Raw genomic sequence first — 54,597 nt, forward strand, 5'->3', positions numbered from 1 at the left:
GTGGAAGACGATCCCGTCACCCGCACGGTCATCGCGGGCTACTTCACCGACCAGGGCTTCCAGGTCGAGGAAACCGAGACCGTCGTGCAGGCGCGGCAAGCGGTCCGGCGCGTCCGGCCGGACCTGATCTTCATCGATGTCGTCCTGCCCGACGGCGACGGCTTCGAACTCGCCCGCGAGCTCCAGTCGGTCTCCGACGCCGGCATCATCTTCGTGACGCAGCGCGACGCCGACGTCGACCGCATCGTCGGCCTCGAGCTCGCTGGCGATCACTATGTCAGCAAGCCCGTCGATCTGCGCGACCTGCTGGCCCGAGCCCGTTCGCTGCTGCGCCGGCGCCGGATCGAGCGCGACATGGCGCGCCGCAACACCGTCGCCACCTTCGGGCCGTTCACCGTCGATCTGCTGCGCCGCGAGCTCGCGACGATCAATGGCGATCCCATTCGCCTGACGCGAGGCGAGTTCGACCTGCTCGCCGCCCTCGTCGAGAGTGCCGGCCATCCGCTCAGCCGCGACTATCTGATCGAGGTCGTCAGCAACCGCTTCACCGATGTCGATGCGCGCAGCGTCGATGCGTTGGTCGCGCGTCTGCGCAGGAAGCTCGGGGACACCGGCAAATCGGGCGTCATCGCGACCGTCAGCGGCATGGGTTACAAGATCGGCGTGCCTGTGGAACGCGACGTCTGAGAGCTTGGTGGCGCGGCAGGCGCTTCACCTGCCAGCTCGGTCACGGCGTCTAGCGCCTCGTCTCTCGCCTGTCCGAGCATTTCGACCGCGGCAGCGAGCGCTTCGCGACCAGTATCCCGCGCATCGCGTTCCAGCGCGCTGGCGAGAGCAAAGAGCCGTCCGAGCCCGACCGCCCCGGCCGAGCTCGCCAACTGGTGCGCCAGCCGTCTGAGCTCGGCTCGGTCGGCGGCCCGCGAAGCAGCTTGCATTCCCGTCAGGATCGTCTCCGACACGCTCGCGAACAGCGTTACGAGCTGGCGCGTGCGCGCCTCCCCGATCAGGCTGCGCTGGGCCCGAAAGAAACCCGCATCGACCGGCCCGTCGCCAGAGAGGGCGACGTTCGGACTCCGGCCGCCATGGCGCTCGCCATGGCCGATCACCTGCAACAGGGCGACGGAGGTGATCGGCTTCGACAGGATCGTGGTCAGCCCCACCGCGCGCATGCGCCGCATCGTCTGCGGCGAAACGTCCGCCGTGAGGGCAACGATCCGGGGCTGAGCGATGCCCGGCAGCCCGCGGATCGCCCGCGCGGTCTCGACTCCGTCGATTCCGCCCATGTGCATGTCGAGCAGCACGAGATCGAAGCTGCGCTTGCCGAGTGTCTTCAGAGCCGCTTCGCCGGAAGCTGCGGCCTGCACCTTGTGGCCGGCCTTGCCGACCATCAAACGCGCGACCTCGCGCGTCACCGGATCGTCGTCGACCACGAGGACACGCTGCAGCTGTCCGGCCGTGACTTCGCCCGGCCGGGCCGCGGCTCTGGCCGCCGCTATCGGCAGCTTGACCAGGAAGGTGCTGCCCTCCCCTTTCTGGCTGATCACGGAGATGGAACCGCCCATCAACTCCGCCAGCTTGGCGCAAATCGCCAGGCCAAGGCCGACGCCGCCGTTGCGCCGCCCCGTCTCCGGATCGACCTGCACGAAATCCTGGAATATCCGCGGCTGCATCGCCGGATCGATGCCGATGCCGGTATCGCGCACCTCCAATGTCAGCTCGAGCCCCTCGGGCGAGAAGACGCGCTGCAATTCAGACCCGAGCACGATCTCGCCCTGTTCGGTGAAGCTGATCGCATTGCGCAGCAGGTTGATCAGGATCCGGTGGATCTTGCCGGCATCGCCGTGGAGGCGCAGCACGGCCGGCGGCGGACGGAGCGTGAGGGCGAGCCCCTTCTGCTCCGCCTGCGGCCGCATCAGCGCCACCGCCGCGTTCAGGAGAGCGCCGAGATCGAAATCGCGCCGGTCGATACCCTCGATTCCGGCCTCGAGACGCGACAGGTCGAGGGTCGCATTGGCGAGATCGACCAGGGCTTCCCCGGAAGTCGCAGCCATGGCGATCAGACGGCGGTCGCGCTGGCTCAAGCGCCGGCGGTCGATCAGTTCGAGGACGCCGAGCACGCCGGACAGCGGCGTGCGGATGTCGTGTCCGACCACAGCCAGAAACCGGGATTTCGCCCGCGTCGCCTCTTCCGCCTTTTTTTGCCCGGCGGAGGCGAGCTGCAAGGCCTTCGCCAGGTCCGCAGTCCGCTCGGCAACCTTGTCTTCCAGGGCGGCACGGCTTTCTGCCAGGCGCGCGGCCATCACGTTGAACTGCTCGCCCAACTGCTGCAGCTCGTCGCCCGTGCGGATGTCGATCCGCGCGTCCAGCTCGCCCCGGCCGATCCGTGCGGCACCTTCGCCGAGAGTCTTGATCGGTGCGACGAGCTTCCGGCTCAGGGCGATGCCGGCCAGCACCGCGACGAGCAAAGCCAGCGCCAGCAGCACGAGCGAGCGCAGGATCGACGCATGGATCGGCGCGAACGCCTCGCTCTCCGGCAGGTCGATCACCACGTTCCAGTCGAGGTCGGGCACTGCGGCCATGACGGACAGGACCCGCCGCCCCTCGATATCGACCACCGAAAGCCCCGCTCCGGGCGCGCCGGCGGCCTCATGCGCGCCGACGAGCCCGGCGAGATTGGTGTTCCGGAGCACGAAGCGCAGATCAGGATGAGCAATCAACCGTCCCGAGCGCGTCACGATATAGGCGCGCCCCGCCTCCCCCACCTTGAGCCGCGAGACCAGTTCCCGGATGAAGACGAGATTGACGGTCGCACGCGCAACCCACTGCGGCGGCGACGCAGCTCGCCGCAGCAGCACCATATGCGGTTCTGAGCCGCGCCGGAAATCGACCTCGCCGTAATGACTGCCCCGGACAAGTGCGGCCCGGAAGCCCGGGTCGGTCGACCAATCGGTGCCGCTGCCCACGCGATCCCGCGCTGAGCGCGAGAGTGAGAGCTGCTCGCGCCCGGCCTGATCGATCTGGCGCAGTTCGAGCACGGCCGGCGCCTGCCGCATCAGCCGCAGACCGTCGAGTCGGCGCTCCTCGGGCGAGTTGGCGCTGGCGCCGCTTTGCGAGGACCAGTCGAGATGCTCCATGATGCCGGCGACGAACGCGCCGATCCTCTGGGCGGCCGCTCGCGCCTGCTCCTGCTGCACCCGGACCAGCAGCGCTCGTTGATCCGAGAACGCGAAGAATGTCGCGATCGCGGTATTGAGGCCGAGCGCGAGGCAGATCGCCACCCCGACGAAGATCGCGTATTTGCGGACGAGCTCGCTGCGCCGGCGGGGCGGCCCGCTATCCGCTGCCGTATCCGGCGCCGTCACGACAGAATCCGTTGCGCGCGGATCCGCAACGAAGCCGGCAGAGTCAAGCCTAGGGCTTCCGCAGCCTTTTCATTGATGACAAGCTCGAAGCTGCGCGAGAACTGCACCGGCAACTCGGCGACATTGGCGCCGCGCAGGATAAGATCGATATAGGAGGCGATCAGCTCGCCGGTCTCCTCCCGCGCGCCGGCATAGGACATCAAGCCGCCCTGTAGTGTGAAGGTGTCGAAAGGATAGACAGCGGGTAGAGCCAGCCGCGCTGCGGCAGCGGTGCAGAGTGCCGCGTTGCGGAAGGTGAAGCTGTCTGGAAGGAAGATCAGGCCCCCGCCGGCTCCTTTTTCGGCGAAACCGGTGATCACGCCGTCGATGGTGGAAGGCTCGGTGACGTGGAGAATCGCCAAGGTCGCCGCGCCCGCGGGCATGGCCGCTTGCAGGCGCGCAAGATAGGTCTCGCCGGCGGCAGGTGTCGTGCGCGGGTTGAAGACCACGCCGATGCGCCGCGTCCCGGGGGCGATCTCGGTCAGCAGCTCGACCCATTTCTCCGACATCACGGGATCGTTGTTGCTGAAGCCCGTCGCATTCCCGTCGGGACGTTCGAGCGAGCGCACGAAGCCACTCCCCACCGGATCGGATGCCGTTCCGAACAGGACAGGAATCTGGCGGGTTTCGGCCAGCACGGCCGCCGTTTCGGCGCTGGAGCCGACGACGATGATGTCGGGCCTGCCGCGGACGATCTCAGCTGCGGCGCGAGCCAGCTCAGCCGCGTTCGTTCCCCAGAATCGCGCGCTCAAACGCAGGTTCCGCCCATCGACCCAGCCCCGCTCGGCCAGCAACTGATGCAGTTCGGCCAGCCGCGTGCGCGCGATGGGATGGTCGAGCGGCAGCCCGACGATGATCGAAACCCGCTTCGCAGGCTCAGCCGATCCGGCCGTGCGCATCGTTGTCGCAAAACCGCATGTTGCCAGGGCAGCCAGGAGGGAGCGGCGATGCATGTCGCGAACCGAATGAAGCGGGAGGCCGGCTGCCCCTGGCGGACAGCTTGGCATGGCGCCCCGGGGCGCGTCGAGGGCGGCGATGTGCGGTAGGGCGGCCGGCCTCCCGCCTTCCTCAGAATCTGAGTTCGACTTTTCCTTTGAGGGCGCGGTCTCTTGCGCGTTCGGCGATCGCTGCGGAGTAGGTGAGCCGAGCGCGCCTATATCGGTGATCACAGCCCCCCAGCCGCCAGCACCGCCGCCACCACCCACGCCCGCGCCGCTGCCGCCATTGCCGCCGGCGCCGCCATTAGCCATGGCGACGCCAGTTGCGCCAAGCAGCCTAATGCCGAGGGTCAGGAGCGTCAGGCCGGAAGGCGCCCTCGAGGCCCCGAGCGCGCCGCGGCGCGGGAACGGAGAGCCGGCCGCAGCTCCGACGCTGAGGGCTCGACGCGACGTCAGTCTCGTGAATGAGGCCGCTGGAGCGCTTCTTGTTCCTGTGACGGCTCGACACCGGGCAATTCAAAAGGGTTAATCAATTACAAATTGAGCGATCGAACTTTCCGCAACGGAAAGCGCTTCGGAGACAATTTAGGGTTCAGCGATTTTCCGGCCATTTGGCGTGCCTGCTACATTTCGGGGCAGCGCATCGTGCCGCTCGCGCGACAGCGCCCGCCGCTCCAGCCATGACTCACGATGAGAACCGCGGCGAAATGGCCAGCAAAGTCAAAGACGTATCCGGACATCTCGCCCCTTGTCCCGCAGCGAAGACGCCAAATTGTCGCGTGGGCGACGCAATGAAAAGCCGTTCACATTCAAAAATGGCCATGCGCTGTTGCCGATCCGCTGCAGGAGCCGACAGCGTCGCGCCGGCGCGAAGCGACGATCGCCATCTCACCGTGCACGGCCACAATCGGCCAGAGCGCTATGACGATCAAAGCGGCATGGCGATGCGCTCGAATTCCCTGCCGCCACGATCAAGGGCTCAGCGGACCGCAGCGGCTCAGATCAAAAATCTAAGCCCGCCCCAGATGCCCGGAGCGCGACTGCCCGACCAGCTGGAAGGCGGCCCCAACGGGACTGGGAGCGAAGCGAACTGGCGCGAGATAAAAGAAGTGGCGGACAGGGAGGGATTTGAACCCCCGATACCCTTGCGGGTATGCCGCATTTCGAGTGCGGTGCATTCAACCACTCTGCCACCTGTCCGCGGTCGCTCTGGTCGAAGCGGGCTGGTTACTACACATTGCGTCCGCCCGGCACAAGCCTTTCCGACACGATGCGTCCACAACTCCGTCATCGCCCTGAAATCCTTCGCCGCCATGCTGCTTTTCCTTGACGGCTCGCCCCTGCGCGACTAGGAAGCGGCGTCCGGCGTGGGGAAACCCGCGCCTGATCTCTTTTGGCTGCCGCCGACCGTGCCGCTTCGATGCGGCGGATGCAGCGGCACGTGAAGAGCAAACCCGACCACGCAACCGACTGCCAAAAAGCCGTCCCGCGTGCGCCCTTTCAGGGCACATGACAGGGCGGGGCTCAACATGGAGAACACTAAGATGTTCGCAGTCATCAAGACCGGCGGCAAGCAGTTCCGCGTCGCCGCCAACGACCGCATCACCGTCGCCAAGATCGAGGGCAACCCGGGCGACACCGTCGCTTTCGGCTCCGTCCTGATGCTGACCGATGGCGAGAAGTCGACGATCGGCGCTCCCTTCCTCGGTGACATCACCGTCGCCGGCGAGATCGTCGAGCAGGCCCGCGGCGAGAAGGTCATCGCCTTCAAGAAGCGCCGCCGCCAGAATTCCAAGCGCAAGCGCGGCTTCCGCGCCGAGCTGACCGTGGTGCGCATCACCGACATCCTCACCGGCGGCAAGAAGCCGGAGATGAAGAAGGGCGAAGCCGCCCCCGTCGCGCTCAAGGCCGGCAGCGAAGCCGTCAAGGGCAAGGCTGCGCCGAAGAGCGCCAAAGCCGAAGCGAAGGCCGAGGGCCTCGACGCGTCGAACCTCTCGCTGATCTCGGGCGTCGGCCCGACCATCGAGAAGAAGTTGCGCGCCGCCGGCATCACCTCGTGGAACGACATCGCCGCCTGGACCGAGGCCGATGTCGCCAAGTGGGACGAGGAGCTCAAGCTGCGTGGCCGCGCCACCCGCGAGGAGTGGGTCGAGCAGGCCAAGGAGCTGCTCGCCGGCAAGCCGCCGCGGGCCAAGGCCGACCAGGCCGAGCTCGCTTCCGGCGAGGACTACTGACCGGCGCTGACAGGCACCGCGCAGCTTCACGCCCGGTCGGGGTGGCTTTCGCCGCCGATTCGGGTTACACGGACTGAAGAGTTTTTGAGGTAGGGCGTTATGGCTCACAAAAAGGCAGGCGGCTCGTCCCGCAACGGTCGCGACTCCGAAAGCAAGCGTCTCGGCGTGAAGCGCTTCGGCGACCAGGCGGTCGTGGCCGGCAACATCATCATTCGTCAACGCGGCACCAAATGGCACGCCGGCGTGAACGTCGGCATGGGCAAAGACCATACGCTCTTTGCCACGTCGAACGGTCGCGTCCGATTCACGACGAAGCTCGGCCGAGCTTTCGTGAACGTAGTCCCGGCCCAAGAGGCCGCAGAATAAACGGCGGATAGGGAATGTTCTCGATCCGCCGGTTCCATCGAACCGGACGGATCAAGGGAATAAGAGCCCCAAGCGGGTTTCCCGAAGGTCAAGCGAGGGGGAGATGGGACCAATGCCCAGCTCCCCCTTTCGTTTGCGCCGACGGAGAGACCAGATGTTCCCCGAATTGACGAGAGACGACGTCTTCCGGCTCGAGACCCGGCGGCTGTGGCTGCGTTGGCCGCGGATCGCCGATGCCACCGCCATCCTACGCCTCGCCGGCGAGAAGGCTGTGGCCGAGATGACCGCCTCGATTCCGCATCCCTATCCGACCCAGGCAGTCGATCCCTTCGTCTTCGCGACGCGCAAGGGCAATGCGCTCGGCGAGCACCTGGTGCTGGCGATCACCCCGCGTGAGAAGCCGAACGACCTGATCGGCATGATCGGCGCGCACAAGCAGGCGACCGGACGGCCGTTCATCGGCTACTGGCTCGGCACGCCGCACTGGAACAAGGGCTATGCCACCGAGGCGGTGCAGGCGCTGATCGACACGATGTTCTCGCTGGTCGAGATCGATGCGGTCGAGGCCGACACCCGTGTCATCAACCCGGCCTCGCGCCGGGTGCTGGAGAAGAGCGGCTTCCGGCAGGAGGGTTCCTTCCTGAAGTCGCTGCCGGCGCGTGGCGGCCTGTTCCCCTGCGAGCAGTTCCGGCTCGACCGCTCGACCTGGGCGGCGCTGAAGAGCTGGAGCGCCTCCGGCTGGGCGCCGCTGCCGGCGGCCGAGCAGCAGCAGCAGTCGGAGCGCTTCAGCGACGAGCCCTGCATGGCTTGAAGCGTCCGGTCCCGCCCTCGGGCGGGACCGGCAATTTGGTCACCGCATCAGGCCGGCTGAGCGCAGCGCATCCTCGATGATCTTGCGCACACCGGCGGCTGCAGGTGGCGCAGCCCACTTGTTGGTCTGGCGCGGCCGTTCAGGCTCCTGCCACGCCGGACCGGCAGCCATGGCCGGCGCTTGCGCCGGAGGGGAAGCGACCGTCACCCCTATATTCGCCCTGCCCTTCTCGACCTCGCCGGCAAGCAGCCCCCAAAACCCGGCGATCCGCTGTGTCGAGGAAATGCCGGCGGCCAGCATATACGGCCCCGGTCGGCCGATACCGTCGCCGGCGATCGGCGTGCCATGGCCCATTCCGGCGATGCTGTACTCCTCGACCAGATCGCGGCCGTCGGCGTCCCGCCAGACCCGGCGCCGCTGGCCGTCCACCACTTCGCTTGCCGATGGCTCGGAGCGCAAGCCGTGAACGCCGCGCCATTGCGTGATCAATGCTGCGGCATTGGCGGGACTGACGGTGCGGTCGGCGCTGCCCTGCCAGATCGAGATCGTCGGCCAAGCGCCTTCATGCCGGGAGGCGGAGCGCACCAGATCCTGCAGCCTTTTCTCCCCAGGCAGCCCATGGGCCCGCATGCGATCGAAGGCTTCGGGAATGGTACCCGCGACGCCATAGGGCAGACCTGCAATGATCGCACCACCGGCGAAGTGCTCGGGATAGGTCGCCAGCATGACGGCGGCCATGGCCCCGCCCGCCGACAGGCCGGTGATGAAGACGCGGCGCCGGTCGAGGCCGTGGCGCGTGATCATCGTTTCGATCATCTGGCTGATCGACAGCGCCTCGCCCTTGCCGCGCTGCGTGTCGCCGGGCTCGAACCAGTTGAAGCAGAGATTGGCGTTGTTGGCGCGCTGCTGCTCGGGAAACAGCAGCCCAAAGCCGTCGCGATCGGCCAGCGTCGACCAGCCGGCGCCGAGGTCGTAGCCAGAAGCGGTCTGGGTGCAGCCATGCAGCACCACGACGAGCGGCGCGCCGGGGGGAAGCTCGGGCGGAAGATGGGTTCGGGCAAGCAGCGCGCCGGGATTGCTGCCGAACTCCGGCAAGGTGCCGAGGCGGCCGGACATATCGGGGCCCGCCCCGGTCCCAAGCTGCGTACGGTAGGCCGAGAGTCGGGCGATCGTGTCGGAGAGCTTTCGCATCGTCATGGCCCTTGCTTCGTCAGCCGCGGAGTGGGGCTGGCGGATGACAACCCCCGAGATGGGCATTCGTTGCTGCACTGCAACATAATTCTGCATGAACTGCGATTCGGGGCGCCCGGAGAGGCGGGCGACGCATTGCTCTCGCGCGCTCATGCGACTACCTACTCCCTCATGAAATTCCTCGACCAAGCCAAGATCTACGTGAAGGCCGGCGACGGCGGCGCCGGGTGCGTCTCGTTCCGGCGCGAGAAGTTCATCGAGTTCGGCGGACCCAATGGCGGCGATGGCGGGCGCGGCGGCGACGTCGTGGTCGAATGCGTGCAGGGCCTGAACACGCTGATCGACTTCCGCTTCCAGCAGCACTTCAAGGCCCGGATCGGCGAGCACGGCATGGGCAAGGACCGGCACGGCGCCAATGGCCCGCCGATCGTGCTCAAGGTGCCGCCGGGCACCGAGATCCTCGACGAGGACGGCGAGACGCTGATCGCCGACCTGACCGAGCCCGGCCAGCGCTTCGTGCTGTGCAAGGGCGGCAATGGCGGCTTCGGCAACGCCTATTTCAAGACCTCGACCAACCAGGCGCCGCGCCACGCCAACCCCGGCCTGCCGGGCGAGGAGCGCTGGGTCTGGCTGCGGCTCAAGCTGATCGCCGATGCCGGCCTGGTCGGTCTGCCCAATGCCGGCAAGTCGACCTTCCTCGCCACGGTGACGGCGGCCAAACCCAAGATCGCCGACTATCCCTTCACCACGCTGCATCCCGGCCTCGGCGTGGTCCGCGTCGACGCGCGCGAGATGGTGCTCGCCGACATTCCCGGCCTGATCGAAGGGGCGCATGAGGGCCACGGCCTCGGCGACCGCTTCCTTGGCCATATCGAGCGCTGCCGCGTGCTGCTGCATCTGGTCGAGGGCACCAGCGAGCATGCCGGCAAGGCCTACAAGACCGTGCGCAAGGAACTCGCCGCCTATGGCGCCGATCTCGACGAGAAGCCGGAGATCGTCGCGCTCTCCAAGGTCGACGCGCTGACGCCCGAGGTCCGCAAGGAACAGCTCGCCCGGCTGAAGCGCGCCTGTGGCCGCACGCCGATCGCTCTGTCGGCCGCATCGGGCGAAGGCGTCGAGGCGGCACTGCGCGCCGTCTTCGCCGTGGTCGAGGAAGCGCGTGCCCAGGAGGCCAAGGACGAGACCCCGGCAGAGGACACCGGCTGGCATCCTTGACGCCACTGGCAAGCGCGAGCAGCGACACGCTCGGGCTCGCCCCGAACATGTCGCACTTCAGTGCGCGCCCGAGGGCCTTGCGTCGCGCAAGGTCGTCAACGCCACCGCGAGGCAGAAGACCATGCCGGCGATCGCGATCAGCGCGACGGCGTGGAAGCCGGTCATGAAGGCCTCGCGCGCCGCCTGCAACAGATGCGCCGACTGGTCCGGCGCCAGCCGCTCGGCCGTCGCCAGCGCTCCGCCGAGCGTCGAACGTGCCGGCGCCAGCACCGCGCCGTCCACGCCCGCGACCGACAGATCCGACATGCCCCGGCGATAGAGCGCCGTCCCGAGGCTGCCGAAAACGGCGATGCCGAGCGCGCCGCCGAGCTCGATGCTGGTCTCGGACATGGCCGAGGCTGCACCGGCCCGCTCCTGCGGCGCCGAACCGACCACGATCCCGGTCGTCAGCGCGACCACCGGCGTGAAGCCGATCGAGAACACGATCGAGGAGGCGACGATCTGGACGAGATTCGGCGCGAAGGCGAGCCAGGCGAAGCCGAGGCCCGAGAGCACCATGCCTCCGGCCATCAGCGTCGCCGGCTTGAAGCGCAGGGTCAGCGGCGTCACCGCGAACGAAGCGAGCGTGAAGGCGATTGCCGAGGGCAGTGACCAGAGGCCCGCCTCAAGCGGCGTCAGCCCGGCGACGAGCTGGAGGTACTGCGCCATGAAGATGAAGCTGCCGAACATCACCATGATACCGGCGAGGTTGATCGCCAGCGCGGCCCGGAACGCCGGAATCCCGAACAGCGTCAAATCGACCATCGGATCGGCGAGTTGCTTCTGCCGGCGGGCGAAGACGACGCCGAGCACGAGGCCGGCGACGATGAAGCCGAGCACATAGGCCGAAAGCCCGAACTCGGCCCAGTGCTTCACCCCGTAGATCACCGGCAGGATCGTCGCCAACGAGAGCAATGCGCTGACGAGGTCGAGCTTGCCGGCCTGCGGCGCCTTGTACTCCGGCAGCAGGATCGGGCCGATCACCAGCAGGATCAGCATCGGCGGCACCGCGATCAGGAAGACCGAACCCCACCAGAAATACTCGATCAGCGCGCCGCCGATCAGCGGCCCGATCACGGCGCCGGCCGAAAAGCTGGCGATCCACATCGAGATCGCGAAAGTGCGCTCGGTCTCGTCCTCGAACATCACCGCGATCAGCGAGAGCGTCGAGGGCGCCAGCGTCGCGCCGGCGATGCCGAGCAGCGCCCGCATCACGATCAGCATTTCGGTGCTGGTCGAGAAGGCGGCGACCGCCGAGGCCAGCCCGAAGGCCGCCGCTCCGATCAGCAGGAGCTTGCGCCGGCCGATGCGGTCGCCGAGCGTGCCCATGGTCATCAGGAAGCCGGCGACCATGAAGCCGTAGATGTCGATGATCCAGAGCAGCTCGCCTGCGGAAGGCTTGAGCTCACGCGTCAGCGTCGGAACCGCCAGGTTCAGCACCGTCAGGTCCATGGAATAGATCATGCAGGGGAAGGCGATCGCGATCAGGCCTAGCCATTCGCGGCGTGTGGCCTTGCGCGCCGGCACGGCGACAGTCGTCGAGGTCGTCACGGAACAATCTCTTTCAAATATTCACGTCAGCACACTGGCAGCGAACTATGGCAAGTCCTGTCAGCAGTTGCCCGCGCGCGCCGCATGCCCGCCATGCTTGCATCAGAGCCTGCTCACGATCCTCATTGCTAGACCGATCGCGGCCGCCGCAGCAGCAATGTGTCATGCCCTAGGAAGCTCACGGTTCGCTCGTTGAGGAATCCAAAGCGGAGGGCAAGACGAAGCGACGGTTCATTCTCCGGCGCGATCAGGCAAACCGAGCTGTCGTGGCCCCCCTCCCCATCGAGCCAGGCGAGTGCCGCGGCGAGCGCCTCGCTCGCAAACCCCTGACCGTGCGCCCAGCTCGCGAGTACCCAGCCCGCCTCCGGAACGCCGCGGATCGACGGCTCGATCGCCCGGTGGAAATCGGCGAAGCCAAGATCGCCAACGAAGCGCCCGCTGGCCTTCTCGGTCAGCGCCCAATAGCCGTAGCCCAGCAGCGGCCAGAGCCCGCGATAGCGCAAGAGGCGCATCCAGGCCTCCTGCGCGCTCGAGGGCTGGCCGATATGATGCACCACCGTCGCATCGGCCCACATCTCGCGCAGAGGCTCGAAATGCTCAAGGCCGTGCAGGTCGAGAATGAGGCGTTCGGTCTCCAGGCGAATCGCTCTAGCCCTCCGCGAACTGCAGCCGGTAGAGCCGCGCATAGGCGCCGTCGCGGGCGACCAATCCGTCATGGTCGCCGGTCTCGATCACCCTGCCCTCGTCGAGCACGACGATCTGGTCGGCCTCGCGCACGGTCGAGAGCCGGTGGGCGATGACGAGCGTGGTCCGCCCCTTCATCAGTTCCGCCAGCGCCTGCTGTACCAGCCGCTCGGACTGGGTGTCGAGAGCCGAGGTCGCCTCGTCGAGCAGAAGGATCGGCGCATCCTTGAGGACAGCGCGGGCTATGGCGAGGCGCTGGCGCTCGCCGCCGGAAAGCCGCGAGCCGCGCTCGCCGACCCTGGTGTCATAGCCGTCCGGCATCGCCATGATGAAGTCGTGCGCCGCCGCCGCCCTGGCCGCCGCGACGATGTCGTTCTCGCTCGCGCCGGGGCGGCCGAAGCCGATATTGGCGCGCACCGTGTCGTCGAACAGCACCACATCCTGGCTGACTACGCCGATCTGGCCGCGCAGGCTGCGCAAGGTCACGTCGCGGATATCCTGTCCATCGATCTCGACCTTGCCTTCGGTGGGATCGTAGAGCCGCGGCACCAGCGCCAGCATCGTCGATTTGCCCGAGCCGGAGCGACCGACCAGGGCCGTGGTCTTGCCGGCCTCGGCAACGAGATCGATGCCTTCGAGGCCGCGCTGGTCGTCACGATAGCGGAAGCGCAGGGCGCGAAAGGCGACCTCGCCGCCCTTCACCGCCAGCGGCCTGGCATCTGGGCGTTCGATGATGAGCGGCTTCTCGTCGATCAGCGCATAATAGCGCTTCAGCGAGGCGCCGGCCTCCTGGACGATGGCATTGAGGTTGCCGAGCGAGCGCATCGGCTGCGCCGCCAGCAGCAGCGCCGAGACATAGCCGGTGAAGTCGCCGACCGTGGAGCTGCCCGAGGTGATACGCACGCCGATCGCGGCGAGCACGCCGGCGACCGCGATACCGCCGGCGACCTCGAGCAGCGGATCGAGCCGGCCGCGAGCATTGGCCGCCTTCATCTTCAGGGATCGAATCGTCTCGAAGGCGGCGCGGGCACGGCCCTTCAGATAGGGCTCGAGCGAATCGGTCTTGGCGACGCGCGCGCCCTGCAGGCTCTCGGTGACCAGGCCCGCCATGATGCCGGTCTGCTCTTGCTGCGACGTCGCCATCCGCCGCAGCTTCTTGCCGATCCGGCCGATCGGCCGGGCGACGACCGGCGCGATCAGCAGCACGACGGCCGTCATCTTCCAGTCGATCCAGAGCATGGCGCCGACCAGCGCGATCGTCGTCATCACGTCGCGGACCGCGATGTTGACCAGCCGCGTCAGCGCCTCCTTGACGAAGGTGAAGTCGGTGGTGAAGCGCTGGGTGAGCGAGGCGGGATTTTCCCGTTGGAGCTGCGCGAGATCGGCGTCGATCAGATGATCGTAGAGCGCGCACTGCATGTCGGCCTCGATCCGGCTGACGACGCTGTTGGTCATTACCGTCTGCGACAGCAGCGAGAAACCCTTGATCGCGGTCACGATCACCACGACCACGGCGACGGCGTTGACGACGCCGATCTCGATGCCGAGTGATTTCGACACCAGGCGCTCGGCGCGGCGCACGAAGCCGGTGGCCTCGGCCGTCAGCGGATCGGCGAAGGCGTCGAACGCCGCCTTGATCAGAAGCGGATAGAAGCTCGTCGTGGCCGCGATGACCACGACGAGGGCAAGGATACCGATGAGCTGCGGCAGGTATTGCCGCCCACGCTCGCGCCAGATTCTGACGAAGAGCGCAAAGGTATCGTCGGTGACGTGGCCGATCTTCATGGGGCGCGGCCTAACATGGCCGCCATGCGAGCGCCACTGCCGGTCTTGCTCCGGACACGAAGCTGACGTCCGATAGCCTCGGAATGATTCATCAGATTCGAGAGCTCATGCCCCTTTCTCCGCCGGCCCGGCCCGGACAGTCCTTCGCCGAGATCGACACTCCCGCTCTGATCATCGATCTCGACGCCTTCGAGCGGAATCTCGTCACCATGGCGGCCTTCGCCGAGGCGAGCGGCATGCGCCTGCGTCCGCATGCCAAGACGCATAAGAGCCCGGAGATCGCGCTGCGCCAGATCGCCCATGGCGCGGTCGGGCAATGCTGCCAGAAGGTCGGCGAGGCGGAGGTTCTGGTCGCCGGCGGCGTCACCGACGTGCTCGTCACCAACGAGATCGCCGGCGCCAACAAGCTCGATCGGCTGGCGAAGCTCGCCCGCGACGCCAGGATCGGGCTGTGCGTCGACCATATCGACGGCGTACGCGAGGCGGCCGAGGCGGCAGCGCGCAACGACGTCGTCCTCGACGTTCTGGTCGAGCTCGACATCGGCGGACGGCGCTGCGGCGTCGCGCCCGGCGAAGCGGCGGTCAGGCTCGCCGAGGCGGTCGCGCGCAGCAACACCCTGCGTTTCCGTGGCGTGCAAGCCTATCACGGCTCGGCCCAGCACATGCGCTCCATCGACGAGCGCAGCGAGGCGATCGAGCGCGCCGGCCTGCTCGCCCGCAACGCGATCGAGCGCCTCGCCCAGGCTGGGCTCGCCTGCGAGACCGTCGGGGGCGCCGGCACCGGGGCCTTCGAGCTGGAGAGCCGGTCCGGCATCTGGAACGAGCTGCAATGCGGTTCCTACATCTTCATGGACGCCGACTATGCCAGGAACCGCACGGCCGACGGCTCGCCCTTCCACACCTTTCAGCACGCGCTGTTCGTGCTCGCCGGGGTGATGAGCAAGCCGGTGCCGGACCGCGCCGTTGTCGATGCCGGCCACAAGGCGGCCGCGGTCGATTCCGGCATGCCGGTGCCATGGCGGCGCGACGGCGTGATCTACACGAAGCCATCGGACGAGCACGGCATCCTCACCGGCGATCCCGTTGCCGTACCGCATCGCGGCGACCGTGTGCTGCTCGTGCCCGGCCATTGCGACCCGACCGTCAACCTGCACGACTGGTATGTCTGCGTCCGCGGCCTCAATGGTCCCGACGCCCATGTCGAGGCGGTCTGGCCGGTCGGCGCGCGCGGCGCGCTCAGCTAGCCGTGCTCGCCGAACTGGCGTTGCGGGCCCTGACGCCGGCCACGCCGTTGGCGCGCCGGTTCGGCCTGCTGCGGGAAGGGATCGCGCTCTGGTCGCGCGGGCTTCGCCAGCGCAAGTCCTGGGAGCCGCACCAGGCCCGCTGCCGCGCCATCATCGCCGACGTCGCCGCCACTCTGCCGCGGCGGCGCAAGGCGGTGGTGCTCGGCTCCGGCCCCGCCCGCGACATTCCGCTGGACCTTCTCTGCGAGAGTTTCGACGAGGTCTTGCTCGTCGACATCGTCCATCTGCCGCTGCTGCGCCTTAAGCTCTGGCGGCGACCGAAGGTCATCCTCGTCAGCCGCGATCTCACCGGCGCGATGGCCTGGCTGGCCGGCGAGGCGGAAAGCCGGCAGGACCCGCTCGCCGACCTCGCCAACGACGGCAGCGTCGATCTTGTGATCTCCGCCAACCTGCTTTCGCAGCTCGCTTGGCCGGTGGCCGAATGGCTGGAGGACAACCCAGCCCGAGCCGCCGCTTTGCCCGACGATCTCCCGGGCCGCTGCATCGCCTGGCATCTTGACGACCTCGCCCGCTTCGAGGGCCATGTCTGCCTGATCAGCGATGTCGAGATGGTTGAGCGCGACCGCGGCGGAGCGATCCATGACCGGCTCGACCTGATGTACGGGGTCGCCCTGCCGAAGGAGGATGAAAGCTGGCTCTGGCCCGTCGCGCCCTTCGGCGAGGCGCAGCGCAACCGGGAATATGTGCACAAGGTCTGCGTCTGGCGACGATATGAGGGCCGCTCGTCAGCCCTCTGACACCGTGTAGACCTTGTGGACCACACCATTCTCGATTCGGTGGGTCCGAAAGCCTCGCGCCTCGTAATAGGCAAGGCCCAGAGGATTGTCGTCGCGGATCGCGGCGTCGATCCGGCCGATGCCCGCTTCCGAAGCAGCCTGCCGCGTGACCGCGAACAGCGCCGTGCCGACGCCCTTCCGGCCAGCGCGCGGCGAGACATGCGTTCCGATGTTCCCCCAGCCATCCGGCGTCCCATAGGGATCGCCAGGCCGCGCCCGGCGCAGGGACTGGAAACCGACGACCGTTCCGGCCTCGTCGAGCGCGACCGTGCAGGCGACGCGATCGGGATGGGCGATATAGGTCGAAAGAACGAAATCGGGATCGCTGGGGCGCTCTCGCCCATATGCGGCGATGATGGCGCGCAGCACCGCGCTCATCGCTTCCGCGTCGCTGGGGACCGCAGGTCGTGTGCGCATTTTGCCAAGCTCTTCTCCAGCAGGGTTGGTCATCACGCGACAGCCAGCCGGCGCCTGACGATCTCGGCGTGAAAACGCGCGCCGTGGATCAACCCTGCGTCGTCGAAATCATAGCGCGGGTTGTGCAGTGGTGCGCTGTCACCATTGCCGACGAAGGAGAAGCAGCCCGGGACATGATCGAGGAAGCGGGCAAAATCCTCCGAGCCGGTGAAGGGCTCCGACACCACCACGACATTCTCCGCGCCGAGCACCGCCCGCGCCGCCTCCAGCGCCGCTTCGGTCTGGGCCGGCTGGTTGAGCAGCGGCACGAATTCCCGCGTATAGCTCACCGACTGCTCGACATTGTAGGCGCGGGCGATGCCTTCGCTGATGACGCGCATCTGCGCCTCGATATCGGCGCTGACCTCCGGGCGGAAGCTGCGGGCGTCGCCGAGAATGCGCGCCTGGCCCGGCAAGGCGTTGCGGGTGCCGTCGGTGATCAGCTCGGTCACAGAGACCACGGCGATCTCAGCCGGGCTAAGGCGCCGCGAGACGGTGGTCCGCAGGCTGGTGACCAAGGCGCAGGCAGCGACCAGCGTCTCGTTGCCGGCATGCGGGCGGGCGGCGTGACCGCCGACGCCGGTCAGGACGATCTCAAAATTGTCCTCCGCCGACATGATCGGCCCGCAACGCGTCTGGAACATGCCGACCGGCAGCCCCGGCGCATTGTGCAGCCCGTAGATCTCCTCGAACGGGAAGCGCTCCATCAGCCCGTCGGCGAGCATGGCGAGCGCGCCACGCCCCCATTCCTCGGCCGGCTGGAACACGAAGCGCACCGTGCCGTCGAAACCGCCCTCCTCCGTCAGCAGCTTGGCCGCGCCGAGCAGCATGGCGGTGTGCCCGTCATGGCCGCAGGCATGCATCACGCCGGGATTGCCCGAACGGTATGGCAGCTCGCTTTGCTCGGAGATGCGCAGCGCGTCCATGTCGGCCCGCAATGCGATCGCCCGGTTGCCGCTGCCGCGCGTCAGCGTGCCGACGACGCCGGTGCCCCCGATGCCCTCGGCGACATCGTCCAGCCCGAATTCGCGCAGCTTGCCAGCGACGAAGGCGCTGGTGCGCCTCTCTTCGAAGCCGAATTCCGGATGGGTATGCAGGTCGCGCCGCCAGCCCGTCATCTGTTGCGCGAGCTTGTCGAGATCGATCGTCACGGGAGGGTCCTTGCCTGCTCAGCCGCCTTGGCAGCCGGTCGAAAGGATAAACCTCCACCAGCGCAAGAGGCGCTGCAATCGACGGCCCAATTTGCAAGCTTGTTTCGTGGGAATGAATGACGCCGTCCGGCATGTCCTGTCGGAGGGCGACAAGCGCCGGTTCAACCGGTACGGTCCAGTCCGAGCAACGTTGCCGGATGCCGCATGCGGCGCCCTGGCGACGAGATCGACCGCCCGCAGGCCGTCTTCGCTGATGCCGGGCAAACCGGGGCATGACATGATCCGCAGGCTCGCTCTTGTCATCCTGGTCAGCCTGTGGCCTGCATTCACAGCCGCACAGCAGGTCCAGAAACCGGTCCTGCTCCATGCCGCCGGCAGCTTCCAGGACGCCCTGACCGAAGTCGCGCAAGCTTTCGAGACCTCGGCCGGCATCCCGGTCAAGACCAGCTTCCGCCCCTCCGGCCTGCTTCGCGAGGCTCTCGCCAGGGGCGAGCCGGCAGAGGTCTTCGCATCGGCGAACATGGAGTACCCGCTCATGCTGGCGAAGGACGGCAAGGCCGGTCCGGTCGCGCTCTTCGTCCGCAACGAGACTTGCGCCTTCGCGCGTCCGGGGCTGAACGTAACCAGCAACACGCTGCTCGCCCACATGCTCGATTCCAAGGTCAAGCTCGGCACCTCGACGCCGCGTGCCGATCCTTCCGGCGACTATGCCTGGCACATCTTCGCCAAGGCCGAGGTGCTCAAAGCCGGAGCAAAAGCGGCGCTGGAAGCCAAGGCGCTGCAGCTCGTCGGCGGCCCGAACAGCGCCCCGACCCCGCCCGGCCGCAACGCCGCCGGCCACCTGCTGGCGACCGGCGCCGCCGACCTGTTCCTCGGCTATTGCACCAATGCCGATCCGATCGCCCGCGAGCAGCCTGGCATCCGCATGGTCCGATTGCCGGCGAACCTGCTGGTCGGCGCCGATTACGGGCTGACGGTGCTGAACGGTGCCTCGCCGAACGCCTATCGGCTCGCCATGTTCATCCTCTCGCCCGACGGGCAGCGCATCCTGGCGAGGCACGGCTTCGTCGCCCCAGGCCTGCCGCGCGAGTGATGGCAGGACGGATCGAATGATGGATTGGCAAGCGACCCGGCCAGGCGAGACCGAAGCGCCTTTGCCCGACCGGGCCGACGCCCGCCTCGTCTTCATCGGCCGCATCCGCACGCCCTTCGCGACGCGTGACGATTGTCCGCGCCAGGGCCGGCAGGACGGGCCCCTCTGCCGTGTCGAGATCGACGCGTATTGGCATGCCGCGCTCAAGGGCATCGAAGACTTCGCCGAGCTCGATCTGCTCTATTGGATGCATGAGGCCAGGCGTGACCTGCTGACGCAGACGCCGCGTGGCGGCGGCACGCTCGGGACTTTCGCGCTGCGCTCTCCGGTGCGGCCGAACCCGATCGCGCTGTCCTGGGTGAAGCTGGAGAGCGTCCAGGGGGCGACCTTGCTCGTGCGCGGGCTCGATTGTCTCGACGGCACGCCGCTGCTCGACATCAAGCCGCATCGCTGCAGCCAGTCGCAGGTTCCCTCCTCTCCCTCTTGCGGGGAAGGATCGGGGATTGGTGGGCGAACAATCGGGTGAGCGATCGCCGAGCGGAACCCCTTCCGCTCAGAGGGCGGCGGCAAGCTCGCCTTACTGCCCGGCAAAACGATCTCTCGGAACCGGCGCCGATCCCGCCACAATCTCCTGATCCCGTTTACCTAAGGTCAGAACATGGCATATCATCTTTACGCCGCTGGCGGGCCCGCTTGCGGCAGCATGATCGGCCGGCCTCTGCGATGCCTAGGGGGTAGTGGATGAAGCGCATCATCAGAGCAGCGCTCCTGGTCGGCCTCGCCGCCATCTCCGGCATCTCGGACACAAGCGCCCAGCAACCCAGCCAGGCTTCGATTGAAGCGCTGCTGCCGGACTTCGAGAAACAGGTCGCCGAGGGCATGAAGGCCTTTTCGGTGCCGGGTGTCGCCGTCGGCATCGTCCATGACGACAAGCTGATCTACGCCAAGGGCTTCGGCGTCCGCGAGCTTGGCAAGCCGGACCAGGTGACGCCGGAGACGATCTTCCAGATCGGTTCGGCCACCAAGGCCTTTTTCACCACCACGCTGGCGCAGGCGGTCGATGCCGGCCGGCTCGGCTGGAATGACCCGGTCATCGACCATGTCCCGGAATTCCAGCTCGCCGATCCCTGGGTCACCCGCGACTTCCGCGTGCTCGACATCGCCGCCCAGCGCTCGGGCCTGACGCCTTACGTCAACGACGCGCTCACCATGCTGGGCTACGACAGACAGACGCTGATCCGTTCGCTGCGTATCGCGCCGCAGCTCGGGCTGTTCCGCTCCGATTTCCGCTATCTCAACATCCCGCATGTCGCCGGCGGCGAGATCGTCGCCAAGGTCAACGGTATCCCATCCTGGTTCGACTCGCTGAAGACCAGCCTGCTGACCCCGCTCGGCATGGGCGCGACGACCGCCACGGCCGAGGCGATCACTGCGGTGCCCAACCATGCGCAGGGCCATCGCTTCGCCGAGCCGCCCGTCGCCGTGCCCTTCCATCCCTCCTTCCCCTATGCGCTCGGGCCGGCCGGAGCGCTCAACTCGAACATCCCCGACATGGCGAGATGGCTACGCCTGCAACTCGGCCGCGGCCATTTCGAGGGCAAGGTCCTGGTCTGCGAGGACAATCTCGACGTCACCTGGACGCCGCGCGTCGCCATGAACGAGCGTACCAGCTACGCCATCGGCTGGGTGGTGAGCATGACGCCGCGCGGCCGGATCATCTGGCACAATGGCGGCACCGCCGGCTTCGGCGCCCATGCCGGCTTCCTGCCCGACGGCAAGACCGGCATCGTCATCCTGACCAATCTCGAGAATACCGGCATGCCGGACGCGCTGGCGATGTGGTTCTACGATCGGGTCCTCGGCAACCCCGCCGTCGACAACATCGCGCTCACGGCCGCTGCCGCGAAGAAGCGCCGGGAGGCGGCACAGGCCGAGGCAGCCGGTTTCGTACCCGGCGCGCTGTCGCCGCTCGCCGCCGGGTTTGCTGGCAGCTACGCCTCACCGGTCCTGGGCGACGCCACCGTGGCGCTCGCTGGCGGCAAGCTCGGCCTGACGCTGGAGAAGACCGAGGCGCAGCTCCTGCTGGAGCCGAACAGGGACGATCCCTACCTGTTCCAGGCGCGCCTCGCGCCGGTCGGCGCCTTCGTCGCACCGGCCGAGATGTCCGGCGGCGAGCCTTTCGTCCGTTTGCGCTTCGAGACCGACGCCGCCGGCAAGATCAGCCAGATGCGCTGGCTCAGCCCCGAGCTGCCGCATAGCTTCGCGCGCTCGGCCCAGTGACGAGGGAGAGAATCACCATGACGATCCGTATCGCCCTTCTCTCGTTCGCCGCCGCTCTTGCCATCAACTCCAGCGCCTCGGCCGCACCGGCCTTCGCGCCTTTTTCCGGGGTCGCCGCCGCGCTGCCAGTCGAGCCCGCCCGCTCGGCCCTGCGCAAATTCTTCAACACGCTCGGCGACGACGACGTCCATGACGATCACTACGACTGGAACGACTATCGCGACGCGACCTCGCGCAAGGACCGCATCCGCGACTGGCAGCGCATGCAGCTCGACGCGCAGAAGGACTATTGGCGCCAGCAGAAGGACATGCAGAAGCAGGCGATCAAGGCCCAGCGCGGCTGGTAGAGCGCCGGCGCGGCAGCCGCGTCAGGCTTTGGCAGGAAACTGCCGGAGCCCCCTTACCTTTCCCCATCGCGCTGTTGCATAGTCGCCCGGACGTGGCGTCATGACGCCGCAGGATGGGGAACGGACATGAAGACGATCACTTTCGCCGCGGCGCTCCTCGCCGCCGGCACCCTCGCCGCTTCCGCGCAGCAGCTCGCGCCCAGCCCGACGCTCGACGCCATCAAGGCGCGCGGCCATCTCGAATGCGGCGTGCATCTCGGCCTGCCCGGCTTCTCCTTCGCCAACGACAAGGGCGAATGGACCGGGCTCGATGTCGACTACTGCAAGGCGCTGGCCGCGGCCGTGCTCGGCGACGCCACCAAGGTCAAGTTCACGCCGACCTCGGTGCAGCAGCGCTGGCCGATCCTGCAATCGGGCCAGGTCGACCTGCTCTCGCGCAATTCCACCATCACCTTCTCGCGCAACGCCACGCTCGGCCTCAACTTCCAGGGCATCAACTTCTACGAGGGCCAGACCTTCATCGTCCGCAAGAAGGCCAATGTGAAATCGGCCGAGGAGCTCGACGGCGCCTCGATCTGCGTCGCCGCCGGCTCGACCGAGGAGAAGAACGCCGCCGACTGGTTCCGCGAGCGCAACCTCAAGGTCACCATCACAAACTTCCAGAAGAACGACGACGCCATCACCGCCTATGACAGCGGCCGCTGCGACGCCTACACCGCCGGCGTCGGCGCCCTCGCCGGCCAGCGCGTCAAGCTCAAGGTCCCGGACGACCACGTCATCCTGACCAAGCCGATCTCGAACGATCCGCAGGGTCCTGTGACCCGCTGGGGCGACGAGCGCTGGCAATTGATCGTGCGCTGGGTGCTGAACGGCACCATCGCCGCCGAGATGCTCGGCGTCACCTCCAAGAATGTCGACGAGATGAAGGCGAACTCGAAGAACACCGAGGTCCGCCGCCTGCTCGGCGCCGAGGGCGGCTTCGGCGCGATGATGGGCCTGCCCGACGACTGGATGTACAAGGCGATCAAGCAGGTCGGCAACTATGGCGAGAGCTATGAGCGCACCGTCGGCATGGGCTCGCCGCTGAAGCTCGAGCGCGGCCAGAACCAGCTCTGGACCAAGGGCGGCCTGCTCTTCACCCCGCCGTTCCAGTGAGACGCTCCCGTCATGGTCGGGCTTGACCCGACCATCTCGGAAACCAGCCTTCGTGTCACGAGATTCTCGGGTCGCAGCCTGGCTGGGCCCGAGAATGACGCCCCAAGCCGGACGGCCGCCCCTTGAGCAAAGCCCTCGCCTTCATCAACGACAAACGTGTCCGCGACGTATTCTACCAGGGCGCGCTGCTGATCGGGCTCGTGGCGCTGCTGGTCTATTTCATCCGCAACGCCTCGCAGAACATGGTCCAGGCCGGCATCGCCTCGGGCTTCGACTTCCTCTGGCGCACCTCGGGCATCGAGGTGCCCTTCGTCCTGACCAACTACACCCAGTCCGACAACATCCTGGCGCTGTTCTGGGCCGGCGTCGCGAACACGCTTCTGGTCACCGCGATTGCGCTGGTGCTGTCGACGCTGCTCGGCTTCCTGATCGGCATCGCCCGGCTCTCCTCGATCTGGCTGGTGCAGGCGATCGCCGGCGCCTATGTCGAGTTCGTCCGCAACATCCCGCTGCTCTTCTTCGTGCTGTTCTGGTATTTCGGCGTCATCGCCGCTTTGCCGGCGCCACGCGAGAGCCTCTCGGTCTTCGGCGTCGCCTTTCTCAATAATCGCGGCCTGACCATTCCGCTGCCCGATGCCGGCGCGAACTTCAAATACGCCTTCATCGCGATCGCGATCTCCTGCCTGCTGCACTGGCTCTTCCTGCGTTGGGCGAGGCGGCGCAAGGAGCAGACCGGGCAGGACGCGCCGATCCTGCGCGTCGGTCTCGTCCTGCTGCTGCTTGTTCCCGCCCTCGCGCTGGCCTGGGCGACGCTGGCGACGCGCTGGGACATTCCCGTCCTGCGCGGCTTCAACTATCGCGGCGGTTTCGTCGTCATCCCCGAATTCGTCGCGCTGCTCGCGGCGCTGGTCACCTACACCGCTGGCTTCATCGCCGAGATCGTGCGCGGCGGCATCCAGTCGGTGCCGCATGGCCAGATCGAGGCGTCGAGCGCGCTGGGCCTGCGCCCCGGCCCGACGCTGCGGCTCGTCACCATCCCGCAGGCGCTGCGGGTGATGACGCCGCCGATGACCAACCAATACCTCAACGTTCTCAAGAACTCGTCCTTCGGCGCCGCCATCGCCTATCCCGACGTGGTCAGCCTGTTCATGGGCTCGGCGCTCAACAACACCGGCCAGGCGATCGAGATCATCGCCATGACGCTCGCGGTCTATCTCGTCATCGGCCTCGCCGTCTCCGCCTTCATGAACTGGTACAATGCCCGCATCGCGCTGGTAACCCGATGAGCGCCGCCGCCTCCCTACCAACCAGCTGGCGAGAGCGCCTGTTCGGCTCGCCGACCATCACCGTGGTGACGCTGCTGCTCGCCGCGTTGATCGCCTGGATCGCCGTGCCGATCATCCGCTGGGCCCTGGTCGACGCGACCTGGAGCGGCCAGACCCGCGCCGACTGCGCCGGCACCGGCGCCTGCTGGGTCTTCATCAAGGCCCGCTTCGGCCAGTTCATGTACGGCTTCTATCCCATCGAGGAGCGCTGGCGGCCGAACCTTGCCGGCATCCTCTTCGCCCTCTCCGGCGCCGCGATCGTCTTCGCGCCGAAGCGGCTGAAGCTGGGCCTCGGCCTCGCTGCGCTCGTCATCCTGCCACCGCTCGGAATCTGGCTGCTCGCCGGCGGCTTCGGCCTCAGGCCGATCGAGACGCGCGAATGGGGCGGGCTGATGCTGACCGTCTTCATCTCGATCTATGCCAGCCTGATCGCGATCCCGCTCGGCATCCTGCTCGCGCTCGGCCGCCAGTCCGAGCTCAAGGTGGTCAAGCTGATCTCGGTGCTGTTCATCGAGTTCTGGCGCGGCGTTCCGATCATCGCGGTGATCTTCCTGGCCTCGCTGCTGCTGCCGCTGATCATGCCGGCCGGCATCGGCGTCGACCGGCTGGCCCGCGCCGTCATCGGCCTCGGCTTCTGCATCGCCGCCTATATGGCCGAAGCCGTGCGCGGCGGCCTGCAGGCGCTGCCGAGGGGCCAGCGCGAGGCGGCGACCGCGCTTGGCCTGTCCTACTGGAAGGCGACCTGGTTCATCATCCTGCCGCAGGCGCTGCGCATCTCGCTGCCGGCGATCACCAACGAGTTCATCGCGCTGGTCAAGAACACCACGCTGGTGCTGGTGGTCTCGATCCTCGACCTGCTCGGCATCGCCCAGGCCTCGCTCGCCGATCCCGCCTGGGTCGGCATGAACATGGAGGCCTATGTCTTCTCCGGTGGAATCTACTGGCTGATCTGCTTTGCGCTCTCGCGCTGGAGCAAGAGCCTGGAGACGAGGCGAGGGCGGTAGCATTCCGCACGCGTCATGCTCGGGCTTGACCCGAGCCTCCCAGACCGGAGTGGGCTCCGGCCAGCGCGTTCTCATCACGAGATTCTCGGGTCTGCGCTTCGCTTCGCCCGAGAATGACGGTTTCATTCCGGGGCTATGAGCCTGTACAACCCAGCCCATGCAAGAGACCGCCGGCCTCGCCCGCCTCTTCCTCCGGCTCTGGCGCCAGGCCTGGCCCGTGTTGCTGCTGCTCGCGACGCTCGGCTCGATCGCCAATGAGCTGTTGCTGCCGCTGGCAGTGAGGCTCGGCTATCTCAACAGCCTCGCGGGCTTCGCCATGCTCGCGCTGCTGGTCCTCGCCAAGCTCGTCGTCACCGTGCTGATGTTCGTCGCCCTGCGGCCCTATCTGCCGGCGGTCTCGGCCCTGCAGATCGCCGGCGCGAGCCAGCAGCCCGACACACCGCAGCCGGCCGGCGTGCGCGCCGTGATCGGCCTCGTCGCGCTCGCTCTCGTCCCCTTCTTCGCCTACTACGCCGCCTGGGGCTTTCTCGGCGACACCGTCCGCGACTATTCGGTCAGAGCGCTGTCGGAAGCCGGCTTCGGCGAGAAGGTCGATGTCCTCGCCGTGCCGCTTTCACTCTGGCTCGCGCTCGCCATCGGCCTTGCATGGCTGGTGCGCAAGCTCGCCAAGGCCGCCCAGAGCCGTCGGCCCTCGCCCTTCTGGCAGTTCCTGGTGATCGCCTGCGACGCCAACTGGATATTCGTCGGCCTTTACGCCCTGTCGCGCTGGAAGAACACTGGCTGGACTTGGCTCAAGACCGTCGCCCTACCCTATCTCCGGCTCATCCAGGACTGGACACTGTCGCTGATCGCCAAGGCCCAGGCGGCGACGCCGGAGGCGATCGACCTCGCTGCGCCGCCTTTCAGCACCAGCCTGCAGAGCCTCTTCCTCTATGCATTGCTACCGCTGGTCTGGCTGCTGATGGCCGCGACGATCTATGGCTATGACGCCAAGGACCCGTCCGCGCTCGCCCGCGACCGGCGCGCTGCCGCTGCCCTGGCGCGCTGGCAGTCGGCGCCGAAGGCCATCCGCGACTTCGCCGAGCATTTCATCGGCGGCTATCGCTCGCGATATCTGCCGGTCGTCAACAGCGTCCGTCTCGCCTTCGGCGCCAGCCTTTCGGTGCTGATCGCGCTCGTCGTCGGCTATCGCTTCATCGGCTTCGCCGCAGCCTGGCTCTGGATCGGCCTCACTCGCCTGATCGGCCCGCTCGATCTCGACAGCTGGCAGGTGATCGCCAACGCCATCGCCTTCCTGCTCGGCGGCCCCAGCGAAATCCGCGGCGGCATCCTGGTCGAGAGTCTGCGCATCTGCCTGCTGGCGGCAGTCATGGAAACCGCCGTCGCCGCGCAGAGCCGTAGCGGCGCTAGCCCGGAATCTCAAAGCGCAGATAGTGCGGCCGCCCGGCCGGCAGGCTGAGCACCGGCCTGACTTCCCGGTCCATCCCGGCCGGCAGCACGAAGCCCTCGCTGACTCTGAGCGTCGCGCCGGCGGTCGGCTTGCTCGCCAGCGCCTGCATGCAGGTCGGAATGGTCTGACCACGCCGCTCCGGCAGGCGATTGACCTCGCTCGGCGTCAGGAATTGCGGCGACCAGCGCCGTCCGTCCGGCGCTTCCAGCACCAGCCGGCAGGGCAGCACGGCGAAGGCCGCGGGATCGCGCACCACCGCTTCCATGTCGAGCAGCATGACGGCTCGGCCATCCGCTCGCTCGGCGACACGGCGCAGACCCATCAGCTTCCAGTCGGCGCCGCCAAGGCTCGCTGCGGTGCTGGCCGGGACCTCCCGCGCGAAGAGCTCTCGCGAGCGCCACCACTCCCACGCATTCTCATGGGATTGCAGGACAATGCCGAGCGCCAGCGCCATCGGCAGCGCCGAAAGACTGAGACGCCGCATCCGCGCCGCGCCCGGGGAGACGACGACCTCACTCAAAGGCGAGCTCGCTCAGGTCGATCAGCGGCGCAGGCGCGTCCAGCGTCGCGGGCAAGGCAATCTCCGCCCGCGTATCCAGCCGCGGCCAGCGCGAGGCGGCCACCAGCAGCGTCGCGCCCGCGACCGATTCGCGCGGGATCTCGAAGATGAAAAGGCCCCGCTGCGGCAGGCCGGGCTCGAGCCGGTCGGTTCCGAGCAGGCGCGGCGCGCCCTGCAAGCGCGGGCTCGCGACGAAGCGCGCGCCCTGCGCACTGCGCCAGATCGCGCTGCCGACATTGACTGAGGCGGGCTGGGCTTCGAGAGCGGCGATCACCAGCGCGAACACGCCGCCCGTATCGCGCTCGACCTCGCGGCCATAGGCCTTGAAGCGCAGTCTCTCGGCGAGCAGCACCGTGTCGGCCCGCACCGAGAAGGTCCGGCCGGTCAGCGTCTCGCCGAGACCGCCCTTGAGCGGTATCGGCCCGGTGATCTCGGCATAGCCCGGCGTATAGCGCTGCATGCCGACCAGTAGCAGCGCCGCGAGCACCAGTGCGCCGAGCTTGGCGAAAGCACCGCTCATGGCCTTATCTCGGCGCGAGCGACCGGCAGGGTCGCAGCCGCGATCGGCTTGCGGTTGAACCAGCCCGGTGCGGCGAGCAGATTGTCGCGCGGCTTGAAGGTCTCGCCATTGACGACAAGGCGCAATCGCTCCGGCGGCTTCGCGCCCGGCGCCAGCCGCCAGATCACCTGGACGCGCTCGGGCAAGCCGGGCTGCAAGGCGCTCAGCATGGCCTTGTCGCGCAACAGCCAGAAGGTCGGATTGGGCTGCAGCCCCTCGACCGGTGGATCGACGCTGAGGATGCGCGCGAAGGTATTGTCGGTTTCAGAGCTGCGATTGCCGACGTCGAGATCGAGCGCCAGGAACTGCGCGCCGTCGGGCGCAGGCGGTCCGTCCGGCCGCGACTGCGTCGTCAGCCTGGCCTCATGCAGCGCGATGCGCCAGCGGCCGGCATCGAGCGGCGCGCCGGCGGCGAGCGCCGGCAGCACCGGCGGCTCCAGCGCTTCGAGCAGGCTTTGGCCGGAGGTTATGGCGAGCGCCAGCAATCCGCCTATGCCGATGGTGAGCTTCGAGCTGACGGCCTGGCGCAAGCCCGCCAGCCAGGAGACAATCATGCGCGCACTGAAATCCTTCGCGCCCCCGGCGCGGCAAGATAGTCGGCGCAGCCGCGAGTGCAACCCGCAGTATCAGCCCTTCATGTAGTCGTGGATCTTGCGGCCAAAGGGCAGCGTCAGGTCGGCGATGAAGTGATGCGCGCCCAGCACCTTGCGCACCGGCAGATCGGCGACCGGCGCGTTGACATGCGGGATCAGGTGGAGCCGGCCCGGGCCGATCCAGGACCCCTTCACCGTGATGTCGGTGAGGTTGAGCGCGACGAGCTGGCAGATCTCCGGCTCGCCGTCGACGCCGGGAATGATCTTCAGGTTGACCTGGGTCTTGGTCAGCATCGCCGTGGTCTTCACGCCGTTGCCGGCGAGGCTTTCGTGCTTGTAGCCCATCGTGCCCATCGCGACCTGCTGGCCGGCATATTCGAGTGTGCCGGTCAGCGTGTCCTTGACCACTTCGAGCTTGGGATGGGCGTACTTCTTCGGGAAGCCCCAGATCTCGCGGCCAGCCGAGATCGGCGGCTCGATGTCGAGATACATCTGCGAGACGAAGCTGACCTCCTCGTCGCCGAAGGTGCAGGGGATGACGATGCCGGTCTCGGTATAGGTGCCGAAGCCGGAGGAATCCGGCATCTTGATCCATTCGTAATGCACGACCGGCTGCGCGATCGGCATCAGCGGCTCGGGCAGGTGGTGGCGGATCAGCTCGGGATCGGTCTCGTAGCTGATCACCATGTATTCGCGGTCGATGAAGCGGTAGGGCCCGGCCGGATAGCTCGGCCCGGCGAGCGGCATCGAGGGCAGGTCGAGGATGTCTTTGCGGTTCATGGCGATGTCCTCACTGCGCGGTCCAGCCGCCATCGACCGGCAGGATGACGCCGGTGATCGACTTTGCCGCATCGGAAGCCAGGAAGACAGCGAGCGCCGCCACCTCCTCGCTGGTGACGAACTGCTTGGTCGGCTGCGCGTGCAGCAATACGTCGTTGATGACCTGCTCCTTGGTCAGGCCCCGCGCCGCCATGGTCTCGGGGATCTGCTTCTCGACCAGTGGCGTCCAGACATAGCCCGGGCAGATCGCATTGGCGGTGACGCCGAAGGTCGCCGCTTCCAGAGCGACCGTCTTGGTCAGGCCGGCGATGCCATGCTTGGCGGCGACATAGGCCGATTTGAACGGCGAGGCGACCAGCGCATGGGCGGAAGCCGTATTGATGATCCGGCCCCATTTGCGTTGCTTCATGCCCGGCAAGGCGGCGCGAATGGCGTGGAAGGCGGCCGAGAGGTTGATCGCAATGATCGCGTCCCATTTTTCGACCGGGAAGTCCTCGACCGGTGAGACGAACTGGATGCCGGCATTGTTGACCAGGATGTCGACGCCGCCGAACTCGGCTTCGGCCTCGGCGATCATAGTAGCGATCGCGCCGCCATGGGCCATGTCGGCCGGCGAGTAGCGTGCCTGCACCCCGAAATCGGCCTCGATCCCGGCGCGCTCCTGCTCGATCGCCTCCGGCGCGCCGAAGCCGTTGATGACGATGTTGGCGCCCTCGGCCGCATAGGCGCGGGCGATGGAAAGGCCGATGCCGGAAGTCGAGCCGGTGACGACGGCGGTCTTGCCCTTGAGCATGCTCTGATCTCCCAGCCGCGAGAACGCGACGCGCTGCTTGCGTCGCAAGGTCCATGCCGCTGAGGTGGAAGAGCAAGCTGACGGTGCGATGAAGCTTGTCTGACGAGGCAATGACACCGATATCCAGAACTGCCCGCGTCACATGCCTGTCACGGCATGCCCATCAGAGATTGCCAAAATCCCGCCAGAGCGAACGGAATCCGCGCCATGAACGCCCCTTTTGCGCCGTCCTCCACCGACCGCTATCTCGGCTGGCGCCCCGAGCGCTGCGACCGCGTCGCGCTCGTGCTCCAGGGCGGCGGTGCGCTCGGCGCCTATCAGGCCGGGGTCTATCAGGCGCTGCACGAAGCCGACATCGCGCCGGACTGGGTCTCGGGCGTCTCGATCGGCGCGATCAATTCGGCGATCATCGCCGGCAATCCGCGCGAGCGCCGCATCGAACGGCTGCAGGAATTCTGGGACCGCATCACCGATCGCAAGGTCTGGTGGTTCACGCCCGAGGGTGACATCTTCCGCCAGGCCCGCAACGCGACCTCGTCCTTCCTCACCACGGTGCTCGGCCAGCCTGGCTTCTTCGAGCCGCGACGCACCAATGCCTGGCTGGCACCGGCCGGAGCCACCGACGCGACCAGCTTCTATGACACCTCACCGCTCCGCGAGACCCTGCTGGAGCTGGTCGATTTCGACCTGATCAACAGCAAGCAGACGCATTTCTCCGTCGGCGCGGTCAATGCGCTCTCCGGCAATTTCGTCTATTTCGACAACACGCTGGAAGAGATCACGCCCGAGCATGTCATGGCCTCGGGCGCGCTGCCGCCGGCCTTCCCGACCGTGCAGATCGGCACCGAGCATTATTGGGATGGTGGCATCGTCTCGAACACGCCGCTGTCGCATCTGCTCGCCCAGGACGACACGCTGAACTCGCTGATCTTCCAGGTCGACCTGTTCTCGTCGCGCGGGCCGATGCCCAGGACGATGCAGGACGTGATGGGCCGGCACAAGGACATCATGTACTCCTCGCGCACCCGCATGGTCACCGACCTGTTCCAGACCTTGCAGGGCTGGAAGAAGAAGACCCACGAGGCTCTCAGCCACATCCCCGAGGACGCCCTGAACGAAGAGGATCGCAAGCTCCGCGACGAGCTCGCCTTGATCCCCGAGCACACCATCCTGCAATTGATTTACCAGCAGAAGACCTATGAGAGCCACGCCAAGGACCACGAGTTCTCGCGCACCTCGATGACGGATCACTGGCATTCCGGCTATGAGGACACCAAGCAGACGCTGACCCGCAAGGACTGGCTGGTGATCCCGCCCGACGGCGCCGGCATCTGGACGCACGACGTCCATCGCGACTTCGAGCGGCGCTGAGCCTCAGGACGCTCGATCAACGTTCCTGCGGTGGCACGTTGCGCAGCAGTTCGGTGCGCTCGCGCCGCTGCGCCTCCGTCCATTGCGAGTGATGGCGCTTGGTCGAGGCCGGGCGGTTCGCGAGGCCGAGGCCGAGCCCGCCCCAGTCGCCGACCGGCCGGATCGGCCGCTGCACGAAGCCGCCGCCGCAGCTCGGGCAGACGTTTTCCAGCGTCTTCTCGGCGCACTCGGCGCAATAGGTGCATTCATAGCTGCAAATGCGCGCCTCCAGCGAAGCTGGCGGCAGGTCGCAGTCGCAGAGTTCGCAGTTCGGCCGCAGCTCCAGCATGGCGTCTTTCTCTCGTGACGAGGACTGGATGCCATGAGGGGGCGATGTCATAAATGACAAGATGACCTCGTTTCCTGCCATCCCTGTCACAAAGCCGATCCGCGTCGTCATCGTGTTGTTCCCGCGCACCAAGCTGCTCGACGTCACCGGACCGCTTCAGGTCTTCAATGACGCCAAGCACCCGGATGGCAGTGCGGCTTATGAGATAACCCTCGCCTCAGAGCATGGCGGCCTGGTCGTGACCGATGCCGGCGTCCCCTTGCCGAGCATCACTCTGAGCGAAGCTACATCCCAACCGATCGATACCCTGCTGGTCTCGGGTGGCCGCTCGGCGCTGGAGGCGGCCGGCTCCGCCATGTTGCTCGACTTCCTGCGCGATCAGAGCGGCAAGGTCCGCCGGCTCGGCTCGATCTGTCTCGGCGCCTTCATCCTCGCCGCCGCCGGCCTGCTCGACGGCTGCGAGGCGACGACACATTGGGAATACACCGAGCGCCTCAGCACGGCCCATCCGGCGACGACGGTCAGGCCGGACGCGATCTTCGTCAGCAATGGCCGGATCTGGACCTCGGCCGGCGTCTCCACCGGCATCGACATGGCGCTCGCCATGGTCGAGGAGGACCTGGGACGCAAGACCGCGCTCGACCTGGCCCGCGACCTCGTGCTCTACCTCAAGCGTCCCGGCGGCCAGTCGCAGTTCAGCGGCGAACTGCAGCGCCAGTCGCGCGATGCCGCCGGCCGTTTCGAGCGCTTGCACGCCCATATGCGCGAGCACGCCGCCAGCGACCTCTCAGTGCCCGAACTCGCCCGCATCATGGCGATGAGCCCGCGCCATTTCGCCCGGGTCTATGCGCAGCAGACCGGTATCAGCCCGGCCAAGGCGGTCGAGGCGGTCCGGCTCGACCTCGCACGCGACCTGCTTGAGGAAACGAATATCGGCGTCCAGCAGGTCGCGGTCCGCGCCGGCTTCCGCGACGACGAGCGCCTGCGCCGCGCCTTCCTGCGCCGCTACGGCGTCGCGCCGGGCGAATACCGGACACGGTTCGGGAAATGACCAATCCGTCATTCCGGGGCGCCGCGCAGCGGCGAGCCCGGAATCCAGAGTCGATGAGGGTCATCGACAGGACACCCCGGTCCACCTATCGCCAAACGGTATCGCTTCTGGATTCCGGGCTCAGGCCGTCGGCCTGCCCCGGAAAGACGGACGCGCTACCCCCGCCCCAATTCCACCGGCACCGAATAGGAGCGCTTCACCCGCCCGAGCGCGAAGCTCGATTCGATCGAGGCGACATTGTCGAGCCGCGTCAGCTTGTCCTTGAGAAAGCGCTCATAGGCGGCGAGGTCGCTGACGATGATGCGCAGCAGATAATCGCGCTGCCCGGTCATCAGGTAGCAGTCGGCAACTTCAGGCCAGCGCGACACCGCAGCCGCGAAACGGTCGAGCTCCTCCTCGCGCTGGCGCTCCAGCTTGATCGAGGCGAAGACCGAGACGGGCAGCCCGAGCTTCTCCTGGTTCACGATGGCGACATAGCCCTCGATGATCCCGGCCTCCTCCAGCAGGCGCACCCGCCGCGCGCAGGGGCTCGGCGAGAGCCCGACCTTGCCGGCGAGTTCCTGCACGCTGATGCGCCCGTCGGACTGCAGGGCCTGGACGATGCGGCGGTCGATCTCGTCGAGCTTGAACTCTGGCATTTTCCCTCGCCTCGCCATGACAGCTTAGCGGAAACCGCCAATTCCGTCAGCCGGCGAGGCGGTCTTTAGCTGCCTTCCCCAAGGCAATTGTGCATGATGTCCCGGCCCAAGGAGCACCGCGATGTCCGATCCCCGTCTGCCCATCCTCGCCGAGCTGGAGAAGAAGATCCTCTGGCTAGCTTCGTGGACGATCCACAACGCCAACCACATCCGCCCCAACGAGGACGGGATGAAGGTCGGCGGACACCAGGCGTCCTCGGCCTCGCTGGCGACGATCATGACGGCGCTCTACATGGCCGCGCTGAAGCCGCAGGACCGGGTCGCGGTGAAGCCGCACGCCTCGCCGATCTTCCACGCCATCAACTATCTGATGGGCCTGCAGACGCAGGAGAAGCTGGAGAACTTCCGCGGCTACAAGGGCGCGCAGAGCTATCCCTCGCGCACCAAGGACATCGACGACGTCGATTTCTCGACCGGCTCGGTCGGCCTCGGCGTGGCGCAGACGCTCTTCTCGTCCCTGGTCCAGGACTATGTGAAGGCGCATGGCTGGGGCGAGGACATCCCCGAAGGCCGTATGGTCGCGCTGATCGGCGATGCCGAGCTCGACGAGGGCAACATCTTCGAGGCCCTGATGGAGGGCTGGAAGCATGGCGTGCGCAACACCTGGTGGGTGATCGACTATAACCGCCAGTCGCTCGACGCCGTCGTCCGCGAGGGCCTATACGACCGGATCGAGCAGATGTTCCGCGCCTTTGGCTGGGAGGTCGTCACGCTGAAATACGGCTCGCTGCAGCAGGCCGCGTTCAAGGAGAAGGGCGGCGAGCGGCTGAAGGCCTGGATCGATTCCTGCCCGAACCAGCTCTATTCGGCGCTGACCTTCCAGGGCGGCGCCGCCTGGCGCAAGCGCCTGATGGACGATCTTGGCGACCAAGGTCCGGTCACCAAGCTGATCGAGAAACGCTCCGACGCCGAGCTCTCGGCGCTGATGTGCAATCTCGGTGGCCACGACCTGCCTTCGCTGCTCGAAGCCTTCGAGGGTATCGACCACGACCGGCCGGTCTGCTTCCTCGCCTACACCGTCAAGGGCTTCGGCCTGCCGCTCGCCGGCCACAAGGACAACCATGCCGGCCTGATGACCAAGGAGCAGATGGAAGGCTTCAAGGCCGCCAACAAGGTCCGCCCCGGCCATGAATGGGACCTGTTCGAAGGGCTGACCCTGCCGGAAAAGGATATCCGCGCCTTCCTCGACAAGGTGCCGTTCTTCGCCAAGGGGCGCCGGCGCCATTCGGCCCCTGCCTTGCCGGTTCCGGCCAAGCTGGAGGCCGGCATCCAGGCGACGATGTCGACGCAGATGGGCTTCGGCAAGGTGCTCGATGAACTCGCCAAGCTCGGCGGCCCGCTCGCCGACCGCATCGTGACCACGGCGCCCGACGTCACCGTCTCGACCAATCTCGGCCCCTGGGTCAACCGGCGCGGTCTGTTCGCGCGGGCCTCGATGGCCGACACCTTCAAGGATGAGCGCATCCCCTCGATGCAGAAATGGGAATTCTCGCCCAAGGGCCAGCATATCGAGCTGGGCATCGCCGAGATGAACCTGTTCATCAACCTCTCGGCGCTCGGCCTGTCGCATTCGATCTTCGGCGAGCGGCTGATCCCGATCGGCACGCTCTACGATCCCTTCATCTCGCGCGGGCTCGATGCGCTGAACTACGCCTGCTACCAGGACGCCCGCTTCATGGTCGTGGCGACGCCGGCCGGCGTGACGCTGGCGCCCGAGGGCGGCGCGCACCAGTCGATCGCGACGCCCTTGATCGGCATGAGCCAGGACGGGCTCTGCGCCTTCGAGCCGGCCTTCGTCGACGAGCTTTCCGTGATGATGCGCTGGTCGTTCGAATACCTGCAGAAGGATGGCGAGGGCGATCCGGACGAGCGCACCTGGCTGCGCGACGAGACCGGCGGCTCGGTTTACCTCCGCCTCTCCACCCGCCAGGTCGAGCAGCCCAAGCGCGCGATGACGCCGGAGCTGGAGCGCGACATCATCGACGGCGCCTATTGGCTGCGTAAGCCCGGCCCGAACGCCTCCGTCGTCATCGCCTATACCGGCGCCGTCGCGCCCGAGGCGATCGAGGCCGTCGGCCTGCTCGCCGAGGATCGGCGCGATGTCGGCCTGCTCGCGATCACCTCGGCCGACCGGCTCAATGCCGGCTGGCAGGCGGCCGAACGGGCGCGCCAGCGCGGCAACCATGCGGCGACAAGCCATGTGGAGCGCCTGCTCGGCGATCTCCAGCGCGATTGCGGCATCGTCTCGGTGCTGGACGGCCATCCGGCGACTTTGGCCTGGCTCGGCAGCGTCCATGGCCACCGGCAGAAGGCGCTCGGCGTCGAGCATTTCGGCCAGACTGGCACGGTCGCCGACCTCTACCGCCATTTCGGCATCGACGCGAACGCGATCGTCCACGCGGCGAACGCCGCGGCGCCGGGCCGGCCGGTCAGGTATCTGAAAGCGCTGCCATAGGGCCAGGGCCGTCATGCTCGGGCTTGACCCGAGCATCTCAGGCCGGAAGAGGCTCTAGTTGGTACCCACTCGTCAGGAGATTCTCGGGTCTGCGCTTCGCTTCGCCCGAGAATGACGGTTACCCGCGCTTCACCTTCACCCCGGCAATCAGCCACGCCCCGGTCAGGAAGAAGCCGATCAGCACCGCCAGGCCTGCGCGTTGGCTCGCAAAAACGGTCGTCGCCAGCGCGACCAAAGTCGGTCCCATGAACGAGGTCACCTTCCCGGCGAGCGCGAACAGGCCGAAGAACTCGCCGATCCGGGCCGGCGGCGCGATGCGCGCGAGCAGGCTGCGCGAAGAGGCCTGCAAGGGGCCGGCGACCAAGCCGATCAGGAGACCCAGCCCGAGATAGACCTTCTCCGGCAGCGAGGCGAAGAGGCCGTCACCCGGCGTTGCCGGCACGGCCTCGATCACGAAAGCGACCTGCCCCGGCCCGAGCGAGAGGATGCCGATGCAGGCGAAGAGCAGGCAGGCGATGGCGCCGAGGATCACCGTCTTGCCGCCGATCGCATCGTCGAGCTTGCCGCCGGCCCAGGCGCCGAGCGTGCCGGTGATGGTCAGCAGAATGCCGAACACGCCGAGCTCGATCGTCTGCCAGCCGAAGACGCCGGCGCCGTAGATGCCGCCGAAGGCGAACAGCGCGACGAGCCCGTCCTGGTAGATCATGTTGGCCAGGAGGAAGCGGCCGAGTCCTGGCAGCGAGGGCAGTTCGGCGATCGTCGCCTTGAGATGCGAGAAACCGCCGGCGGCCGCCTGCTTCAGCGATATGCCGGTCCGCGGCGAATCCGGCGTCAGCAGGAACATCGGCGTGACGAAGATCACGAACCAGAGCGCGGTGAGCGGCCCGGAGAAGCGGTCGCCCTCGCGCGCTGCGGCGTCGAGCCCGAACAGCGGCGACAGGCCGGCCAGCGTCTTGCCCGTATGCGGATCGGCGGCGAGGAAGCCGAGCGTCAGCGCCAGCGAGACCAGGCCACCGAGATAGCCGACGGCCCAGCCGGTGCCGGAGAGCCGCCCGAGCCGCTCCGGCGGCACCAGCCGCGTCATCATTGCATTGTTGAAGGTCGTGGCGAACTCGGCGCCGATCGTGCCGATGACGAAGCCTGCGAGCGCGATCGGCACCGCCCAGGGCGATCCCGGCTTGGCGTACCAGAGCATCGCTGAGCCCGCGACCAGCATCGCGCCGAACACCGCGATCCACGGCTTGCGCGGCCCAGTCTGGTCGGCGATGCCGCCGAGCAATGGCGACAGCAGCGCGATGGCGAGGCCGGCGAGTCCCGTCGCATAGCCCCAGAGCGCCTGCCCCTGAGCCGGGTCGCTCGCCAGCGCCGAGGCGAAGAAGGGCGCGAAGACGAAGGTGGTGACGAGCGTGAAGAAGGGCTGCGCCGCCCAGTCGAAGAAAATCCAGGCGACGACCGAGCGTCGTGGTGGATAGGTGGCGGGCGTGCTCTCCCCACCGCCGGGCTGCGTCATCGCCGCGCTCAAAGAACTGAACCTGCATCGAGAGAAAGCTGGTCGTCCCGGACAAGCCGCGCCAGCGGCGCCGATCCGGGACCTATGCCTGAACTTCTATCGGAAAAGCTCAGGCATGGGTCCCGGGTCTCCCTCCGGTCGCCCGGGACGACAATGAGAGGGAAAGCCCGCAAATCGCTCACTGCAGCGTCGTGTCCGGATCGGAGCCGCCGCGCGCCAGCTCGATCTCGGTGATCGCGACCAGCACCTCGGCCCGGCTCTTCAGGCTGGGCGCCTCCAGCAGCGCCTGCTTCTCGCGCGGCCCGAACGGGCACATCATCGAGAGCGCATTGACCAGCGCCTCGTTCGGCGCCTCGTTGACGCCCTTCCAATCGATCTTGAGCTCGTTCGCCTTGGCGAAGCTGCGCAGCGCCTTGAGCAGTCCGGCACGGTCGACCTCGTCCTCGCCGGCACGCGCCTCGAAATCGACGACGAAGTCGCCATAGGAGACACGGCCTTGGCGATAGGGCGTGGTGACCGAGAGCTCCTCCTCCAGCCGGAAGCGCGAGACCCCGGTCAGCGTGATGATGTAGCGGTCGTCGCCGGTCTCGGCGAACTGGGTGATCCGGCCGACGCAGCCGACCTGGAGGAGCCCCGGCACCTGCGGCTGGCGCCCGTTCTCTGGCTCGGGCTGGATCATGCCGATGACGCGGTGCGTGCGCAGCGCGTCATCGATCATGGAAAGATAGCGCGGCTCGAAGATGTTTAGCGGCATCTGCCCGCGCGGCAGCAGCAGAGCGCCGGCAAGCGGAAAGAGCGGGATCACGGCCGGGCAGTCGTCCGGCCCGGAATAGACCGCGTTCATGCCCATGCGCGCCCTCCCCGGCTCACGAGAACAAGAGGCCCGACAGCTTGCGCCGCCCGGCGACGCTGTGCTCGTCCATCGGCCCCCAGGCCTCGAAGAACTGCAGTAGCTGCTTGCGGGCGCCGTCATCGTTCCATGTGCGATCGGCTTTGATGATCGCGATCAGATGGTCGACCGCCTCCTCGCGCTTGTCGCGGGCGTTAAGCGCCAATGCGAGATCGAAGCGAGCCTGGTGATCCTTGGGATTAGCCGCGAGCTTCGCCTCGAGCTCGGCCGTATCGCCGAGCGAGGCGGCCTGCTCGGCAAGCTCGACCGCGGCCCTGACCGCCGCCACCGCCGGATCCTGCGCTTTCGCCTCCGGCACCATGGCAAGGAAGCCCTTCGCGCCCTCGATGTCGCCGCCGTCGAGATGCAGGCGCGCCATGCCGGCGATCGCCGCGATGTTCTCGGGCTCGGCCGCCAGCACCTCGGCATAGAGCTCGCTCGCGCCCGCGGCGTCGCCCGCCTCCAGCGCCTGCGCCGCCGCGGCCAGCACTTCCTCGACCGGCCCCGGCCCCATCGGCCCGATCAGGCGCTCGATGAAGGCCTTCACCTGGCTCTCCGGCTGCGCGCCCATGAAGCCGTCGACCGGCTGGCCGCGCTGGAAGGCGATCACCGCCGGAATCGACTGGATGCCAAGCTGGCCTGCGATCGCCGGGTGCTCGTCGATGTTCATCTTGACCAGCTTGACCTTGCCGCCGGCCTCGTTGACCACCTTCTCGATCACCGGGGTCAATTGTTTGCACGGGCCGCACCAGGGCGCCCAGAAGTCGACCAGCACCGGCTGGTTCATCGATTCGGCGATGACGTCCTGGCGGAAGCCCTGCGTCGTCGTGTCCTTGATCAGCCCCTTGGCCGGGGCCGCATCGCCATTGACCAGCATGGCTCGTCCTTCACCTAGCAATCTGTCGGTACTGAAACCTGAAACCGGATGCCCGCCGCGGCGGGCCATCCCATAGATGGGTGGCTTCAGCCGTTCTGTCCATCGTCCGGCGGCGTCGGAAGGTCAACGATCATCGGCTCATGTCCGGTGGCGCGCAGGAAGGCGAGCATGTCGTCTTTGGAGATGCCGAGCGTCGCCGTGTTGACCAGCGGATGGAAGTTCAGGCGCTCGCCATCCATCAGGGCGGCATCGAGCACCATGGTCACGTCGCCCGCATGGTCGTTGACCACGGCGAAGGCGGTGACCGAGCCCGGCGTGACGCCGAGCTTCTCCATCAGCAGCTCGGCAGAGCCGAAGGACAGGCGCCCGCTGGCGCCGAGCCGCTCGTGCAGCCGCTTCAGGTCGATGCGCGTGCTCTCCAGCGCCGAGACCAGGAAGATCCGGCCCTTCTTGTCCTTCAGAAAGAGGTTCTTCGTGTGGTGGCCGGGTACCTTGCCGCGCAACTCCTTCGATTCGGCGACGGTGAAAACGGCAACATGGTCGATACGCTCGGTCTTGATGCCGAGATCGTCGAGCCTAGCGATGAGATCATCGGGAGAGAGCGGCGTGGGCATGGGCGGCCAGCAAGGAGAGGGGAACTGCGCGATGCCTAAGGCCGCAGGCCGGCGCAGGCAAGCGAAGCAAGACAGGCAAGCGAAACAAGATGAGAAAGAGGCGTCCCGGCCCGCCCTTGCCCGGCACAGCCTCCGCGATCATGCGTCGAACGGCTTGCGCAGGACCGCGAGTTGCCGCGCAACTGCCGATTCTCGGCCGCGGCTGACCCGGCCAGGGCGATAGTGCTGGCCGCCCCCCCGAGCTCCCCCTGAAATGACGCGGTTTTCCCGGCGGTTTTTGCGGCGCTGTCACGTGACGATCAGAAAATTGCAACAAGGCGCTTGCGCTTCTCATCCGGTTGGGCAATAAACCGGCCGCGCCGCCAACGCGGCGCGACTGTCTCGGATGCGGGTGTAGCTCAGGGGTAGAGCACAACCTTGCCAAGGTTGGGGTCGAGGGTTCGAATCCCTTCGCCCGCTCCAGACAAATTCAAGAAAATCAGTGGTTTAGCAGGCGCCCTTCGGGGCGTTTTCTGCTCGCACGACATGTCACTCGCGTCGGTATAAGCGCCACAGAGCGCAGTCCCGAATATGAAAGAGTGATTTTCCGTTCGCAGAAGTCATCTGAATTATCGGTGCTTGACGGCTACTCATAGGATGAATGCGCTGGCAGATCCTGCTTCCATTGCGGGAGCGGCGAGCCTACTGAGCGCAAAGCGAGAATCGATCGCCATCACGATCTGCCACTGAACCGGCAGGCCCGGGGGTTCGGGATCAGTCGGGGCAGCGTCCATCTACCATGCGCTTCGGCCGCCGATCTGGCCTTGATGCGCGCGATTGACACGCTGCATCTGGAATAGCCCTTCTCCGGCAGCCGCATGCTGCAAGACCTGCTGCTGGCTGAGGGGCATGTCACCGGGCGCCTGCATGTCGCCACGCTGATGAAGCGCATGGGGATCGAGGCGCTCTACCGCCGCCCGAGACCTCGAAGCCGGCGCCGGGGCACAAGATCGTCCCCTATTTGCTGCGCAAGCTGGCGGTGACTCCGCTCCATCAGGTCTGGGCGATGAATATCCCTACACCCTGATGGCGCCGGTTTCGTCTACCTCACCGCCGTCGTCGACTGGTTCAGCCGCAAGGTCTTGGCCTGGCGGCTCTCGATCACCATGGATGTCAGCTTCTGCATCGAGGCGGTCGATATCAGGCCTGTTGCACCGGCCGGAGGCCTCTCTAAAGCCCGGCACGGCAGACGCCCGATCAGGCCTACTTCGATGCGCAGCAGCCAATCCCGGTTGCGGCATAACACGGGCCGACATCCACTTAGCGACAGCCCCGAAACTATTCAGACAACCGAGCCAGCTCTATGATCTATGTTCGCCGGTCAAGCTGGATACCTGAAATGGTGCAGCACGTTCTGCCTGAGATCCTCTTCGTCCAGCGCTAGCGGTTCGAATTCGGCGACAAGGCGGGCAATCCTGGCTCGTTCCCTATCCTGCGCGGAGGCGGGAATGGTGCATCTCACCTCGCTCCAAACCGCTTCGAGCGCGGCATCGGCGCGAGCGACTTCAGCGGGATCATTCAACGATGGAGATGTCATGTCGATTCCTCGAGAATTGGCGTTCGCAGGCTGCGAGCCGGTTGGCACGAGATTGCTCGACGCTCTTGGCGACGCCCAGATTTCGCACGCGCTGAACCCGACCTCCCAACGCGTCACGGCCGGGCTCGGCGGCGCGAGCGCATGGCCAGATCCTGTCGAAGCGAAAGGTGTTGGATCATTGGTCGAAGCGGCCGATCGGGCGCCGATTTCGCAAGGAGGCCGGTCGCGACTGCCTGACAATGTCCGGACAGGTGATAGGATGGCGCCACAGCAAGCGAGTTAGACGACAGCCTTGCGTCACCGTCGCCCTTTGCCATGCGGCGGTCTGAGATCCGCCGCATGGCGCGGCTCTAGCTCGCTTTCACCGCGATCTTCTTCACCTGCGACAAAGCCTCCTGTGTTTTTGGCAGTGTCACGATCAGGACGCCGTTCTTGAATTCGGCGCTGGCCTTGTCCGTGTCGATCCCCGCTGGCAGGGGGATCGAGCGATAGAACGAGCCATAAGAGCGTTCCGATAGGTGATAGCCTCTGTTGCTCTCCTCGCGATCACTCCTCTTCTCGCCTTTGATGGTGAGGGTATTGTTGGTAAGCGAAACGTCGATCTCCTTCTGGTCGATGCCCGGAAGTTCAATCGAGATCTCCAGTGCGTTCTGCGTTTCCGCAACATCGGTTCTCGGACCGTCAGAAGCCCAGTGCCCGAACTCCGCGAACGGATGATCGAACCGTTTCCAGAAGTCATCGAAGATCCGGTTCACATCGCGCTGGAGAGAAAACACAGGGTTGTCCTCCTCCCGCTTCGCGACGTCGCTTCCCTTGTTGCTACCCCACGGGATCAGGTCTCTGATTGGCATCGTCAACCTCCTTGTGGCGCGGGCCTAAGCCGTCTTCAGCTCGATCTTGCGAGCCTTGGCGGGTGCCGCCTTCGGCAGCACCAGGCGCAGGACGCCGTCCTTCTGTGACGCCTCGATGCCCTCGCGGTCGATGTCCTCAGACAACGTAAAGACGCGCTCATAATCACCTGCGCCATATTCGGCATAGATCTGGCGATAGTTTTCGCGCAGCTGATCGGTCGCGTAGCCACGGATCGCCAAGGTTCGCTTCTCGAGCGTGATATCAACCCCATCCGAGGCGACGCCGGGCATATCGATGAGAAGAACGACTTGGTCCTGCGTCTCGTAGATGTCGGCGCGGGGCACGAAAACTTGACGCGAGCGGGTTCGTTCGCTGCCATCAAGCTTGTTCGGGACCTGCCGGTCGGTTGTCTGCAGTGCTTGAGCCATGATTGCCTCCGCTTATCCCTTGATCTGGATTTTCCTGGGCCGGTCCGACTCCGGCCGGTGCAGCTCGACTTCCAGCAGCCCGTTGGCAAAACGCGCCTCCACCTGCTCGGGATCGACGCGGAACGGCAGCTGGATCGTCCGGGAGAACTGTCCGATGGGACGCTCGCGACGATGCCAGACAGATGTCTCGTCTTGCGATTTGCGGTCGCCCTTCAAGGTCAGCGTATTCTCACGCACGGTCAGATCGACATCGTCGGGTGCGATCCCAGGCAGCTCCGCGGTCAGCGCGACGCTATTCTCGCCAAGCCAAAGATTGACTGGCGGGAACTCTTGAGCGGCGCTGGTCCGCAGGCCGCCAAGGCGCTGGTTCATTTCCTGTTGCATGCGCCGCATTTCTAGAAACGGGTCGAACCCGATGCGGCCAAAGTCCGATAACATCATGTCATCCTCCATCGCATCATGACCTGGTCTGACGCCGCGCGCGCATGCGCGCTCCGGACGCGGCATCGATCAATGGCAGGCGAGATGAAGCGATCCGGGCCAAGACCAGGCTGGTCTGTCGCACGAACTCGCACGATGCGAGTAGGAGGGGTTCGAACAAACACCGGACCACATCCTCCTTACGAAGCGACATGAGCCGAACCCGGTCCACTATGCAGTCGGACCGTCGTTCCCGCGCCAGGATCCGAAAGCGGCATCCGGCGAAAACGAGTTAGGGTGGGGAAAATTGCGTTTCAAGGGGGGAACGATCGCGCGAAGGCGGCCGCGTAACCGTCACGCGCTTGCAGCCACGGGCTGGCAACCTCACATCGCTCGCCGTCGCGAATGCGGAGCCGAAAATGCAATTCTCAGCACTGGATCCGGTTGATCTTGCTCGGGCGGAGGCCGCATTGGAGACCGCGTGGCGCGCCGTCAAGCCAAGCATTCCAGACGCTTCCGTCCATGCGGAGAGAGAACGGTTGGCGCAGGTAGTGGCCGACTTGGCAGCCATCGCCGAAGATGAAGACGACTTGGCGCTCCGCGCCCTCCGTCGGTATCGGCATCCTTCATACGGGCGCGCTGAAGGGCCGGCACGAATGAGAGGTGGCTGACCCATGATCGGCATTCAAATCGGCTCCACGGGCCTCTTGAACCAGGCCGGCATATTCCCAAGTTTTCCAGCGCGAAGCTCTTCGCGCTGAAAGGAGTAATTTGGGAGAGCCTGCGATGCCTAAACCGAGTGTTCCAGTTCCGTTCGCGGCAACCGCTAGCGACGACGCGGCGATCGATCGGCTGCTGCGGCCGAGCTGCTTCTATCGCAGCCCGCGCAATGTCCTCGAGGATCGATCATTAACCCCGGGAGAGAAGCGGGCTATCCTGTCCTCCTGGGCCTCCGATGCCTGCGCGGTCACCTCATGCCCGCAGCTGAGGCATCCTGATTTCGCAGCAGACCCGGTCTCATTCGACGAGGTCATGGACGCGCTTATCGCACTCGATCGTAGTGACAGCCCAGACTGTGACGTCGTGAGCCTGTCGCGGGGCTCCGAGGCTCTGCTGGCCTGATCGGGAGGAATGGCGATGAGACCTTACTGCTGGGCCAGGAGCATCACGGATGAAGCTCGATGAGTTCAGGCGGCCGATCATCGTGCTGACCGCCTTCGGGCGACCCACGGTGATCTCGTCCGCGATGGAAGCTTGCGTCTTCTTGGCCGACTGGCCGGCGGCACGGCGTGATCCTGCCCACAGCTTTGCCATGAAGGCCTGTCAGGCGGCCCTGCGCGGCGACATCGACGCGGAGACGGCACGCGGTGTGTTCGCCGCGTTTGCCGAGAAGCAGGATATCCTGGCTCCGGATATTGCACTCATGTCCCGCGGGCGCCGAGCGGTCCCGCAGAATTTCGCCTGAGTTCGATCAGGAAGCAGCCTTGCGGGCTGCTTCCAATTCAGTGCAGGTGGAATTCGCCAGTGATCGCGCTGAGATCGGCGGGCCCGATCAGATCCTTGTGCGTCACGGTGATGCGAAAGAGCTTGCCGTCGAGCTTGGCCTGCCAGAAGGCGAGAAACTTTTTCAGCTCGGGGAAGCGCGGCGCTAGGTCGTAGTCCTGCCAGACATATTCCTGCAGGATCGAGGGGTGGTCTGGCAGGCGGTAAAGGATGCCGGCGGTGGTGAGGCCATAGCCCGCGATCTGGCGGGCGAAATCAATGGAAGCCATTCCTTTTTCAGCTCCGTGGTTACCCTGCTCATGGCAGCGCAAATCCAATGCGCTCGCAAGTCCAAAAGTTCCCCTTAGCTGTACGAATTCAATGCGTTAGCACTCATGAGAAAAAAGTGCTGCCAACCTCTTGAAGGCAAAAATAGGGCAACCTAGATTGTCGCGCGGGCACGGCGCCTCAAGGGCGCGCGGAACCTCGCCGCGAGACCCGCATAGGGCCGGCCCGCTTTGACATGTGACCGACATGGAAACTGGAGGAACTCATGAAGTTTCGGCCATTGCATGACCGCGTCGTCGTGAAGCGCATCGACGCCGAGGAGAAGACCAAGGGCGGGATCATCATCCCCGACACCGCCAAGGAAAAGCCGCAGGAGGGCGAGGTCGTCGCCGTCGGCGCCGGCGCGCGCGACGAGACCGGCAAGCTCGTGCCGCTCGACGTCAAGGTCGGCGATCGCGTGCTCTTCGGCAAATGGAGCGGCACCGAGGTCAAGATCGACGGCCAGGATCTCCTGATCATGAAGGAGTCCGACATCATGGGCGTGGTCGAGGCGACGGCGAGCCTCAAGAAGGCTGCCTGACGGGGCCTTTCATCCCATCTCATCAACCTGAAACCTCAAGTCTGAAGGAGTGAGGAATCATGGCTGCGAAGGACGTGAAGTTTTCGCAGGACGCGCGCGAGCGGATGCTGCGCGGCGTCGATACGCTGGCGAATGCGGTGAAGGTCACGCTCGGCCCCAAGGGCCGCAACGTCGTGATCGAGAAGAGTTTCGGCGCCCCGCGCATCACCAAGGACGGCGTCACCGTCGCCAAGGAGATCGAGCTCGCCGACAAGTTCGAGAACATGGGCGCCCAGATGGTGCGCGAGGTGGCCTCGAAACAGAACGACGCAGCCGGTGACGGCACCACCACCGCGACTGTCCTGGCGCAGGCGATCGTGCGAGAGGGTGCCAAGGCGGTGGCCGCCGGCATCAACCCCATGGATCTGAAGCGCGGTATCGATCTCGCCGTCGAGGCGGTGACGAAGTCGCTCGGCGAGCACTCCAAGACGATCACCGGCTCGGAGGAGGTCGCGCAGGTCGGCACCATCTCCGCCAATGGCGACCGCACGATCGGCGAGATGATCGCCGAAGCGATGAAAAAGGTCGGCAACGAGGGTGTCATCACCGTCGAGGAGGCCAAGACCGCCGAGACCGAACTTGACGTGGTCGAGGGTATGCAGTTCGACCGCGGCTATCTCTCGCCCTACTTTGTGACCAACACCGAGAAAATGGTCGCAGAGCTGGAAGACCCCTATATCCTGATCCACGAGAAGAAGCTTTCGGGCCTCCAGACGATGCTTCCGCTGCTGGAAGCGGTGGTGCAGACCGGAAAGCCGCTGCTGATCGTCGCCGAGGACGTCGAGGGCGAGGCTCTTGCCACGCTCGTCGTCAACAAACTCCGAGGCGGCCTCAAGATCGCTGCCGTCAAGGCGCCAGGCTTCGGCGACCGCCGCAAGGCGATGCTCGAGGACATTGCGATCCTGACCGGAGGCACCGCGATCAGCGAGGATCTCGGTATCAAGCTGGAGAACGTCACCCTCGACATGCTCGGCCGCGCCAAGAAGGTCCGGATCGAGAAGGAAAACACCACCATCGTCGACGGAGCGGGCAAGAAGGCCGAGATCGAGGCCCGGGTCGCGCAGATCAAGGCGCAGATCGAGGATACCACCTCGGACTACGACCGTGAGAAGCTCCAGGAGCGTCTGGCCAAGCTCGCCGGCGGCGTCGCGGTCATCCGCGTCGGCGGTGCGACCGAGGTCGAGGTCAAAGAGAAGAAGGACCGCGTCGACGATGCCCTGAACGCAACCCGCGCCGCGGTGGAAGAAGGCATCCTGCCGGGCGGCGGCGTCGCCCTTCTGCGCGCGGTCAAGGCGCTGGAACGCCTGAAGCCGGCCAATGACGACCAGAAGACCGGCGTCGAGATCGTCCGCAAGGCGATCACCGCGCCAGCCCGCCAGATCGTCGAGAATGCCGGCGGTGACGGCGCGGTCGTGGTCGGCAAGCTGCTGGAATCTTCCGATTATGCCTGGGGCTACGATGCCCAGACCGGCGAGTACGGCGATCTGGTCAAGGCCGGCATCATCGACCCGACCAAGGTCGTGCGCACGGCGCTCCAGGATGCCGCGTCGGTCGCGGGCCTGCTGATCACCACGGAGGCGATGGTCGCCGAGCTGCCGAAGAAGGAAGCGGCTCCGGCGATGCCGGCCGGCGGTATGGATTACTGAGCATGGGAGGGCGCCGCGGCTTCCGTGGCGCCCTCTCCCCACGCGATCTCCGGGCATCCCGAGGGAAGCCATGCCCTTTTCAACGCTGACCGATCCCATCGACCTGGCCCGTGCGCAGGCAGCCCTTGAAACGGCTTGGGCAGAGATCAGGCCGGCGCTTTCTCAGGATACCTATGAGCGCGAGCGGACCCGCCTCGCTTACGCCGTCGCAGCGCTTGCGAGCCTCGCCGAGGATGAGGACGATCTGGCGCGACGCGCCGTCGAGCGCTATCGCTCCCAGTCCTGAGCTCTTTTGCTATCCACCTGCATTCCTGAAGATTTGCCCGGACACGAAACGATGACGACCGCCACAGCCGAGCATCGCAGCTTCGAAGCCGACGTCTCCCGCCTGCTGCACATGATGGTGCACTCGGTCTATTCCGACCGGGACGTGTTCCTGCGCGAGCTGATCTCGAACGCCGCCGACGCCTGCGAGAAGCTGCGCTACGAGGCGATCGGCAAGCCGGAACTGCTCGGCGACGCGCCGAAGCTCGCCATCACGATCGCCGCCGATACCGAGGCCGGCAAGCTCGTCATCGCCGATAACGGCATCGGCATGAGCCGCGACGAGATGATCGAGGCGCTCGGCACCATTGCCCGTTCCGGCACACGCAGCTTCATGGAACGTGTCGCTGCGGCCGAGGGCAAGGAAGGCGCCCAGCTCATCGGCCAGTTCGGCGTCGGCTTTTACTCTGCCTTCATGGTCGCCGGCGAGGTCGAGGTCGTCAGCCGCCGCGCCGGCAGCGACGAGGCCTGGGCCTGGTCCTCGAACGGCAAAGGCGAGTTCACCGTGGCGCCGGTCGCATTGGACGAAGCTCCCGCGCGCGGCACGCGGGTGACGCTCCATCTGATGGACCATGCCAAGACCTATGCCGAGCGTTGGACGCTGGAGCGCATCGTCAGGGAGCAATCCGGCCATGTCCCGGTGCCGATCGCTCTGATCGAGAAGCCCGGAGCAGAGCCAGCCACGCTTGCCGACGGCGCCGCGCTGTGGACCCGGCCGAAGAGCGAGATCTCCAAGGCTGAGTATGTCGATTTCTATCGCAGCGTCGCCGGGCAATATGACGAGCCGGCCGCGATCATCCATTTCCATGCCGAGGGCCGGCACGAGTATAGCGCGCTCGCCTTCGTGCCGGGCGCACGCCCGTTCGATCTCTTCGACGCCGAGCGCAAGGGGCGGATCAAGCTCTATGTGAAGCGCGTTTTCATCACCGACGAAGCCGAGTTGATGCCGCGTTATTTGCGCTTCGTCCGCGGCATCGTCGACACGGCCGACCTGCCTCTGAACGTCTCCCGCGAGATGATCCAGGACAGCCCGCTGCTCGGCGCGATCAAGAAAGGCGTCACCAACCGGGTGCTCTCCGATCTTGCGAAGCTGTCTGAGCAGGATGTCGCGACTTTTTCCCTGGTCTGGGAGAATTTCGGCGCGGTGATCAAGGAAGGGCTCTACGAGGACTTCGAGCGTCGCGCCCAACTTCTCGATCTCTCCCGCTTCCGGACCACGGCTTCCGGCGAAGGCTGGCGGAGCCTGAAGGAGTATGTCGCCGCGCTGAAAGAGAACCAGACGGCGATCTACTACATCGCCGGCGACGATGCGGGCCGGATCGCGAACTCGCCGCAGCTCGAAGGCTTCCGGGCGCGTGGCATCGAGGTCCTGCTGCTGTCCGATCCGGTCGACAGCTTCTGGGTTTCGGGCATGCCGGAATTCGAGGGCAAGCCGTTCAAGTCGGTGACGCAAGGCGCGGCCGATCTCGGCCTTGTTCCCTTGCTCGATGGTGCGACATCGCCGTCAGCTGAGACGAGCCAGGAAGTCCAGACCCTGCTCTTAGCGATGAAGGACGCCTTGGCTGGTCAGGTGGCGGATGTTCGGGCCTCGGACCGGCTGACTGATAGTGCGGTCTGCCTCGTCGCGTCGGACAAGGGGCCGGATCGCCAGTTCGAGCGCCTGCTCAACGCTGCCGGCCGCCTCGACAGTGCCGCAAGGCCGATCCTGGAGGTCAACCCGCGTCATGCGGTGGTCACGGCTCTCGCCGGTGTCGAGGACGGCGCGCTACGCAGTGACGTCGCACACCTTCTCTTGGACACCGCCCGCATTTTGGACGGCGAACGCCCGACAGACGCAAATGCATTCGCCGAACGGCTCAATCGGCTCGTAACGCGAAGCTTCGGCGACAGCTGAGCGACGAAGCCTGGGAGCATATGCGCGTGCGGTTGCTGTGATGTCCCCGCCCACGCTTTGGATTCGATAGCGGCAGGAACGCCCTGCTTGGCCTCAATGTCGGCTTTCAGACCTGGGGCAAATGTGAGCGAATTGCGCATCCAGCAAGAGATGAGGCGCAGTCCGGCAGCTACTGCCGCCCACCAGTGGCGATCAGACTGACATCGATCGTCCCAGCCCTGAAACCGGCCTCGCAGTAGCAGAGATAGAACTCCCAGAGCCTGCGGAACGGCTCGTCGAAACCTTGCGCGGCGATCTGCGGCCAGCGTTCCAGGAAACGCCGTCGCCACTCCTTCAGCGTCGCGGCATAGCTTTCACCAAATGCGAAGTGTTCGATCGTGGTCAGACCGGCGAAAGCCGCAGCGTCTTCCAATGCGCGAACCGAAGGCAGGCAGCCGCCGGGGAAGATGAAGCGCTGGATGAAATCCGTGCCCTGCTGGTAGGGCTCGAACACAGCCTCGTCGATGGTGATCGCCTGCAGGACGGCATGGCCCCCGGGAGCCAGCGAGCGGCTCAAGCTGGCGAAATATGTCGGCCAATAGTCGCGCCCGACGGCCTCGATCATCTCAATCGAGACGATGCGATCGAACTGGCCCTTCAGGTCGCGGTAATCCTGCAAACGAAGCTCGACGCGATCGGCCAAGCCGGCCTCGGTGACCCGCCGCTGCGCATAGGCGAGCTGCGCCGGGGAGAGCGTGATCGCCGTGACGCGGCACCCCTCGCGAGCCAGACGCTCGGCCAGGGCGCCCCAGCCGCAGCCGATCTCGAGGACGTGCTCGCCCCCCGTGAGCGCAAGCATCTCGACGATCCTGTCGAGCTTGCGGTCCTGCGCAGCCTCGAGCGTATCCGTCGGCGCTTCGTAGATCGCCGACGAATAGGTCATGCTCTCATCGAGCCAGCACCGGTAGAAATCGTTGCCGAGATCGTAATGGGCGGTGATGTTGCGACGGCTGCCAGCCCGGCTGTTGGCATTGCGCCAGTGCCGTAGCCGGTTGAGCAGGCGCGCCGGCCATGCGCCGGAGACGAGCTGGCGCAGCGTTGCGTCGTTACGTGCCCCGAGCTCGATCAACGCCGTCAGGTCCGGCGTGGTGAAATCCCCGTCGCGATAGGCTTCGGCGAGCCCGATATCGCCATCGAGCATGAGACGACGCATGGCCCGCCATGTCTTCATGACGATTGCCGCTTGCGGGCCAGCCGCGGCCGGCCCACTCCAGAGTCGTTCCCCCTCCGGCGTGACGATGCTCAGCCGGCCGACGGCGATACGCGACAGCAGCCGGCGCAGGAACCAGCGCGAGAGACCGATTCCCCCGGGCAGAGAAAGGGACGATTCGGCCATCGGTGCCGGGCGTTCGGTGTCGGGAAGCCTCATGGCTGCGTCGATCCCTTCGGATGAGGTACTACCGCCTGCCCCATGCTGAAAGGGCGTTCCGGCGGAGCCGGGTGCGTCCACCAGGGAATGCGCTTCGCCAACAGACGCAGCGCGTGCCAGTGAATGGCCGCGGTGACCTTCAAGGTGAGCAGGGGATGGGTCGCCAGCAGGCGCAGGAGCGTGGCGTCGTCGAGCGCGTGGCGCTGGCCACTCAGCGAGGCCGTGATCAGTCTCCCGCTGTCGTCATGCCCATCGATGGCAACCGAAACGTGCTCGCCCGGCGGCTCCACCTGGAAGGCATAGCGCATGGCGAGGCCCATGAACGGCGAGACATGGAAGCGCTTCTCCGCCTCCTGCCGCACGGGATAAGCCTCGGCGCCGGCCGGCGCGACATAGCTGTGGATCTCGCCAAAGGTGTTGTGCACCTCGTAGACAGTCGCCCGCAGGCGGCCGTCGTGGCCATAGCAGAAATAGGTGCTGAGCGGATTGAAGGCGTAGCCAAGGATGCGCGGCATGGTCAACAAGCGGATCCTGCCGCCGTCCCAGTCGATACTCGCGGCCGCCAGCGCCTCCGCCACCTGCTCCTTCAGAGGCCTGCCGCTGCGATCGCCATAGTCGGCATCGCAAAAGGCATAGAGGTTGAATCGGTTGCGCGAGAATAGGCGCAGCTGTCCGGCGACGGCGTCGATCTCGTCGAGGTCCAGCAGCATCCAGAAGACGCGATAGGACAGGGCATGCGGCCTCGGGCGGAAGCGATGGTGCCGCACCCGGCCGACATAGAGGGCGGAATGCCTGATCATGCCGCCAGCTCACGCGAAGTGGCGAGCGGAATGCGGCCGGATTCGTCGCGGACCTGCCAGGGCCGTCGCACGCCGCCGAGCGCCTCAGCCACGGCGAGCCCGGCCTGCAACCCATCCTCATGGAACCCTGAGCCGAAATAGGCGCCGCAGAACCAGCTGCGCCGGGCGCCCTGTAGAGCCCACAGCCGCTCCTGGGCTGCGAGCGCGGCCCGGTCGAAGATCGGATGCTCGTACACCTCTTCGTGGAGGATGGCTTCCTGGCGCAGCGTAGCGGGTGGATTCAAGGTGACGAAGAACGGCCGTGTCCCGGACAGGCCTTGCAGGCGGTTCATCCAATAGGTAACGGCGCAGGCGGCATCCGGCCTGCCGCGTTCGCCGATATGGTTCCAGCTTGCCCAAGCGCGGCGCCGTCTCGGCATCAGGGCCTCGTCGCCATGCAGCACGGCACGGTTGCGGCTGTAGCGGAAGGCGCCGAGCGCGGACGTTTCGAGCGGATCGGGATCGGCAAGCATGGCCAGCGTCCGGTCTGCGTGGGTCGCAAAGACGACCTCATCGAAGCGCTCGCTCCAGCCTTCGCCCAAGACGAGCACCTCGTTCGGCAAGCGCCTAACCTGGCGCACCGGAGCACCAAGCCTAACGCTCCCACCGAACTGCTGGCGCAGCCGCGCGACATAGCGGGCGCTGCCGCCACTGATGGTGCGCCAGACTGGTCGGTCAGTGAGCTGCAGGAGGCCGTGATTGTGGTGGAAGCGCAGGAACGCTTCGGCGGGATAGCCCAGGATCTCCGAGCAGGGCGCCGACCAGATCGCAGCCGCCATCGGCAGCAGATGATCGTCGCGGAAAGCGTCGCCATAGCCGCCGGCCGCAAGATAGTCGCCGAGCGTCATGTCTGCCGCGTGTCCCACCTGCGCATCGCGGGTCGCATCGCGATAGAAGCGGACGAGGCCCTGGAGCATGGCCCAGAAGCGCGGGCTCGCCAGATTGCGCCGCTGCGCGAACAGTCCGCTCAGGCTCGTGCCGCTATATTCGAGACGCCCGCTATCCAGCGACGCGGCGAAGGACATCTCGGTCGGCTGCGTCGCGACGCCCAGTTCGGCGAGCAGCGCGACGAAATTCGGGTAAGTTTTCTCGTTATAGACGATAAAGCCGGTATCGACCGCCGTCTCGCCTCCATCCCCGTCCGGCACCAAGAGCGTATTGGCATGGCCGCCGAGACGCGGCTCGGCCTCGATCAGCACGACATCGTGAGCCTGTCCCAGCAGCCACGCCGCTGACAGGCCGGAAATGCCGGCGCCGATGACGGCGATCTTCTTCGCATGTCCGTGAGCCCGCGCCATGGCCATTCCTTGCTTGGTGGAAGCTATACGCCGGGCACCTGGCTTTGGATTTGCCGCCATCCCGGGGAAATCGCGATGGACAGGGTGAGCCGATCGCCAGCGGCGAACGTAAATTGACCGAGGCAAACAGGAGGCGGATCGATGCCCGCAACGGGTCTGAAGCGACTGTCTGCGGCGGTCGGCGTCTATGCCGCCCACCCCGGACCGCGCGAGGCGGTCGCGAACACGGTTGCGCTGGTGATCGTTTCGAACCAGCCCTTCTACCCGCTCTATCTCCATTGGGCTGTATCGCCGGTGATCGGCCCGTCCCTCCTGACCTTTCTGTCGACCCCTCTTTTCGCGATGGTGCCGGCCGTGATGCGGCGGAGCTCGAAGCTTGGCCGCTCCCTGATGCTCTGCGCCGGCATCGGCAATACGCTGCTCTGCCGCTTCGTCTTTGGCGGCTCATCAGGTGTCGAAGCCTTCCTGTTTCCCTGCCTGGTGCTGGCCGTCCTGCTCTTTCGCCGCGACGAACGCCTCTATGCCGCCGGTTTCACGGCGCTGGGCTTCGGCGCCTATCTTTTGCCCGTCGATGCCATCGCAGGACCGCTGCATCTCTATGAGCAGCAGGAATACGCCTCGCTCCAGCGTCTGAACTTTTTGAGCGCGGCCTCGCTGACGGTGCTGATTGGCTGGCTTTTCGTCCAACGATCTCCCCATATCGCTGCGGACGATGAAACCGAAAGGAGCCAATGAACGTAGAAGAGGCGCAACCTGCGGAAAGGACATCGCATGAGACGCCTTCTGCTCGCTCTGATCATTGCCTCACCGTCCGCCGCCAGCGCGACCTCCCTGGACGGCACCTGGCTGCGCGACGATGGCAAAGCCCGTGTCCGTATCGCGCCCTGCGGTGACAAGATCTGCGCCACCAATCTCTGGATCGGCGATACCAGCCAGGGCGAGGCGGCCGGCGACAAGCTGGTGATGACGCTGACGCGCCAGGCCGACGGCAGCTTCTCCGGGACCGCCTACGATCCGAAGCGTGACTCGACTTACTCATTGACCGTCAGGACGGGAGCTGGCGAGCTGACCACCCGTGGCTGCATTCTTGGCCGCCTGATCTGCCGCGACGTCGGCTGGAAGGCGGCCGACTAGTGCTCAGCCCGGCGGTGATCTGTTCTCGGTCCGCCGCCGTATTTTGGATATGGCTGCCGCATTCGCCTTGACTGTCGAAGACATGCGCGGGGCGTCAGCTGCGCAGGGAGACCGGTTTTTCGCCTTGTTCGACCCTAATGCCTTGATCGCTGCCATTGCGCGCTCGGGTGACCGGGACGCTTTTGCAGAACTGTTCGACCATTTCGCGCCGCGCGTGAAAGGATTGCTGATGCGCGGCGGGGCTTCGGCTGAGCTGGCAGAGGAGATCGCGCAGGAGACGCTGCTCTCGGTCTGGCGCAAGGCCGCGATGTTCGATCCCGACAAGGCGAGCGCTTCGACCTGGATCGCCACCATCGCCCGCAACCGGCGCATCGATATCGCCCGGCGTGAGACTCGCTCGCGGCTTTCACAAGTTTACGAGATTCTGGATGAAGAAGGCCCTCAACAACCTGACGAGACGATCTCGGGAGCTGAGCGCGACGCGCGGGTCAGGGCAGCGATGACCGGCTTGTCAACCGACCAGTATCGGGTTGTCGAGCTCGCCTTCCTGGAAGGGTTCACCCATCAGGACGTGGCGAAGCATCTGGCGATCCCGCTCGGCACCGTGAAGTCGCGGCTGCGTCTTGCTCTGTCGCATCTGCGGGGCAAGCTGGAGGATCTGCGATGAGCCCGGTCCATCGTGCTTCCGACGAGACACTCGCCGCTTTCGCCGCCGGCAGACTCGACGAAGGGTTTGCGCTCGTCGTCGCGGCGCAT

The 54,597-nt window shown here is 66.4% G+C and carries 54 protein-coding genes, 2 tRNA genes and 1 pseudogene (2 of these 57 running past the window's edge); 30 read left to right on the forward strand and 27 right to left on the reverse strand.

Annotated features, from left to right (window positions below; translation table 11 throughout):
* Positions 1-687, forward strand: the 3' portion of a protein-coding gene (locus ACFPOB_RS14225; protein WP_377799120.1) for a response regulator. Its footprint begins 33 nt before the window's first position; 687 of the gene's 720 nt are visible here — the last part of the coding sequence; its start codon lies beyond the left edge, outside the window; its stop codon occupies positions 685-687.
* On the opposite strand, the gene ACFPOB_RS14230 is transcribed toward ACFPOB_RS14225, so the two are convergent.
* The 3 genes from ACFPOB_RS14230 to ACFPOB_RS14240 form a co-directional block, all read right to left on the reverse strand.
* Positions 651-3,362: an ATP-binding protein gene (locus tag ACFPOB_RS14230; protein ID WP_377799121.1), complete on the reverse strand. Its 2,712-nt coding sequence runs from the start codon at positions 3,360-3,362 to the stop codon at positions 651-653. The genes ACFPOB_RS14225 and ACFPOB_RS14230 overlap by 37 nt on opposite strands.
* Positions 3,359-4,354 (reverse strand): ABC transporter substrate-binding protein, encoded by a 996-nt coding sequence (locus ACFPOB_RS14235; RefSeq protein WP_377799122.1) that lies wholly within the window; start codon positions 4,352-4,354, stop codon positions 3,359-3,361. Before ACFPOB_RS14235 ends, ACFPOB_RS14230 begins: the two co-directional genes overlap by 4 nt.
* A 1,095-nt stretch (positions 4,355-5,449) precedes the next feature.
* Positions 5,450-5,539: transfer RNA gene (locus ACFPOB_RS14240), tRNA-Ser, on the reverse strand.
* Positions 5,540-5,883: 344 nt separating this feature from the next.
* Here ACFPOB_RS14240 and ACFPOB_RS14245 point away from each other — a divergent pair.
* The 3 genes from ACFPOB_RS14245 to ACFPOB_RS14255 all read left to right on the forward strand — a co-directional run bounded on the left by ACFPOB_RS14245 (position 5,884) and on the right by ACFPOB_RS14255 (position 7,750).
* Positions 5,884-6,573 carry a 50S ribosomal protein L21 gene (locus tag ACFPOB_RS14245; protein ID WP_377799123.1) on the forward strand — a complete coding sequence of 230 codons (690 nt, stop codon included), beginning with the start codon at positions 5,884-5,886 and terminating at the stop codon, positions 6,571-6,573.
* A gap of 99 nt (positions 6,574-6,672) precedes the next feature.
* Positions 6,673-6,939, forward strand: a complete 267-nt coding sequence (rpmA, locus tag ACFPOB_RS14250) for a 50S ribosomal protein L27 (RefSeq protein ID WP_091842353.1) — start codon at positions 6,673-6,675, stop codon at positions 6,937-6,939.
* A gap of 154 nt (positions 6,940-7,093) precedes the next feature.
* On the forward strand, positions 7,094-7,750 hold the full coding sequence (locus ACFPOB_RS14255) for a GNAT family N-acetyltransferase (RefSeq protein ID WP_377799124.1): 657 nt from the start codon (positions 7,094-7,096) through the stop codon (positions 7,748-7,750).
* Positions 7,751-7,789: 39 nt separating this feature from the next.
* Here ACFPOB_RS14255 and ACFPOB_RS14260 read toward each other — a convergent pair whose 3' ends face one another.
* The gene (locus ACFPOB_RS14260; RefSeq protein WP_377799175.1) at positions 7,790-8,941 is read right to left on the reverse strand and encodes an extracellular catalytic domain type 1 short-chain-length polyhydroxyalkanoate depolymerase; all 1,152 of its coding nucleotides are present in this window, start codon (positions 8,939-8,941) and stop codon (positions 7,790-7,792) included.
* 171 nt (positions 8,942-9,112) lie between these two features.
* On the opposite strand from ACFPOB_RS14260, the gene obgE reads away from it, so the two are divergent.
* A complete protein-coding gene (obgE, locus tag ACFPOB_RS14265) occupies positions 9,113-10,156 on the forward strand; it encodes a GTPase ObgE (RefSeq protein ID WP_377799125.1) in 1,044 nt (347 codons plus the stop codon).
* A gap of 57 nt (positions 10,157-10,213) precedes the next feature.
* Here the strand turns inward: obgE and ACFPOB_RS14270 are convergent, their stop codons facing one another.
* From ACFPOB_RS14270 to ACFPOB_RS14280, 3 genes are all read right to left on the reverse strand, one after another.
* Positions 10,214-11,746, reverse strand: a complete 1,533-nt coding sequence (locus ACFPOB_RS14270) for an MFS transporter (protein WP_377799126.1) — start codon at positions 11,744-11,746, stop codon at positions 10,214-10,216.
* Positions 11,747-11,874: 128 nt separating this feature from the next.
* A complete protein-coding gene (locus tag ACFPOB_RS14275) occupies positions 11,875-12,432 on the reverse strand; it encodes a GNAT family N-acetyltransferase (protein ID WP_377799127.1) in 558 nt (185 codons plus the stop codon).
* Positions 12,395-14,215 carry an ABC transporter ATP-binding protein gene (locus ACFPOB_RS14280; protein WP_377799128.1) on the reverse strand — a complete coding sequence of 607 codons (1,821 nt, stop codon included), beginning with the start codon at positions 14,213-14,215 and terminating at the stop codon, positions 12,395-12,397. Before ACFPOB_RS14280 ends, ACFPOB_RS14275 begins: the two co-directional genes overlap by 38 nt.
* 107 nt (positions 14,216-14,322) lie before the next feature.
* Here ACFPOB_RS14280 and ACFPOB_RS14285 point away from each other — a divergent pair, with 107 nt between their 5' ends.
* Positions 14,323-15,459 (forward strand): DSD1 family PLP-dependent enzyme, encoded by a 1,137-nt coding sequence (locus ACFPOB_RS14285; RefSeq protein WP_377799129.1) that lies wholly within the window; start codon positions 14,323-14,325, stop codon positions 15,457-15,459.
* A gap of 2 nt (positions 15,460-15,461) precedes the next feature.
* On the forward strand, positions 15,462-16,256 hold the full coding sequence (locus ACFPOB_RS14290; RefSeq protein WP_377799130.1) for a hypothetical protein: 795 nt from the start codon (positions 15,462-15,464) through the stop codon (positions 16,254-16,256).
* Here ACFPOB_RS14290 and ACFPOB_RS14295 read toward each other — a convergent pair.
* Together ACFPOB_RS14295 and ACFPOB_RS14300 are read right to left on the reverse strand one after the other, a co-directional pair.
* Positions 16,245-16,712, reverse strand: a complete 468-nt coding sequence (locus ACFPOB_RS14295; protein ID WP_377799131.1) for a GNAT family N-acetyltransferase — start codon at positions 16,710-16,712, stop codon at positions 16,245-16,247. The two genes, ACFPOB_RS14290 and ACFPOB_RS14295, sit on opposite strands and share 12 nt — an antisense overlap.
* A gap of 32 nt (positions 16,713-16,744) precedes the next feature.
* Positions 16,745-17,902: a M20 aminoacylase family protein gene (locus tag ACFPOB_RS14300; protein ID WP_377799132.1), complete on the reverse strand. Its 1,158-nt coding sequence runs from the start codon at positions 17,900-17,902 to the stop codon at positions 16,745-16,747.
* A gap of 277 nt (positions 17,903-18,179) precedes the next feature.
* On the opposite strand from ACFPOB_RS14300, the gene ACFPOB_RS14305 reads away from it, so the two are divergent.
* The 8 genes from ACFPOB_RS14305 to ACFPOB_RS14340 all read left to right on the forward strand — a co-directional run bounded on the left by ACFPOB_RS14305 (position 18,180) and on the right by ACFPOB_RS14340 (position 26,565).
* Complete coding sequence (locus tag ACFPOB_RS14305) at positions 18,180-18,995, forward strand: molybdate ABC transporter substrate-binding protein (RefSeq protein WP_377799133.1); 816 nt, start codon at positions 18,180-18,182, stop codon at positions 18,993-18,995.
* 19 nt (positions 18,996-19,014) lie between these two features.
* Positions 19,015-19,521 (forward strand): tRNA (N6-threonylcarbamoyladenosine(37)-N6)-methyltransferase TrmO, encoded by a 507-nt coding sequence (gene tsaA / locus ACFPOB_RS14310; RefSeq protein ID WP_377799134.1) that lies wholly within the window; start codon positions 19,015-19,017, stop codon positions 19,519-19,521.
* Between the two features lie 215 nt (positions 19,522-19,736).
* Complete coding sequence (locus ACFPOB_RS14315; protein ID WP_377799135.1) at positions 19,737-21,275, forward strand: serine hydrolase; 1,539 nt, start codon at positions 19,737-19,739, stop codon at positions 21,273-21,275.
* A 17-nt stretch (positions 21,276-21,292) separates the two neighbouring features.
* Positions 21,293-21,622, forward strand: coding sequence for a hypothetical protein (locus ACFPOB_RS14320; protein WP_377799136.1), 330 nt, complete (start codon positions 21,293-21,295; stop codon positions 21,620-21,622).
* Between the two features lie 126 nt (positions 21,623-21,748).
* Positions 21,749-22,777, forward strand: coding sequence for an amino acid ABC transporter substrate-binding protein (locus ACFPOB_RS14325; RefSeq protein ID WP_377799137.1), 1,029 nt, complete (start codon positions 21,749-21,751; stop codon positions 22,775-22,777).
* A 122-nt stretch (positions 22,778-22,899) separates the two neighbouring features.
* Positions 22,900-24,063, forward strand: coding sequence for an amino acid ABC transporter permease (locus tag ACFPOB_RS14330; protein ID WP_377799138.1), 1,164 nt, complete (start codon positions 22,900-22,902; stop codon positions 24,061-24,063).
* A complete protein-coding gene (locus tag ACFPOB_RS14335; RefSeq protein WP_377799139.1) occupies positions 24,060-25,106 on the forward strand; it encodes an amino acid ABC transporter permease in 1,047 nt (348 codons plus the stop codon). The genes ACFPOB_RS14330 and ACFPOB_RS14335 overlap by 4 nt, the downstream gene beginning before the upstream one ends.
* A gap of 157 nt (positions 25,107-25,263) precedes the next feature.
* A complete protein-coding gene (locus ACFPOB_RS14340; RefSeq protein ID WP_377799140.1) occupies positions 25,264-26,565 on the forward strand; it encodes a hypothetical protein in 1,302 nt (433 codons plus the stop codon).
* Here ACFPOB_RS14340 and ACFPOB_RS14345 read toward each other — a convergent pair.
* The 5 genes from ACFPOB_RS14345 to ACFPOB_RS14365 form a co-directional block, all read right to left on the reverse strand.
* Positions 26,513-27,076, reverse strand: coding sequence for a hypothetical protein (locus tag ACFPOB_RS14345; protein ID WP_377799141.1), 564 nt, complete (start codon positions 27,074-27,076; stop codon positions 26,513-26,515). The genes ACFPOB_RS14340 and ACFPOB_RS14345 overlap by 53 nt on opposite strands.
* Positions 27,069-27,635, reverse strand: a complete 567-nt coding sequence (locus ACFPOB_RS14350) for a hypothetical protein (RefSeq protein ID WP_377799142.1) — start codon at positions 27,633-27,635, stop codon at positions 27,069-27,071. The genes ACFPOB_RS14345 and ACFPOB_RS14350 overlap by 8 nt, the downstream gene beginning before the upstream one ends.
* A complete protein-coding gene (locus ACFPOB_RS14355) occupies positions 27,632-28,228 on the reverse strand; it encodes a hypothetical protein (protein ID WP_377799143.1) in 597 nt (198 codons plus the stop codon). The genes ACFPOB_RS14350 and ACFPOB_RS14355 overlap by 4 nt, the downstream gene beginning before the upstream one ends.
* A 72-nt stretch (positions 28,229-28,300) precedes the next feature.
* The gene (locus ACFPOB_RS14360; protein WP_377799144.1) at positions 28,301-29,047 is read right to left on the reverse strand and encodes an acetoacetate decarboxylase; all 747 of its coding nucleotides are present in this window, start codon (positions 29,045-29,047) and stop codon (positions 28,301-28,303) included.
* A gap of 10 nt (positions 29,048-29,057) precedes the next feature.
* On the reverse strand, positions 29,058-29,840 hold the full coding sequence (locus ACFPOB_RS14365) for a 3-hydroxybutyrate dehydrogenase (RefSeq protein ID WP_377799145.1): 783 nt from the start codon (positions 29,838-29,840) through the stop codon (positions 29,058-29,060).
* A gap of 207 nt (positions 29,841-30,047) precedes the next feature.
* Here ACFPOB_RS14365 and ACFPOB_RS14370 point away from each other — a divergent pair, with 207 nt between their 5' ends.
* A complete protein-coding gene (locus ACFPOB_RS14370; RefSeq protein WP_377799146.1) occupies positions 30,048-31,211 on the forward strand; it encodes a patatin-like phospholipase family protein in 1,164 nt (387 codons plus the stop codon).
* A gap of 16 nt (positions 31,212-31,227) precedes the next feature.
* Here ACFPOB_RS14370 and ACFPOB_RS14375 read toward each other — a convergent pair whose 3' ends face one another.
* Entirely contained in the window at positions 31,228-31,539 is a 312-nt protein-coding gene (locus tag ACFPOB_RS14375; RefSeq protein WP_377799147.1) for a DUF1272 domain-containing protein, read from the reverse strand.
* Positions 31,540-31,600: 61 nt separating this feature from the next.
* Between ACFPOB_RS14375 and ACFPOB_RS14380 the strand changes: the two genes are divergently transcribed.
* The gene (locus tag ACFPOB_RS14380) at positions 31,601-32,590 is read left to right on the forward strand and encodes a GlxA family transcriptional regulator (protein ID WP_377799148.1); all 990 of its coding nucleotides are present in this window, start codon (positions 31,601-31,603) and stop codon (positions 32,588-32,590) included.
* A 155-nt stretch (positions 32,591-32,745) separates the two neighbouring features.
* On the opposite strand, the gene ACFPOB_RS14385 is transcribed toward ACFPOB_RS14380, so the two are convergent.
* Positions 32,746-33,228: an Lrp/AsnC family transcriptional regulator gene (locus ACFPOB_RS14385; RefSeq protein WP_377799149.1), complete on the reverse strand. Its 483-nt coding sequence runs from the start codon at positions 33,226-33,228 to the stop codon at positions 32,746-32,748.
* Between the two features lie 121 nt (positions 33,229-33,349).
* Between ACFPOB_RS14385 and ACFPOB_RS14390 the strand changes: the two genes are divergently transcribed.
* Complete coding sequence (locus tag ACFPOB_RS14390) at positions 33,350-35,743, forward strand: transketolase-like TK C-terminal-containing protein (RefSeq protein WP_377799150.1); 2,394 nt, start codon at positions 33,350-33,352, stop codon at positions 35,741-35,743.
* 118 nt (positions 35,744-35,861) lie between these two features.
* On the opposite strand, the gene ACFPOB_RS14395 is transcribed toward ACFPOB_RS14390, so the two are convergent.
* From ACFPOB_RS14395 to ACFPOB_RS14410, 4 genes are all read right to left on the reverse strand, one after another.
* A complete protein-coding gene (locus ACFPOB_RS14395; RefSeq protein WP_377799151.1) occupies positions 35,862-37,253 on the reverse strand; it encodes an MFS transporter in 1,392 nt (463 codons plus the stop codon).
* A gap of 178 nt (positions 37,254-37,431) precedes the next feature.
* A complete protein-coding gene (locus ACFPOB_RS14400) occupies positions 37,432-38,103 on the reverse strand; it encodes an LON peptidase substrate-binding domain-containing protein (protein WP_377799152.1) in 672 nt (223 codons plus the stop codon).
* A 16-nt stretch (positions 38,104-38,119) separates the two neighbouring features.
* The gene (gene trxA / locus ACFPOB_RS14405) at positions 38,120-39,019 is read right to left on the reverse strand and encodes a thioredoxin (protein WP_377799153.1); all 900 of its coding nucleotides are present in this window, start codon (positions 39,017-39,019) and stop codon (positions 38,120-38,122) included.
* An 86-nt stretch (positions 39,020-39,105) separates the two neighbouring features.
* On the reverse strand, positions 39,106-39,633 hold the full coding sequence (locus tag ACFPOB_RS14410) for a prolyl-tRNA synthetase associated domain-containing protein (RefSeq protein ID WP_377799154.1): 528 nt from the start codon (positions 39,631-39,633) through the stop codon (positions 39,106-39,108).
* 387 nt (positions 39,634-40,020) lie between these two features.
* Between ACFPOB_RS14410 and ACFPOB_RS14415 the strand changes: the two genes are divergently transcribed.
* Positions 40,021-40,095 (forward strand) — tRNA-Gly (locus ACFPOB_RS14415).
* A 218-nt stretch (positions 40,096-40,313) separates the two neighbouring features.
* Positions 40,314-40,811, forward strand: a pseudogene (locus ACFPOB_RS14420) (IS3 family transposase); the annotation flags it as partial.
* A 748-nt stretch (positions 40,812-41,559) separates the two neighbouring features.
* Here the strand turns inward: ACFPOB_RS14420 and ACFPOB_RS14425 are convergent.
* Genes ACFPOB_RS14425 through ACFPOB_RS14435 form a run of 3 tightly spaced genes read right to left on the reverse strand, consistent with a single transcriptional unit; the run spans position 41,560 to position 42,930 of the window.
* Positions 41,560-42,060: an Hsp20/alpha crystallin family protein gene (locus tag ACFPOB_RS14425; protein WP_377799155.1), complete on the reverse strand. Its 501-nt coding sequence runs from the start codon at positions 42,058-42,060 to the stop codon at positions 41,560-41,562.
* Positions 42,061-42,084: 24 nt separating this feature from the next.
* Positions 42,085-42,489 carry an Hsp20/alpha crystallin family protein gene (locus ACFPOB_RS14430; RefSeq protein WP_377799156.1) on the reverse strand — a complete coding sequence of 135 codons (405 nt, stop codon included), beginning with the start codon at positions 42,487-42,489 and terminating at the stop codon, positions 42,085-42,087.
* Between the two features lie 12 nt (positions 42,490-42,501).
* The gene (locus tag ACFPOB_RS14435; RefSeq protein ID WP_377799157.1) at positions 42,502-42,930 is read right to left on the reverse strand and encodes an Hsp20/alpha crystallin family protein; all 429 of its coding nucleotides are present in this window, start codon (positions 42,928-42,930) and stop codon (positions 42,502-42,504) included.
* A gap of 765 nt (positions 42,931-43,695) precedes the next feature.
* On the opposite strand from ACFPOB_RS14435, the gene ACFPOB_RS14440 reads away from it, so the two are divergent.
* Together ACFPOB_RS14440 and ACFPOB_RS14445 are read left to right on the forward strand one after the other, a co-directional pair.
* Positions 43,696-44,031, forward strand: a complete 336-nt coding sequence (locus ACFPOB_RS14440; RefSeq protein ID WP_377799158.1) for a hypothetical protein — start codon at positions 43,696-43,698, stop codon at positions 44,029-44,031.
* 49 nt (positions 44,032-44,080) lie between these two features.
* Positions 44,081-44,374, forward strand: a complete 294-nt coding sequence (locus tag ACFPOB_RS14445; RefSeq protein ID WP_377799159.1) for a DUF982 domain-containing protein — start codon at positions 44,081-44,083, stop codon at positions 44,372-44,374.
* A 37-nt stretch (positions 44,375-44,411) separates the two neighbouring features.
* On the opposite strand, the gene ACFPOB_RS14450 is transcribed toward ACFPOB_RS14445, so the two are convergent.
* The gene (locus tag ACFPOB_RS14450; RefSeq protein WP_377799160.1) at positions 44,412-44,681 is read right to left on the reverse strand and encodes an usg protein; all 270 of its coding nucleotides are present in this window, start codon (positions 44,679-44,681) and stop codon (positions 44,412-44,414) included.
* A 263-nt stretch (positions 44,682-44,944) separates the two neighbouring features.
* Between ACFPOB_RS14450 and groES the strand changes: the two genes are divergently transcribed.
* The 4 genes from groES to htpG all read left to right on the forward strand — a co-directional run bounded on the left by groES (position 44,945) and on the right by htpG (position 49,162).
* Positions 44,945-45,259 (forward strand): co-chaperone GroES, encoded by a 315-nt coding sequence (gene groES / locus ACFPOB_RS14455; protein WP_377799161.1) that lies wholly within the window; start codon positions 44,945-44,947, stop codon positions 45,257-45,259.
* Between the two features lie 59 nt (positions 45,260-45,318).
* On the forward strand, positions 45,319-46,944 hold the full coding sequence (gene groL, locus ACFPOB_RS14460; RefSeq protein ID WP_377799162.1) for a chaperonin GroEL: 1,626 nt from the start codon (positions 45,319-45,321) through the stop codon (positions 46,942-46,944).
* 70 nt (positions 46,945-47,014) lie between these two features.
* On the forward strand, positions 47,015-47,230 hold the full coding sequence (locus tag ACFPOB_RS14465) for a hypothetical protein (RefSeq protein WP_377799164.1): 216 nt from the start codon (positions 47,015-47,017) through the stop codon (positions 47,228-47,230).
* Positions 47,231-47,281: 51 nt separating this feature from the next.
* Positions 47,282-49,162, forward strand: coding sequence for a molecular chaperone HtpG (gene htpG, locus ACFPOB_RS14470; RefSeq protein WP_377799165.1), 1,881 nt, complete (start codon positions 47,282-47,284; stop codon positions 49,160-49,162).
* A gap of 169 nt (positions 49,163-49,331) precedes the next feature.
* Here htpG and ACFPOB_RS14475 read toward each other — a convergent pair whose 3' ends face one another.
* From ACFPOB_RS14475 to ACFPOB_RS14485, 3 genes are read right to left on the reverse strand one after another with little or no spacing between them, the layout of a single operon-like run.
* Positions 49,332-50,570, reverse strand: a complete 1,239-nt coding sequence (locus tag ACFPOB_RS14475) for a class I SAM-dependent methyltransferase (protein ID WP_377799166.1) — start codon at positions 50,568-50,570, stop codon at positions 49,332-49,334.
* Complete coding sequence (locus ACFPOB_RS14480; protein ID WP_377799167.1) at positions 50,567-51,370, reverse strand: DUF1365 domain-containing protein; 804 nt, start codon at positions 51,368-51,370, stop codon at positions 50,567-50,569. The genes ACFPOB_RS14475 and ACFPOB_RS14480 overlap by 4 nt, the downstream gene beginning before the upstream one ends.
* Positions 51,367-52,707 (reverse strand): NAD(P)/FAD-dependent oxidoreductase, encoded by a 1,341-nt coding sequence (locus tag ACFPOB_RS14485; RefSeq protein WP_377799168.1) that lies wholly within the window; start codon positions 52,705-52,707, stop codon positions 51,367-51,369. The genes ACFPOB_RS14480 and ACFPOB_RS14485 overlap by 4 nt, the downstream gene beginning before the upstream one ends.
* Positions 52,708-52,848: 141 nt before the next feature.
* On the opposite strand from ACFPOB_RS14485, the gene ACFPOB_RS14490 reads away from it, so the two are divergent.
* The 4 genes from ACFPOB_RS14490 to ACFPOB_RS14505 form a co-directional block, all read left to right on the forward strand.
* Positions 52,849-53,442, forward strand: a complete 594-nt coding sequence (locus ACFPOB_RS14490; protein ID WP_377799169.1) for a hypothetical protein — start codon at positions 52,849-52,851, stop codon at positions 53,440-53,442.
* Between the two features lie 36 nt (positions 53,443-53,478).
* Complete coding sequence (locus ACFPOB_RS14495; RefSeq protein WP_377799170.1) at positions 53,479-53,841, forward strand: DUF2147 domain-containing protein; 363 nt, start codon at positions 53,479-53,481, stop codon at positions 53,839-53,841.
* Positions 53,842-53,923: 82 nt separating this feature from the next.
* Positions 53,924-54,508, forward strand: a complete 585-nt coding sequence (locus ACFPOB_RS14500; RefSeq protein WP_377799176.1) for a sigma-70 family RNA polymerase sigma factor — start codon at positions 53,924-53,926, stop codon at positions 54,506-54,508.
* Positions 54,505-54,597, forward strand: the start of a protein-coding gene (locus tag ACFPOB_RS14505) for a ChrR family anti-sigma-E factor (RefSeq protein ID WP_377799171.1). The gene runs 531 nt beyond the window's last position; the window shows 93 of its 624 coding nt (coding positions 1-93); it begins with the start codon at positions 54,505-54,507; its stop codon lies beyond the right edge, outside the window. The genes ACFPOB_RS14500 and ACFPOB_RS14505 overlap by 4 nt, the downstream gene beginning before the upstream one ends.

Origin of the sequence: Allobosea eneae, from assembly GCF_042657265.1 — a bacterium.
Lineage (GTDB): Bacteria > Pseudomonadota > Alphaproteobacteria > Rhizobiales > Beijerinckiaceae > Allobosea > Allobosea eneae.

Bases quoted from the DNA above. Each gene is read 5' to 3' on its own strand.
- ACFPOB_RS14235 (WP_377799122.1), bottom strand. From the start codon at position 4,354: ATGCATCGCCGCTCCCTCCTGGCTGCCCTGGCAACATGCGGTTTTGCG.
- ACFPOB_RS14245 (WP_377799123.1), top strand. From the start codon at position 5,884: ATGTTCGCAGTCATCAAGACCGGCGGCAAGCAGTTCCGCGTCGCCGCC.
- rpmA (WP_091842353.1), top strand. From the start codon at position 6,673: ATGGCTCACAAAAAGGCAGGCGGCTCGTCCCGCAACGGTCGCGACTCC.
- ACFPOB_RS14255 (WP_377799124.1), top strand. From the start codon at position 7,094: ATGTTCCCCGAATTGACGAGAGACGACGTCTTCCGGCTCGAGACCCGG.
- ACFPOB_RS14260 (WP_377799175.1), bottom strand. From the start codon at position 8,941: ATGCGAAAGCTCTCCGACACGATCGCCCGACTCTCGGCCTACCGTACG.
- obgE (WP_377799125.1), top strand. From the start codon at position 9,113: ATGAAATTCCTCGACCAAGCCAAGATCTACGTGAAGGCCGGCGACGGC.
- ACFPOB_RS14275 (WP_377799127.1), bottom strand. From the start codon at position 12,432: ATGCGCGGCTCTACCGGCTGCAGTTCGCGGAGGGCTAGAGCGATTCGC.
- ACFPOB_RS14280 (WP_377799128.1), bottom strand. From the start codon at position 14,215: ATGAAGATCGGCCACGTCACCGACGATACCTTTGCGCTCTTCGTCAGA.
- ACFPOB_RS14285 (WP_377799129.1), top strand. From the start codon at position 14,323: ATGCCCCTTTCTCCGCCGGCCCGGCCCGGACAGTCCTTCGCCGAGATC.
- ACFPOB_RS14295 (WP_377799131.1), bottom strand. From the start codon at position 16,712: ATGCGCACACGACCTGCGGTCCCCAGCGACGCGGAAGCGATGAGCGCG.
- ACFPOB_RS14305 (WP_377799133.1), top strand. From the start codon at position 18,180: ATGATCCGCAGGCTCGCTCTTGTCATCCTGGTCAGCCTGTGGCCTGCA.
- tsaA (WP_377799134.1), top strand. From the start codon at position 19,015: ATGGATTGGCAAGCGACCCGGCCAGGCGAGACCGAAGCGCCTTTGCCC.
- ACFPOB_RS14315 (WP_377799135.1), top strand. From the start codon at position 19,737: ATGAAGCGCATCATCAGAGCAGCGCTCCTGGTCGGCCTCGCCGCCATC.
- ACFPOB_RS14320 (WP_377799136.1), top strand. From the start codon at position 21,293: ATGACGATCCGTATCGCCCTTCTCTCGTTCGCCGCCGCTCTTGCCATC.
- ACFPOB_RS14325 (WP_377799137.1), top strand. From the start codon at position 21,749: ATGAAGACGATCACTTTCGCCGCGGCGCTCCTCGCCGCCGGCACCCTC.
- ACFPOB_RS14335 (WP_377799139.1), top strand. From the start codon at position 24,060: ATGAGCGCCGCCGCCTCCCTACCAACCAGCTGGCGAGAGCGCCTGTTC.
- ACFPOB_RS14340 (WP_377799140.1), top strand. From the start codon at position 25,264: ATGCAAGAGACCGCCGGCCTCGCCCGCCTCTTCCTCCGGCTCTGGCGC.
- ACFPOB_RS14350 (WP_377799142.1), bottom strand. From the start codon at position 27,635: ATGAGCGGTGCTTTCGCCAAGCTCGGCGCACTGGTGCTCGCGGCGCTG.
- ACFPOB_RS14355 (WP_377799143.1), bottom strand. From the start codon at position 28,228: ATGATTGTCTCCTGGCTGGCGGGCTTGCGCCAGGCCGTCAGCTCGAAG.
- ACFPOB_RS14360 (WP_377799144.1), bottom strand. From the start codon at position 29,047: ATGAACCGCAAAGACATCCTCGACCTGCCCTCGATGCCGCTCGCCGGG.
- ACFPOB_RS14365 (WP_377799145.1), bottom strand. From the start codon at position 29,840: ATGCTCAAGGGCAAGACCGCCGTCGTCACCGGCTCGACTTCCGGCATC.
- ACFPOB_RS14370 (WP_377799146.1), top strand. From the start codon at position 30,048: ATGAACGCCCCTTTTGCGCCGTCCTCCACCGACCGCTATCTCGGCTGG.
- ACFPOB_RS14375 (WP_377799147.1), bottom strand. From the start codon at position 31,539: ATGCTGGAGCTGCGGCCGAACTGCGAACTCTGCGACTGCGACCTGCCG.
- ACFPOB_RS14380 (WP_377799148.1), top strand. From the start codon at position 31,601: ATGACCTCGTTTCCTGCCATCCCTGTCACAAAGCCGATCCGCGTCGTC.
- ACFPOB_RS14385 (WP_377799149.1), bottom strand. From the start codon at position 33,228: ATGCCAGAGTTCAAGCTCGACGAGATCGACCGCCGCATCGTCCAGGCC.
- ACFPOB_RS14390 (WP_377799150.1), top strand. From the start codon at position 33,350: ATGTCCGATCCCCGTCTGCCCATCCTCGCCGAGCTGGAGAAGAAGATC.
- ACFPOB_RS14395 (WP_377799151.1), bottom strand. From the start codon at position 37,253: ATGACGCAGCCCGGCGGTGGGGAGAGCACGCCCGCCACCTATCCACCA.
- ACFPOB_RS14400 (WP_377799152.1), bottom strand. From the start codon at position 38,103: ATGGGCATGAACGCGGTCTATTCCGGGCCGGACGACTGCCCGGCCGTG.
- trxA (WP_377799153.1), bottom strand. From the start codon at position 39,019: ATGCTGGTCAATGGCGATGCGGCCCCGGCCAAGGGGCTGATCAAGGAC.
- ACFPOB_RS14410 (WP_377799154.1), bottom strand. From the start codon at position 39,633: ATGCCCACGCCGCTCTCTCCCGATGATCTCATCGCTAGGCTCGACGAT.
- ACFPOB_RS14425 (WP_377799155.1), bottom strand. From the start codon at position 42,060: ATGCCAATCAGAGACCTGATCCCGTGGGGTAGCAACAAGGGAAGCGAC.
- ACFPOB_RS14430 (WP_377799156.1), bottom strand. From the start codon at position 42,489: ATGGCTCAAGCACTGCAGACAACCGACCGGCAGGTCCCGAACAAGCTT.
- ACFPOB_RS14435 (WP_377799157.1), bottom strand. From the start codon at position 42,930: ATGATGTTATCGGACTTTGGCCGCATCGGGTTCGACCCGTTTCTAGAA.
- ACFPOB_RS14440 (WP_377799158.1), top strand. From the start codon at position 43,696: ATGCCTAAACCGAGTGTTCCAGTTCCGTTCGCGGCAACCGCTAGCGAC.
- ACFPOB_RS14445 (WP_377799159.1), top strand. From the start codon at position 44,081: ATGAAGCTCGATGAGTTCAGGCGGCCGATCATCGTGCTGACCGCCTTC.
- ACFPOB_RS14450 (WP_377799160.1), bottom strand. From the start codon at position 44,681: ATGGCTTCCATTGATTTCGCCCGCCAGATCGCGGGCTATGGCCTCACC.
- groES (WP_377799161.1), top strand. From the start codon at position 44,945: ATGAAGTTTCGGCCATTGCATGACCGCGTCGTCGTGAAGCGCATCGAC.
- groL (WP_377799162.1), top strand. From the start codon at position 45,319: ATGGCTGCGAAGGACGTGAAGTTTTCGCAGGACGCGCGCGAGCGGATG.
- ACFPOB_RS14465 (WP_377799164.1), top strand. From the start codon at position 47,015: ATGCCCTTTTCAACGCTGACCGATCCCATCGACCTGGCCCGTGCGCAG.
- htpG (WP_377799165.1), top strand. From the start codon at position 47,282: ATGACGACCGCCACAGCCGAGCATCGCAGCTTCGAAGCCGACGTCTCC.
- ACFPOB_RS14475 (WP_377799166.1), bottom strand. From the start codon at position 50,570: ATGAGGCTTCCCGACACCGAACGCCCGGCACCGATGGCCGAATCGTCC.
- ACFPOB_RS14480 (WP_377799167.1), bottom strand. From the start codon at position 51,370: ATGATCAGGCATTCCGCCCTCTATGTCGGCCGGGTGCGGCACCATCGC.
- ACFPOB_RS14485 (WP_377799168.1), bottom strand. From the start codon at position 52,707: ATGGCGCGGGCTCACGGACATGCGAAGAAGATCGCCGTCATCGGCGCC.
- ACFPOB_RS14490 (WP_377799169.1), top strand. From the start codon at position 52,849: ATGCCCGCAACGGGTCTGAAGCGACTGTCTGCGGCGGTCGGCGTCTAT.
- ACFPOB_RS14495 (WP_377799170.1), top strand. From the start codon at position 53,479: ATGAGACGCCTTCTGCTCGCTCTGATCATTGCCTCACCGTCCGCCGCC.
- ACFPOB_RS14500 (WP_377799176.1), top strand. From the start codon at position 53,924: ATGCGCGGGGCGTCAGCTGCGCAGGGAGACCGGTTTTTCGCCTTGTTC.